The sequence below is a fragment of the Streptomyces sp. NPDC058872 genome, assembly GCF_042743065.1.
Lineage (GTDB): Bacteria > Actinomycetota > Actinomycetes > Streptomycetales > Streptomycetaceae > Streptomyces.
In genome coordinates, this window is record NZ_JBHYMK010000043.1 from 1 (window position 1) to 55,780 (window position 55,780).

The 55,780-nt window shown below is 71.8% G+C and carries 54 protein-coding genes and 1 pseudogene (1 of these 55 cut by a window edge); 25 read left to right on the top strand and 30 right to left on the bottom strand.

Annotation, left to right across the window (positions count from 1 at the left end; all coding sequences use genetic code 11):
• Positions 1-45 precede the first annotated feature (45 nt).
• Complete coding sequence (locus ACFW22_RS24695; protein WP_386408407.1) at positions 46-417, bottom strand: hypothetical protein; 372 nt, start codon at positions 415-417, stop codon at positions 46-48.
• Between the two features lie 179 nt (positions 418-596).
• Entirely contained in the window at positions 597-1,751 is a 1,155-nt protein-coding gene (locus ACFW22_RS24700) for an adenosine deaminase (protein WP_386408409.1), read from the bottom strand.
• Between the two features lie 278 nt (positions 1,752-2,029).
• Between ACFW22_RS24700 and ACFW22_RS24705 the strand changes: the two genes are divergently transcribed.
• Positions 2,030-2,806 (top strand): alpha/beta hydrolase, encoded by a 777-nt coding sequence (locus ACFW22_RS24705; RefSeq protein ID WP_386408411.1) that lies wholly within the window; start codon positions 2,030-2,032, stop codon positions 2,804-2,806.
• A 36-nt stretch (positions 2,807-2,842) separates the two neighbouring features.
• Here ACFW22_RS24705 and ACFW22_RS24710 read toward each other — a convergent pair whose 3' ends face one another.
• Positions 2,843-3,814, bottom strand: coding sequence for a LysR family transcriptional regulator (locus ACFW22_RS24710; RefSeq protein ID WP_386408413.1), 972 nt, complete (start codon positions 3,812-3,814; stop codon positions 2,843-2,845).
• Positions 3,815-3,876: 62 nt separating this feature from the next.
• Between ACFW22_RS24710 and ACFW22_RS24715 the strand changes: the two genes are divergently transcribed.
• The 3 genes from ACFW22_RS24715 to ACFW22_RS24725 all read left to right on the top strand — a co-directional run bounded on the left by ACFW22_RS24715 (position 3,877) and on the right by ACFW22_RS24725 (position 6,958).
• On the top strand, positions 3,877-5,142 hold the full coding sequence (locus ACFW22_RS24715; protein WP_386408415.1) for an MFS transporter: 1,266 nt from the start codon (positions 3,877-3,879) through the stop codon (positions 5,140-5,142).
• Positions 5,143-5,266: 124 nt separating this feature from the next.
• Positions 5,267-5,902 (top strand): L,D-transpeptidase family protein, encoded by a 636-nt coding sequence (locus ACFW22_RS24720; protein WP_386408527.1) that lies wholly within the window; start codon positions 5,267-5,269, stop codon positions 5,900-5,902.
• Between the two features lie 84 nt (positions 5,903-5,986).
• Positions 5,987-6,958 (top strand): sigma-70 family RNA polymerase sigma factor, encoded by a 972-nt coding sequence (locus ACFW22_RS24725; protein ID WP_386408529.1) that lies wholly within the window; start codon positions 5,987-5,989, stop codon positions 6,956-6,958.
• A 111-nt stretch (positions 6,959-7,069) separates the two neighbouring features.
• Here ACFW22_RS24725 and ACFW22_RS24730 read toward each other — a convergent pair whose 3' ends face one another.
• Complete coding sequence (locus ACFW22_RS24730) at positions 7,070-7,321, bottom strand: STAS domain-containing protein (protein ID WP_386408418.1); 252 nt, start codon at positions 7,319-7,321, stop codon at positions 7,070-7,072.
• Between the two features lie 74 nt (positions 7,322-7,395).
• On the opposite strand from ACFW22_RS24730, the gene ACFW22_RS24735 reads away from it, so the two are divergent.
• Positions 7,396-8,055, top strand: coding sequence for an HAD family hydrolase (locus ACFW22_RS24735; RefSeq protein WP_386408420.1), 660 nt, complete (start codon positions 7,396-7,398; stop codon positions 8,053-8,055).
• A 188-nt stretch (positions 8,056-8,243) separates the two neighbouring features.
• On the opposite strand, the gene ACFW22_RS24740 is transcribed toward ACFW22_RS24735, so the two are convergent.
• The 11 genes from ACFW22_RS24740 to ACFW22_RS24790 all read right to left on the bottom strand — a co-directional run bounded on the left by ACFW22_RS24740 (position 8,244) and on the right by ACFW22_RS24790 (position 21,560).
• A complete protein-coding gene (locus tag ACFW22_RS24740) occupies positions 8,244-9,521 on the bottom strand; it encodes a thymidine phosphorylase (RefSeq protein ID WP_386408422.1) in 1,278 nt (425 codons plus the stop codon).
• A 79-nt stretch (positions 9,522-9,600) separates the two neighbouring features.
• Positions 9,601-9,996, bottom strand: a complete 396-nt coding sequence (locus ACFW22_RS24745; RefSeq protein ID WP_386408424.1) for a cytidine deaminase — start codon at positions 9,994-9,996, stop codon at positions 9,601-9,603.
• Positions 9,993-11,258, bottom strand: coding sequence for an ABC transporter permease (locus ACFW22_RS24750; RefSeq protein ID WP_386408426.1), 1,266 nt, complete (start codon positions 11,256-11,258; stop codon positions 9,993-9,995). The genes ACFW22_RS24745 and ACFW22_RS24750 overlap by 4 nt, the downstream gene beginning before the upstream one ends.
• Positions 11,255-12,373 (bottom strand): ABC transporter permease, encoded by a 1,119-nt coding sequence (locus tag ACFW22_RS24755; RefSeq protein WP_386408428.1) that lies wholly within the window; start codon positions 12,371-12,373, stop codon positions 11,255-11,257. Before ACFW22_RS24755 ends, ACFW22_RS24750 begins: the two co-directional genes overlap by 4 nt.
• Entirely contained in the window at positions 12,370-14,082 is a 1,713-nt protein-coding gene (locus tag ACFW22_RS24760; protein WP_386408430.1) for an ABC transporter ATP-binding protein, read from the bottom strand. Before ACFW22_RS24760 ends, ACFW22_RS24755 begins: the two co-directional genes overlap by 4 nt.
• Before the next feature lie 118 nt (positions 14,083-14,200).
• A complete protein-coding gene (locus ACFW22_RS24765) occupies positions 14,201-15,259 on the bottom strand; it encodes a BMP family protein (protein ID WP_386408432.1) in 1,059 nt (352 codons plus the stop codon).
• 314 nt (positions 15,260-15,573) lie between these two features.
• A complete protein-coding gene (locus ACFW22_RS24770) occupies positions 15,574-16,794 on the bottom strand; it encodes an amidohydrolase (protein ID WP_386408434.1) in 1,221 nt (406 codons plus the stop codon).
• Between the two features lie 116 nt (positions 16,795-16,910).
• Complete coding sequence (locus tag ACFW22_RS24775; RefSeq protein ID WP_386408436.1) at positions 16,911-18,170, bottom strand: hypothetical protein; 1,260 nt, start codon at positions 18,168-18,170, stop codon at positions 16,911-16,913.
• On the bottom strand, positions 18,167-19,060 hold the full coding sequence (locus ACFW22_RS24780; protein WP_386408438.1) for an N-acetylneuraminate synthase family protein: 894 nt from the start codon (positions 19,058-19,060) through the stop codon (positions 18,167-18,169). The genes ACFW22_RS24775 and ACFW22_RS24780 overlap by 4 nt, the downstream gene beginning before the upstream one ends.
• Positions 19,061-19,071: 11 nt before the next feature.
• Complete coding sequence (locus ACFW22_RS24785; RefSeq protein ID WP_386408441.1) at positions 19,072-20,271, bottom strand: cytidylyltransferase domain-containing protein; 1,200 nt, start codon at positions 20,269-20,271, stop codon at positions 19,072-19,074.
• Positions 20,271-21,560: a DUF6716 putative glycosyltransferase gene (locus ACFW22_RS24790; RefSeq protein WP_386408443.1), complete on the bottom strand. Its 1,290-nt coding sequence runs from the start codon at positions 21,558-21,560 to the stop codon at positions 20,271-20,273. Before ACFW22_RS24790 ends, ACFW22_RS24785 begins: the two co-directional genes overlap by 1 nt.
• Positions 21,561-21,779: 219 nt before the next feature.
• Here ACFW22_RS24790 and ACFW22_RS24795 point away from each other — a divergent pair, with 219 nt between their 5' ends.
• Positions 21,780-22,823, top strand: coding sequence for a glycosyltransferase family 2 protein (locus tag ACFW22_RS24795; protein WP_386408445.1), 1,044 nt, complete (start codon positions 21,780-21,782; stop codon positions 22,821-22,823).
• On the top strand, positions 22,820-24,142 hold the full coding sequence (locus ACFW22_RS24800) for a polysialyltransferase family glycosyltransferase (protein WP_386408447.1): 1,323 nt from the start codon (positions 22,820-22,822) through the stop codon (positions 24,140-24,142). The genes ACFW22_RS24795 and ACFW22_RS24800 overlap by 4 nt, the downstream gene beginning before the upstream one ends.
• A 60-nt stretch (positions 24,143-24,202) precedes the next feature.
• Here the strand turns inward: ACFW22_RS24800 and ACFW22_RS24805 are convergent, their stop codons facing one another.
• The 3 genes from ACFW22_RS24805 to ACFW22_RS24815 all read right to left on the bottom strand — a co-directional run bounded on the left by ACFW22_RS24805 (position 24,203) and on the right by ACFW22_RS24815 (position 27,374).
• Positions 24,203-25,024, bottom strand: coding sequence for a MerR family transcriptional regulator (locus tag ACFW22_RS24805; RefSeq protein WP_386408449.1), 822 nt, complete (start codon positions 25,022-25,024; stop codon positions 24,203-24,205).
• Between the two features lie 51 nt (positions 25,025-25,075).
• Positions 25,076-25,732 carry a leucine efflux protein LeuE gene (gene leuE, locus ACFW22_RS24810; protein WP_386408451.1) on the bottom strand — a complete coding sequence of 219 codons (657 nt, stop codon included), beginning with the start codon at positions 25,730-25,732 and terminating at the stop codon, positions 25,076-25,078.
• A gap of 61 nt (positions 25,733-25,793) precedes the next feature.
• On the bottom strand, positions 25,794-27,374 hold the full coding sequence (locus ACFW22_RS24815) for a methylmalonyl-CoA mutase (protein WP_386408453.1): 1,581 nt from the start codon (positions 27,372-27,374) through the stop codon (positions 25,794-25,796).
• Positions 27,375-27,626: 252 nt separating this feature from the next.
• Here ACFW22_RS24815 and ACFW22_RS24820 point away from each other — a divergent pair, with 252 nt between their 5' ends.
• On the top strand, positions 27,627-28,529 hold the full coding sequence (locus tag ACFW22_RS24820) for a L,D-transpeptidase family protein (RefSeq protein WP_386408455.1): 903 nt from the start codon (positions 27,627-27,629) through the stop codon (positions 28,527-28,529).
• 168 nt (positions 28,530-28,697) lie between these two features.
• Here ACFW22_RS24820 and ACFW22_RS24825 read toward each other — a convergent pair whose 3' ends face one another.
• Positions 28,698-29,801 (bottom strand): hypothetical protein, encoded by a 1,104-nt coding sequence (locus ACFW22_RS24825; protein ID WP_386408457.1) that lies wholly within the window; start codon positions 29,799-29,801, stop codon positions 28,698-28,700.
• Complete coding sequence (locus tag ACFW22_RS24830; RefSeq protein ID WP_386408459.1) at positions 29,801-30,490, bottom strand: RNA polymerase sigma factor; 690 nt, start codon at positions 30,488-30,490, stop codon at positions 29,801-29,803. Before ACFW22_RS24830 ends, ACFW22_RS24825 begins: the two co-directional genes overlap by 1 nt.
• Positions 30,491-31,018: 528 nt before the next feature.
• Between ACFW22_RS24830 and ACFW22_RS24835 the strand changes: the two genes are divergently transcribed.
• On the top strand, positions 31,019-31,756 hold the full coding sequence (locus ACFW22_RS24835) for a Clp protease N-terminal domain-containing protein (protein ID WP_386408461.1): 738 nt from the start codon (positions 31,019-31,021) through the stop codon (positions 31,754-31,756).
• Between the two features lie 78 nt (positions 31,757-31,834).
• On the opposite strand, the gene ACFW22_RS24840 is transcribed toward ACFW22_RS24835, so the two are convergent.
• From ACFW22_RS24840 to ACFW22_RS24850, 3 genes are all read right to left on the bottom strand, one after another.
• On the bottom strand, positions 31,835-32,398 hold the full coding sequence (locus tag ACFW22_RS24840) for a hypothetical protein (RefSeq protein ID WP_386408463.1): 564 nt from the start codon (positions 32,396-32,398) through the stop codon (positions 31,835-31,837).
• A 67-nt stretch (positions 32,399-32,465) separates the two neighbouring features.
• Positions 32,466-33,107 carry a DUF4328 domain-containing protein gene (locus ACFW22_RS24845; RefSeq protein WP_386408465.1) on the bottom strand — a complete coding sequence of 214 codons (642 nt, stop codon included), beginning with the start codon at positions 33,105-33,107 and terminating at the stop codon, positions 32,466-32,468.
• A 93-nt stretch (positions 33,108-33,200) separates the two neighbouring features.
• Complete coding sequence (locus tag ACFW22_RS24850) at positions 33,201-34,820, bottom strand: glycoside hydrolase family 20 protein (RefSeq protein WP_386408467.1); 1,620 nt, start codon at positions 34,818-34,820, stop codon at positions 33,201-33,203.
• A gap of 137 nt (positions 34,821-34,957) precedes the next feature.
• Here ACFW22_RS24850 and ACFW22_RS24855 point away from each other — a divergent pair, with 137 nt between their 5' ends.
• From ACFW22_RS24855 to ACFW22_RS24875, 5 genes are all read left to right on the top strand, one after another.
• On the top strand, positions 34,958-35,551 hold the full coding sequence (locus tag ACFW22_RS24855; protein WP_386408469.1) for a 2-oxo-4-hydroxy-4-carboxy-5-ureidoimidazoline decarboxylase: 594 nt from the start codon (positions 34,958-34,960) through the stop codon (positions 35,549-35,551).
• A 192-nt stretch (positions 35,552-35,743) separates the two neighbouring features.
• Positions 35,744-36,124, top strand: coding sequence for a succinate dehydrogenase, cytochrome b556 subunit (sdhC, locus tag ACFW22_RS24860; RefSeq protein ID WP_123954581.1), 381 nt, complete (start codon positions 35,744-35,746; stop codon positions 36,122-36,124).
• 8 nt (positions 36,125-36,132) lie between these two features.
• Positions 36,133-36,609: a succinate dehydrogenase hydrophobic membrane anchor subunit gene (locus ACFW22_RS24865; RefSeq protein ID WP_356885879.1), complete on the top strand. Its 477-nt coding sequence runs from the start codon at positions 36,133-36,135 to the stop codon at positions 36,607-36,609.
• Between the two features lie 25 nt (positions 36,610-36,634).
• On the top strand, positions 36,635-38,389 hold the full coding sequence (sdhA, locus tag ACFW22_RS24870; protein WP_386408472.1) for a succinate dehydrogenase flavoprotein subunit: 1,755 nt from the start codon (positions 36,635-36,637) through the stop codon (positions 38,387-38,389).
• Complete coding sequence (locus ACFW22_RS24875; RefSeq protein ID WP_384879440.1) at positions 38,389-39,147, top strand: succinate dehydrogenase iron-sulfur subunit; 759 nt, start codon at positions 38,389-38,391, stop codon at positions 39,145-39,147. The genes sdhA and ACFW22_RS24875 overlap by 1 nt, the downstream gene beginning before the upstream one ends.
• A 154-nt stretch (positions 39,148-39,301) precedes the next feature.
• On the opposite strand, the gene ACFW22_RS24880 is transcribed toward ACFW22_RS24875, so the two are convergent.
• Together ACFW22_RS24880 and ACFW22_RS24885 are read right to left on the bottom strand one after the other, a co-directional pair.
• The gene (locus ACFW22_RS24880) at positions 39,302-39,862 is read right to left on the bottom strand and encodes a MarR family winged helix-turn-helix transcriptional regulator (protein ID WP_386408475.1); all 561 of its coding nucleotides are present in this window, start codon (positions 39,860-39,862) and stop codon (positions 39,302-39,304) included.
• A gap of 119 nt (positions 39,863-39,981) precedes the next feature.
• Positions 39,982-40,779, bottom strand: coding sequence for an alpha/beta fold hydrolase (locus ACFW22_RS24885; protein WP_386408477.1), 798 nt, complete (start codon positions 40,777-40,779; stop codon positions 39,982-39,984).
• A gap of 125 nt (positions 40,780-40,904) precedes the next feature.
• Here ACFW22_RS24885 and ACFW22_RS24890 point away from each other — a divergent pair, with 125 nt between their 5' ends.
• The 3 genes from ACFW22_RS24890 to ACFW22_RS24900 are packed head-to-tail and all read left to right on the top strand — an operon-like array spanning position 40,905 to position 42,566.
• Positions 40,905-41,339 carry a hypothetical protein gene (locus ACFW22_RS24890; protein ID WP_386408479.1) on the top strand — a complete coding sequence of 145 codons (435 nt, stop codon included), beginning with the start codon at positions 40,905-40,907 and terminating at the stop codon, positions 41,337-41,339.
• Between the two features lie 26 nt (positions 41,340-41,365).
• Positions 41,366-41,803: a thiol-disulfide oxidoreductase DCC family protein gene (locus ACFW22_RS24895; protein ID WP_386408481.1), complete on the top strand. Its 438-nt coding sequence runs from the start codon at positions 41,366-41,368 to the stop codon at positions 41,801-41,803.
• A 10-nt stretch (positions 41,804-41,813) separates the two neighbouring features.
• Positions 41,814-42,566 (top strand): TetR/AcrR family transcriptional regulator, encoded by a 753-nt coding sequence (locus ACFW22_RS24900; protein ID WP_386408483.1) that lies wholly within the window; start codon positions 41,814-41,816, stop codon positions 42,564-42,566.
• A gap of 28 nt (positions 42,567-42,594) precedes the next feature.
• Here ACFW22_RS24900 and ACFW22_RS24905 read toward each other — a convergent pair whose 3' ends face one another.
• Positions 42,595-44,148, bottom strand: coding sequence for an ABC transporter substrate-binding protein (locus ACFW22_RS24905; RefSeq protein WP_386408485.1), 1,554 nt, complete (start codon positions 44,146-44,148; stop codon positions 42,595-42,597).
• 193 nt (positions 44,149-44,341) lie between these two features.
• Positions 44,342-45,649 carry a metallophosphoesterase gene (locus ACFW22_RS24910; protein WP_386408487.1) on the bottom strand — a complete coding sequence of 436 codons (1,308 nt, stop codon included), beginning with the start codon at positions 45,647-45,649 and terminating at the stop codon, positions 44,342-44,344.
• 300 nt (positions 45,650-45,949) lie between these two features.
• Between ACFW22_RS24910 and ACFW22_RS24915 the strand changes: the two genes are divergently transcribed.
• Together ACFW22_RS24915 and ACFW22_RS24920 are read left to right on the top strand one after the other, a co-directional pair.
• Positions 45,950-46,186, top strand: coding sequence for an SCO4848 family membrane protein (locus ACFW22_RS24915; RefSeq protein WP_386408489.1), 237 nt, complete (start codon positions 45,950-45,952; stop codon positions 46,184-46,186).
• 275 nt (positions 46,187-46,461) lie between these two features.
• Positions 46,462-47,187 (top strand): annotated as a pseudogene (locus tag ACFW22_RS24920) (D-alanyl-D-alanine carboxypeptidase family protein); the annotation flags it as partial.
• 343 nt (positions 47,188-47,530) lie between these two features.
• On the opposite strand, the gene ACFW22_RS24925 reads toward ACFW22_RS24920, so the two are convergent.
• A complete protein-coding gene (locus ACFW22_RS24925) occupies positions 47,531-48,610 on the bottom strand; it encodes a YhjD/YihY/BrkB family envelope integrity protein (RefSeq protein ID WP_386408491.1) in 1,080 nt (359 codons plus the stop codon).
• Between the two features lie 452 nt (positions 48,611-49,062).
• Here ACFW22_RS24925 and ACFW22_RS24930 point away from each other — a divergent pair, with 452 nt between their 5' ends.
• Entirely contained in the window at positions 49,063-49,818 is a 756-nt protein-coding gene (locus ACFW22_RS24930; RefSeq protein ID WP_386408493.1) for an SDR family NAD(P)-dependent oxidoreductase, read from the top strand.
• A 93-nt stretch (positions 49,819-49,911) separates the two neighbouring features.
• Here ACFW22_RS24930 and ACFW22_RS24935 read toward each other — a convergent pair whose 3' ends face one another.
• Together ACFW22_RS24935 and trpS are read right to left on the bottom strand one after the other, a co-directional pair.
• Positions 49,912-50,499, bottom strand: a complete 588-nt coding sequence (locus ACFW22_RS24935; RefSeq protein ID WP_386408495.1) for a 2'-5' RNA ligase family protein — start codon at positions 50,497-50,499, stop codon at positions 49,912-49,914.
• Between the two features lie 95 nt (positions 50,500-50,594).
• A complete protein-coding gene (gene trpS, locus ACFW22_RS24940) occupies positions 50,595-51,605 on the bottom strand; it encodes a tryptophan--tRNA ligase (RefSeq protein WP_386408531.1) in 1,011 nt (336 codons plus the stop codon).
• Positions 51,606-52,134: 529 nt separating this feature from the next.
• On the opposite strand from trpS, the gene ACFW22_RS24945 reads away from it, so the two are divergent.
• The 5 genes from ACFW22_RS24945 to ACFW22_RS24965 all read left to right on the top strand — a co-directional run.
• On the top strand, positions 52,135-52,905 hold the full coding sequence (locus tag ACFW22_RS24945) for a MarR family transcriptional regulator (protein ID WP_386408497.1): 771 nt from the start codon (positions 52,135-52,137) through the stop codon (positions 52,903-52,905).
• Positions 52,906-53,019: 114 nt separating this feature from the next.
• Positions 53,020-53,463, top strand: a complete 444-nt coding sequence (locus ACFW22_RS24950) for a roadblock/LC7 domain-containing protein (RefSeq protein WP_386408499.1) — start codon at positions 53,020-53,022, stop codon at positions 53,461-53,463.
• 29 nt (positions 53,464-53,492) lie between these two features.
• The gene (locus ACFW22_RS24955; RefSeq protein ID WP_386408533.1) at positions 53,493-53,897 is read left to right on the top strand and encodes a hypothetical protein; all 405 of its coding nucleotides are present in this window, start codon (positions 53,493-53,495) and stop codon (positions 53,895-53,897) included.
• Positions 53,898-54,294: 397 nt separating this feature from the next.
• Positions 54,295-55,500 carry an ornithine--oxo-acid transaminase gene (gene rocD, locus ACFW22_RS24960; protein ID WP_386408501.1) on the top strand — a complete coding sequence of 402 codons (1,206 nt, stop codon included), beginning with the start codon at positions 54,295-54,297 and terminating at the stop codon, positions 55,498-55,500.
• 78 nt (positions 55,501-55,578) lie between these two features.
• Positions 55,579-55,780, top strand: partial view of a polysaccharide deacetylase family protein gene (locus ACFW22_RS24965; RefSeq protein ID WP_384879481.1) — the beginning only. It continues 494 nt past the right edge of the window; only the first 202 of its 696 coding nucleotides appear in the window; the start codon lies at positions 55,579-55,581; its stop codon lies beyond the right edge, outside the window.

Below are 55,780 nucleotides of genomic sequence, written 5' to 3' on the forward strand. Positions count from 1 at the left end.
CCCCGGAACAGCCGGGGTGCGCCCCTTCGGCGCGTGCGGCGGACGTCAGCCGATCGGCAGACCGCCGGCGCCCAGCGGCAGGCCGCCGAGGAGGCCGCCGAGCGGGGTGGCGCCGAGGCCGCCGGCGGCGGCGTCGAGCGGAAGGTTCTGGGTGGCCTGGCCGGCGGCGGCCGGAAGGGTCTTCACGCCCTGGTCGAGGCCCTGGCCGAGGGCGCCCTGCCCGGCGCCGAGGGAATCGGCGGCGCCGTCGGGGAGCTCGGTGAGGCCCTCGCCCAGCGGGACGGCCTGGCTGACCGTGCCCAGCGCGTCGGCGTCCAGCGGCAGGGACGGCGCTGCAGAGGCCGTACCGGCGGCGGTGGCGGCGAAAGCGGCACCGAGAGCGGCGACACCGAGCTTCTTGGCGGCAGACTGCTTCATCTGAAAATCTTCCTTGGGGAATCCGGGGGCTTCGGGGAAAGCCGGGAGGGGAAATCCTGGGAACCTGGGAATGCAGAGCGGCTCTGCAAACTAACCAGTGAACGTCGCCTCCGCAAACACCGAAAAGCGGCCGGGTGTCGCACCGACCCGGCCGCTCCTGCCCCTCAGCAATCCGCCCCTCAGTCTGCCGACCGGGAAGAATCGCTGGTCGCAGCGGTCTGCTGGAACAGCCATTCGGATTTCAGCTCGGCATATCCGGGCTTGATCACTTCATTGATCATGGCGAGCCGTTCATCGAAAGGAATGAACGCTGATTTCATCGCATTGACCGTGAACCACTGCATGTCATCGAGCGTGTAATCGAATGCCTCGGTCAGCAGCTCGAATTCGCGACTCATGCTCGTCCCGCTCATCAAGCGGTTGTCGGTGTTGACCGTGGCCCGGAAGTGCAACGTGCGGAGCAGACCGATGGGGTGTTCCGCGATGGAGGCGGCGGCGCCGGTCTGGAGGTTGGAGGAGGGGCACATCTCCAGCGGGATCCGCTTGTCCCGCACGTAGGCCGCGAGGCGACCGAGACGGACCGAGCCGTCCTCGGCGACCTCGATGTCATCGATGATCCGGACGCCGTGGCCGAGCCGGTCGGCGCCGCACCACTGGAGGGCCTGCCAGATCGAGGGCAGCCCGAACGCCTCGCCCGCGTGGATCGTGAAGTGGTTGTTCTCCCGCTTGAGGTACTCGAAGGCGTCGAGGTGGCGGGTGGGCGGGTAGCCGGCTTCGGCGCCCGCGATGTCGAAGCCGACCACTCCGGAGTCCCGGTAACGGTTGGCCAGCTCGGCGATCTCCAGGGCACGGGCGGCGTGCCGCATGGCGGTCAGCAGGGCGCCGATCCGAATGCGGTGGCCGTTGTCCCTGGCCCGTCGCTCGCCCTCCCGGAAGCCCTCGTTGACGGCCTCCACGACCTCTTCGAGGCTGAGGCCGCCCTCCAGGTGCTGCTCGGGGGCGTAGCGCACCTCCGCGTAGACGACGCCGTCCTCGGCGAGGTCGACGGCGCACTCCGCGGCGACGCGGAAGAGGGCGTCCCGGGTCTGCATGACGGCGCAGGTGTGCGCGAAGATCTCCAAGTAGCGTTCGAGGGAACCGGAGTCGGCGGCTTCGCGGAACCAGACGCCGAGCTTGTCGGGCTCCGTCTCCGGGAGTTGCCCGTAACCCTGCTCCCGGGCGAGTTCGACGATCGTGCCGGGGCGCAGTCCGCCGTCGAGGTGGTCGTGGAGCAACACCTTCGGGGCACGGCGGATCTGGTCCGCGGTGGGGACGTTGGGGGTCTGGCTCGTCATTTCCGCACTCTAGCCCCTACGCGCGTAGAACGCTCCTCGCGGCACCGGTTTTTCTCCCGCGGGGCGGGGAGCGGGCCGGGCGGTCCGCTCCCCCGGGCACGCGCAGGACGGGCCGTCCCGGCCGCGGAGGTGACGGAAAAGGGCCCGCCGCTCCCCGTGGCGGCGGAGCCCTTCGAACGGGCCCGCCCGGTGCGTCCGTTCGAACCTCCGGGCAGCGATGCGCAACAGTGACCACGCGTACGACTGGTGTACACCTCTCCTTCTGAGACTGTTCTGTCATGGCGCACTTCGCACTCGTGGGGCCACCCGAAGGCCGGCGACCCCGGCTCGGACGTCCCGTCAGTTCCCGGTCGGTGGCGTCGGCGGTGGGTGGCGTGGTGCTGCTCCTGCCGGACGGCGAACCGGTGTCGGCACGACGCGCCTCCCTCCGCGCCCGCACGGCCATGCTGCCGCTGGGGCGCGGCCTGGTCCGGGCCGGCCTGGCCGAGGGGCTCGTCGCCCATGTGGTGCACTACCGGACGCGCGGCTGGAACGGCGCGGACGCCGACCTCGCGGCGGACGCCTCCTGGGCGGTCGAGGAGGCGGTGCGGCGCTACGGCGACGTTCCGATCTGTCTCGTCGGGCACGGGTTCGGGGGGCGGGCCGCGCTGCGGGCCGCCGGGCACGAAGCGGTCGGCGCGGTCCTCGCCCTGGCCCCGTGGCTTCCGGAGGACGACGTGGCCGCCGAGCCGGAGCCGGTGCGGCAGCTGGTGGGACGCCGGGTGCTGCTCGTGCACGGCACGAACGATGCCCGGACGGACCCGGAGCTGTCGTTCCGGTTCGCCGAGCGGGCGAAGAAGGCGAACCGGGAGACCTGCCGCTTCGAGGTCCACTCCGACGGACACGCGCTGCGCCAGTACGCGGACGAGGTACGGGCCCTGGTCACGGACTTCGCCCTCGGGGCCCTCTTCGCCCGGCCGGTGGCCCGACCGGTGACCGATGCGATGGCGGCTCCCCCGCCGCTCGGCCTGCGCATGCCGCTGGCGGCGGGATTCGGCGGCTCGTCCAGGAGGTGACGGCACCGCCGGGGCCCTCCCGGCGCCCGGGCGGGACTACGTCGCCGGCGGTGCCTCCTTGGGGAGCAGCTGGCCGCGGCGGCCGAGCAGGAACTTCTTGAAGGCCGCGACCGGAGCCGTGTCCGGATGGCCGTCGAGCCAGGCGAGGCCGATCTCGCGGACCGCGCGGGGCGCGGTGACGGTGAGTTCGACGACGCCGGGGCGCGGAACGGCCGGCGGGGGCAACAGGGCGACGCCCAGGCCGGCGGCGACCAGACCGCGCAGGGTTTCGGCCTCCTCCCCCTCGAAGGCGACCCGCGGCGTGAACCCCGCCTCCGCGCACAGGTCGTCGGTGATGCGGCGGAGCCCGTACCCCGGTTCCAGGGTCACGAAGGCCTCGTCCGCGGCCTCGGCGAGGCGGACCCGCTTGCGACCGGCGAGCCGGTGGTCGTCCGGGACGACGAGCCGCAGCCGCTGTTCGTCGAGGCGCCGGGCCACCAGGTCCGGGGCGTCCGGCACCGGAGAGGTCAGACAGAGGTCGAGGTCACCGGCCCGCAGCCGCTCGATCATGGCCTCGCCGTAGTTCTGGACCAGGGTGAAGCGGACCCGCGGGTGGTCGACGCGGAAGGCGCGGAGGAGACCGGGAACGGTTTCGGAGCCCATGGTGTGGAGGAAGCCGAAGGCGACCCGGCCGGCCGTCGGATCGGCATCGGCCCGCACGGTGTCGGCGGCCCGCTCCACCTCGGTGAGGGCCCGCTCGGCCGCAGTGAGGAAGCGGCGGCCCGCAGGGGTGAGGGAGACGGTGCGGCCACGGCGGGCGAAGAGGGCGACGCCGAGGTCCTGCTCCAGCCGGACCACGGCCCGCGAGAGCGTCGACTGCGGCACGCCCATCTCGGCCGCGGCACGGGTGACGTGCTCGTGCCGGGCGACGGCGGCGAAGTACGCGAGGCGGGGCGCGAGCAGCAGCCCCATGTCTTCTTCGTTACTGTTCGGTGACAGGCGGGGCTGTGACCTGTACTCATGCACCATGGGAACGATTACAGCAGTTCCGTGCATTGGACGCATGAAACGGGCCGTCCTACGTTCGTGACATGCCTTCCGCCAGTACCAAGGCGGGCGCCACCACCGCGTCCGCCGACACCCGTCTCTTCCCCGGCGCCCCCGGCTACCGCCGCACCAGCCTCGCGCTCTTCGCCGCCGGACTGGCCACCTTCGCCCTCCTCTACTCCACGCAGGCCCTCCTCCCGGCCATCTCGGCCGAGTTCGGCGCCACCGCCTCCGCGGCCTCCTGGACGGTCTCGGCCGCCACCGGCGCCCTCGCCCTCTGCGTCCTGCCGCTGAGCGCCCTCTCGGAGCGCTTCGGACGGCGCGCGATGATGACGGCCTCCCTCTCCGTCGCGGTGGCCGTGGCGCTCCTGGTGCCGTTCGCCCCGAACCTCACGTCGCTGATCGTGCTCCGCGCCGTGCAGGGGGCCGCGCTGGCCGGTCTCCCGGCCTCGGCGATGGCGTACCTCGCCGAGGAGGTCCGGCCCAGGGCACTGATCGCCGCGATCGGCCTCTTCGTGGCGGGCAACTCCATCGGCGGCATGAGCGGTCGCCTCGTGACCGGCTGGGCGTCCCAGCTGTGGGGCTGGCGCGCGGGCCTGGCCGCCGTCGGCCTGACCTCCCTGGCCTGTGCGATCGCCTTCCGGGCGCTGCTCCCGAAGGCCCGGCACTTCACGCCGGGCACGCTGGACCCGAAGGCGCTGGCGAGCACCGTGCGGTCGCACCTCGCCGATCCCCTGCTCATGCGGCTGTACGTGATCGGCGCGCTGTTCATGACGGTGTTCGGCGCCGTCTACACCGCGATCGGCTACCGCCTGGTCGAGGCCCCGTTCTCCCTCCCGCAGGGCGTGATCGGCTCGATCTTCCTGGTCTACCTGGTCGGCACGGTCTCCTCGGCGGCGGCGGGACGGCTCGTCGGGCGACTCGGCCGGCGCGGTGCGCTGTACCTGGCGGTCACCACCACCGCAGCCGGCCTGCTGCTCTCGCTCGCCGACGCGCTCGCCCCGGTGCTCGCGGGCCTGGTCCTGATCACGGCCGGCTTCTTCGCGGGCCACGCGGTCGCCTCCTCCTCGGTGAGCCACACGGCGAAGACGGGCCGCGCACAGGCCTCGGCGCTGTACCAGTCGGCGTACTACCTGGGCAGCAGTGCGGGCGGCACCCTCGGCGCGGTCGCGTTCCACGCGGGCGGCTGGGCGGGCACCGTCCTGATCGGCCTGGTCTCGGTCCTCGGCGTCGTCTCGGTCACGCTGTACGGCAGCCTCAGCGCCCGGACCGCGGCCCGCCGGCTCCGACTCGCCGCCGCCTGCAACTAACGGGCCGTCCCGAACGTCTGAAGGGGCAGGACTCTAGGGGGAGTTGACGATCATGAACCGATTCATGACGCACACCGGCAGGAGGACGGGCACCGCGATCGGCCTCGCCTCGCTCGTGGTGCCGATGACGATCGCCCTCGGTACGACCCCGGCGCAGGCGGCGTCCTGCAACGTGACGACGGGGCCCTACCAGAGGCAGGTGGAGAAGTTCCTCGGGCGGCCGGTCGACGGGCGCCAGTCGCTCGCCGACTGCAAGGCCGTCCAGGCCTTCCAGCGCAAGCACGGCATCACCCCGACCGTGGGGTACGCGGGGCCGATCACCTGGCGCACGATGAACACGATGCTCCAGCAGAAGGCGGCGGGCACCAACCCCAACAAGGACCGGAAGTGCCCCACCAACCGCGGCCGGATCGCCTGCGTCGACCTGACGCGCCAGCTCAGTTGGATCCAGGACGGTGCGCGCCTCAGGTACGGCCCGGTGCCGGTGCGGACGGGCAAGGACGGCACCGAGACCCGCACCGGCTCCCAGAGGATCTACTGGCGCACCATCAACCACTGGTCGACGATCTACCACGTCTCCATGCCGTACTCCCAGTTCTTCGACGGCGGCCAGGCCTTCCACTCGACCACCAAGTCCATGTGGAACCCGCCGGGTTCGGGCGGCTGCGTGAACATGCGGCCGGCGGACGCGAAGGCCTACTGGAACCTGCTCAGGAACGGCGACGACGTCTACGTCTACGGGCGCAAGCCGGGAACCTGACCCCGGACTGTCAGTCCGCTGCGGTAGCTTCCCCCTCACCGGCACCGAACGGTTCCGGTGAGGGGTGAGTGGGGTGTGGACCAGTTGAACGACGCCGCGGCCGCGACGACCGACGAGCTCGACCGGTATCGCAGGGAACTGACCGGCTACTGCTACCGGATGCTCGGGTCCTCCTTCGAGGCGGAGGACGCGGTGCAGGACACCATGGTCCGCGCCTGGAAGGCCCTGGACTCCTTCGAAGGCCGCTCCTCGCTGCGCTCCTGGCTCTACCGGATCGCCACCAACGTCTGCATGGACGCGCTGAACGCCGGGAACCGGAGGGCGCGACCGATGGACCTCAGCTCCCCGACCCCGGTCGCACAGGCGCAGCTCGTCAAGCAGCCGGAGGTCACCTGGCTGGAGCCCATGCCGGACGGAAGGGTGCTGCCCTCGGCGGGCGACCCGGCGGAGACGGCGCTGTCCCGCGAATCCGTCCGCCTCGCCTTCGTGGCCGCGCTCCAACACCTCCCGCCCAAGCAGCGGGCCGTGCTCATCCTGCGCGAGGTCCTCGCCTGGAAGGCCAGCGAGGTCGCGGAGCTCCTCGACACCTCGGTCGCCTCGGTCAACAGCGCCCTGCAGCGGGCCCGCGCGACCCTCGCCGAGCAGGCGCCGGCGGCCTCCGACCCGGCGGATCCGCTGGACGAGGAGCAGCAGGCGCTCCTGGAGCGCTACGTCACCGCCTTCGAGGGCTACGACATGACGGCGCTGACGGCGCTCCTCCACGAGGACGCCACGATGTCCATGCCGCCGTACGACCTGTGGCTCCGGGGGCACGAGGACATCGTCGGCTGGATGCTGGGCGCCGGCGACGTGTGCGCCGGCTCGAAGCTGGTGCCGACCGTGGCGAACGGTTCGCCGGCCTTCGCCCAGTACCACCCGGACCCGGCCGGCGGCTTCAGCCCGTGGGCGCTGATCGTCCTGGAGCTGCGGGACGGCAGGGTCGCCGGGATGGACTTCTTCCTGGACACCGAGCGCTGGTTCCCGCTCTTCGAGGTGCCGGCACGGCTGGAGTCCTGACGGGCCGCCCGTCGCTCCCGGCGGCGCACGGCCAGCGCCACGACGCCCCGCCGCGCGCTGGTGGCAGCCGGCGGCACCCGGGGGGAAGGACGCCCGCTCGCGCCCCGCGCCCTAGAGGTCCAGCGCCCCGTCCAGCCCGGTGAGGCGGAGCAGGTCCAGCAGCTCGGGCCGCGCCCCGTGGAAGCGGATGCGGTGACCGCGTCGCCCGGCGGCCAGCCGCAGTCGGGCCAGGGCGTCGACGGCGGCGAGGTCGGCGGGTGCGAGGGCGCCGACCTCGCAGACGACCTCACCGGGCGGGGCCACCTCCAGGGCGGCGCAGAAGGCTGCCACCTCCTCCCGGTCGGGACGGGCGGGCAGGGTCATGACGAACGTTCGACGGGGGTCCACGCCCCGTACGACCGACGGGGCCCGTGGAACTCATCGCTAGGATCCCGATCATGACTCACGGGCCCGTCGAACTGGTGATCTTCGACTGCGATGGCGTTCTGGTGGACAGCGAGCGCATCTACTGCCGGGTGGACCGGGAGGTGTTCGCCTCGCTCGGCGCCGACTTCACCGAGGCCGAGATGGTCGACCACTTCGTCGGCTCCTCCCAGGAGGTGCTCACCGCGATCGTGGAGGAGCGGCGCGGACGCCCCCTCGGGGCCGACTGGCAGGCCCCCTACCGCCAGCGGTACGAGGACGCCCTGGACGCGGAGCTGACGGCGGTGGAGGGGGTGGCCGACGTCCTGGACGCCCTGGCGGTCCCGTACTGCCTGGCCTCCAACGGCAGCCACCCCTCCATCCGCAAGAACCTGGGTCGGACCGGACTGCTCGACCGCTTCGCGGGCCGGATGTTCAGCGCCCGGGACGTGGCCCGGAGCAAGCCGGCCCCGGACCTCTTCCTGCACGCCGCGGCCACCCTGGGCGTCGCGCCGGAGCGCTGCGCGGTCGTCGAGGACAGCCCCTACGGCGTCCGGGCCGCCCGCGCCGCCGGGATGCGCGCCTTCGGCTACTGCGGCGGCCTGACCCCGGCGGACCGCCTGACGGGCCCGCACACGGTGGTCTTCGACGACATGCGCGCGCTGCCCTCGCTGCTGGCGGAGGCGGGCGCGTGACGAACCGCGGGGACCGCTGAGCGGCAGCCGGAGGATCGTCCTCGCCTCCCCGGGCCTGCCGGTCGACCGGGGAGGCGCGACGGACGCCCGGCCGACCGGGAGGGGTGCGGAAAGCCCGAACGGGACCGGCAGGGGTGCACCGGTCCCGTTCACGGGCGTCGCCGGCCGCGCCGACGGCGGTCGGGTCCCTAGGCGATGCGGTCCATGACGATCGGGTTCGGGGTGAAGGAGGTGCCCTCCGGAGCGATGTCCCAGGCGTCCGTCAGCGAGGTCAGGGCGTAGTCGAACTTCTCCGGGGTGTCCGTGTGGAGGGTGAGGAGGGGCTGGCCCGCCGTCACCGTGTCGCCGGGCTTCGCGTGCAGCTCGACGCCCGCGCCCGCCTGCACCGGGTCCTCCTTGCGGGCCCGGCCCGCGCCCAGGCGCCAGGCGGCGATGCCGATGTCGTACGCGTCGAGGCGGGTGAGCACGCCGGTCGACGGGGCGGTCACCACGTGCTGCTCGCGGGCGACCGGGAGGGCCGCGTCGGGGTCGCCGCCCTGGGCCGCGATCATCCGGCGCCAGACGTCCATCGCCGAGCCGTCCTGGAGGGCCTTCGCCGGGTCGGCGTCCTTGATGCCGGCCGCGTCGAGCATCTCGCGGGCGAGCGCGAGCGTGAGCTCGACGACGTCCGCCGGGCCGCCGCCCGCGAGGACCTCGACCGATTCGCGGACCTCCAGGGCGTTGCCGGCGGTGAGGCCGAGCGGGGTCGCCATGTCGGTGAGGAGCGCGACCGTCTTCACGCCGCTGTCGGTGCCGAGGGCCACCATGGTGGAGGCCAGTTCGCGGGCGTCCTCGATGTTCTTCATGAAGGCGCCGGTGCCGACCTTGACGTCCAGCACCAGGGAGCCGGTGCCCTCGGCGATCTTCTTGGACATGATCGAGGAGGCGATCAGCGGGATCGCCTCGACCGTGCCCGTGACGTCGCGGAGCGCGTACAGCTTCTTGTCCGCCGGCGCCAGGCCGTCGCCCGCCGCGCAGATCACCGCGCCCGTGGTGTCGAGGACGTGCAGCATCTCCTCGTTGGAGAGCAGGGCCCGCCAGCCCGGGATGGACTCCAGCTTGTCGAGCGTGCCGCCGGTGTGGCCGAGGCCGCGGCCGGAGAGCTGCGGCACGGCCGCTCCGCAGGCGGCGACGAGCGGGGCGAGCGGAAGGGTGATCTTGTCGCCGACGCCCCCGGTGGAGTGCTTGTCGGCGGTCGGACGGGAGAGCGCGTCGAAGTTCATGCGCTCGCCGGACGCGATCATGGCGGCGGTCCAGCGGGCGATCTCCGCGCGGTTCATGCCGTTCAGCAGGATGGCCATGGCCAGGGCGGACATCTGCTCGTCGGCGACCACACCGCGGGTGTACGCGTCGATGACCCAATCGATCTGCTCGGGGCTCAGCTCGCCCTTGTCCCGCTTGGTGCGGATGACGGAGATGACGTCCATGGTGGTGCCTCTTTCTACGCGCATAGAGGGGGAAAGGGGAGCGACCCTCCCATGGTGACGGAAGGGCCGCTCCGAGGTGCTACGTGGCGAGGTGCTCCGGGCCGAAGGCCTGCGGAAGCATCTCGGCCAGGGTGACGAACCCGGCGGGCGTCTCCAGGACGAGCTCGCCGCCCCCGAACTCGTACAGCAGCTGCCGGCACCGGCCGCACGGCACCAGCGGGCCGCCGCTGCCGTCCACGCACACGAAGTGCGTGAGCCGGCCGCCGCCGGTCGCCTGGAGCTGCGAGACCATCCCGCACTCGGCACACAGGCCGAGGCCGAAGGAGGCGTTCTCCACGTTGCAGCCGGAGACCACCCGCCCGTCGTCCACGCGGGCCGCCGCACCGACCGGGAAGCCGGAGTACGGGGCGTACGCCCGGGACATGGCCTCGCGGGCGGCGACCCGCAGGGCCTCCCAGTCGGGGGCCGCCGTCACTTGCCCTGGCCCTTCCGGTACGGCAGGCCGTCCGCCTTCGGCATCCTCAGGCGCTGCGCCGAGAGGGCGAGCACCAGCAGGGTCGTGACGTACGGGGCGGCGTCGACGAACTGGCTCGGGACCTGGTCGGTCAGCGCGTACCAGAGGAAGAAGCCGACGGCGAAGACCGCGGAGATCACGGCGACCAGGTACTTCTTCTTGTACAGCTGCCACAGGGCGGCGACCACCAGCAGCAGCGCGACCAGCAGCAGCAGCGCGTGGACGTTCTCGGCGCCGCCGCGCAGCTTGAGGCTGTCGGTGAAGCCGAACAGGCCGGCGCCCATCGCCATGCCGCCCGGCATCCAGTTGCCGAAGATCATCGCGGCGAGACCGATGTAACCGCGGCCACCGGTCTGGCCCTCCTGGTAGATGCCGGTGGAGACGATCGCCAGGAACGCGCCGCCGAGACCGGCGAGACCGCCGGAGACCAGGACGGCGATGTACTTGTACCGGTACACGTTCACGCCGAGGGACTCGGCCGCGACCGGGTTCTCGCCGCAGGAGCGCAGCCGCAGGCCGAAGGAGGTGCGCCACAGCACCCACCAGGTGGCCGGGACCAGCAGGATCGCGACCACGGTCAGCAGCGACAGGTTGGTCACCAGGCCGCCGAGCACGCCGGCCAGGTCCGAGATCAGGAACCAGTGCTTCTGCTGGAGGTCCTGCAGCCAGTCCGAGAGGCCCGGGACGGTGATCTGGGTGATCGGGTCGATGCGCGGGGACTGCTTGGAGGAACCGCCCTCGGCCTCGGCGAAGGTGAAGTTCGACAGGTACTGGGTGAAGCCGACCGCGAGGATGTTGATCGCCACGCCGGAGACGATGTGGTTCACGTTGAACGTGACGGTGATGATCGCGTGCAGCAGGCCACCGAGCGCACCGCCGAGGATGCCGACGACGACGCCCGTCCACGGGCCCCACTGGTAGCCGGCCCAGGCACCGAACCAGGTGCCGAGGACCATCATGCCTTCGAGACCGATGTTGACCACGCCCGCGCGCTCGGCCCACAGGCCGCCGAGGCCGGCCATGCCGATCGGGACGGCGAGCTGGAGGGCGCCGGAGACCTGCCCGACCGAGGTGAGGTCGTTGGCCCCGGAGACGACCCGGACCAGCGAGAAGAGCACGAGACCGGCCGCGACGATCAACAGGATCCAGGGCCAGGTCAGCTTGCGGCGTCCGGCCGGCCTTTTGGGCGCGGCGCTCGGCTTGGCGACGGTGCCGGTGCTCATGCCGCCACCTCCTTGTCGGTCTTGGTGGCGCCGCCGGCGGCCAGCTGCTCGCCGACCTTCTGCTGCTGCCGGCGCATGCCGTAGCGGCGGACGAGTTCGTAGGAGACGACGACGGCGATCACGATGATGCCCTGCATGATCTGCGTGATCTCCTTCGGGTAGCCCTCGATGTCGAGCGACGAGGACGCCTTGTCGAGGAACGCGAAGAGGAGGGCCGCGAAGAGGATGCCGACCGGGTTGTTGCGGCCGAGCAGGGCGATCGTGATGGCGGTGAAGCCGACGCCGACCGGGAACGAGAGGCTGTAGGTGTGCGTGTCGCCGAGCAGGGTCGGCATGCCGGAGAGGCCGGCGAGGCCGCCCGAGATGAGCATCGAGGTGAGGATCATCTTCTTGGCGTCGACGCCGCTGGCCTGGGCCGCGGACTCACTGGCCCCGGTGGCGCGCAGGTCGAAGCCGAAGCGGCTGCGGTTGAGGACGAACCAGTAGACGACGCCGAGGGCGAGGGCGACGAAGGTGAAGCCGTAGATCTCGCCGTTGCCCTGGCCCATGTCGATCCCGGGGAACCAGCCGGACTCGGCGATCTTGCCGGTGGTGAGGTCGTTGGAGCCCGCGGGCTGGACGCCGAAGTTCTTCGGGAGGATCAGCCAGGCGATCAGGGAGGTCGCAATGGCGTTGAGCATGATCGTCGAGACGACCTCGGAGACGCCGCGGGTGGTCTTGAGGATGCCGGCGATGCCGGCCCAGAAGGCGCCCGTGAGCACCGCGACGACCACGATCAGCAGGATGTGCAGCGGTCCGGGCCACTCGACGGCGGCACCGACCAGCGCCGAGACCATCGCCGCGAGGCGGTACTGGCCGTCCACGCCGATGTTGAAGAGGTTCATCCGGAAGCCGATGGCGACGGCCAGGGCGGCCAGGTAGTAGATCCCGGTCTGGTTGACGATCAGGACCTGGATGTCGGAGTAGCCCGCGTTGTCGATCATCAGCCGGATCGGCTCGATCGGGTCCAGGCCCGTCGCGAGCAGCACCAGCATGGTCAGCACGAACGAGGAGACCAGCGCGAGCACCGGGCCGGCGGCCCCGATGATCAGCTTGTCCTTGTCGAGTTTCATCATCGGGCGTCACCGTCTTCGGACTGCTCTTCGGTGCCTTCGAGGTGGCCGGAGGCCGCACCGGTCATGGCGGAGCCCAGCTCCTCGGGCGTGATGGTGGCGGGGTCCGCGTCCGCGACGAGCTTGCCGCGGTACATGACCCGGAGGGTGTCCGAGAGGCCGATCAGCTCGTCGAGGTCGGCGGAGATCAGCAGCACCGCCAGTCCCTCGCGGCGGGCCTCCCGGATCGCGTCCCAGATCTGCGCCTGCGCGCCGACGTCCACGCCACGGGTGGGGTGGGCGGCGATCAGGAACTTGGGGTTGTGGCTCATCTCGCGGCCGACGATCAGCTTCTGCTGGTTGCCGCCGGAGAGGGAGGCCGCGGTCACCTCGATGCCGGGGGTGCGGACGTCGTACTCGCGGACGATCCGCTCGGTGTCCTTGCGGGCGGCCTTCGGGTCGAGGATGCCGCGCTTGGAGTTGGGCGGCTCGGTGACGTGGCCGAGGATGCGGTTCTCCCAGAGCGGGGCTTCCAGGAGCAGGCCGTGGCGGTGGCGGTCCTCGGGGATGTAGCCGATCCCGCCCTCGCGGCGCTTGCGCACCGGAACGGCGGAGATGTCCTTCCCGTCGAGGCTGATGGCACCGGCGTCGGGGGTGCGCAGGCCCATCAGGGCCTCGATCAGCTCGGTCTGGCCGTTGCCCTCGACGCCCGCGATGCCGAGGATCTCGCCCTTGTGGATGGTGAGCGAGATGGCGTCGAGCAGCTTGCGGCCGGCGGCGACCTCCTCGTGCACGGTGACCGAGACGGCCGGGTCGGCCGGGGCGGCGGTGGTCAGCGGTGCGCTGCCGGCGCCGCTCTCCACCAGCGTCAGGCCCTGGACCTGCAGCATCGGCACGTCGGTGACGGTCGACTCGCGGGTCTCCGGCGAGGGCAGTTCGCTGCCGACCATCAGCTCGGCGAGCTGCTTGGTGGTGGCGGTCTTCGGGTCGGCGGTGCCGACCGTGGTGCCCCGGCGGATGACGGTGATGTCGTCGGCGACCTTCAGCACCTCGCCCAGCTTGTGCGAGATGAAGATGACGGTGAGGCCCTCGGCCTTGAGCTCGCGCAGGTTGTCGAAGAGCGCGTCGACCTCCTGCGGGACGAGGACGGCGGTCGGCTCGTCGAGGATGAGGATCTTGGCACCGCGGTAGAGGACCTTGAGGATCTCCACGCGCTGCCGGTCGGCGACGCCGAGGTCCTCGACCAGCACGTCGGGACGGACCCCGAGGCCGTACGCCTCGGAGATCTCGTTGATCTTCTGACGGGCCTTGGCGCCGATTCCGTAGAGCTTCTCGCCGCCGAGGACGACGTTCTCCAGGACGGTGAGGTTGTCGGCGAGCATGAAGTGCTGGTGCACCATGCCGATGCCGCGCGCGATGGCGTCACCGGGGCTGGAGAAGGTGACCTGCTGGCCGTCGACCGCGATCGTGCCCTCGTCCGGCTTCTGCATGCCGTAGAGGATCTTCATGAGGGTCGACTTGCCGGCACCGTTCTCGCCGATGAGGGCGTGCACGGTGCCCTTGCGGACCGTGATGGCGATGTCCTTGTTGGCGACGACGCCGGGGAATCGCTTGGTGATGCCGTGCAGTTCTACGGCAGGGGGGCTGGACGCGTTGATGACGCACTCTCCTTGGCCGGAAGGAGCGGGAGCGGGAGGGCAGGGCGGGGCGAAGTTATCGTGCCAGGGAGACATCTACACGCGTAGCGCTGCCGAAAAGTAAAAACCCGTACGGGAACGGGCCCGGGGCCCGGGGCGGTGGCGGGGCGCCACCGCACCGGGCCCGCGGGCTCGGGTCGTGACCTGCGTGTCCTTACGGAGCGGTCTTGACCGTGATCTTGCCGTCGATGATCTGCTTCTTCGCCTCGTCCACGGCGGCGATGAGGTCGGTCATCTCCTTGTACTTCGGGTTGGAGTCGGCCAGGCCGACACCGTCCGTGGCGAGGCCGTAGCGGACCTCACCGGTCTGCGGCTTGCCGTCCTCGACCGACTTGATCAGGTTGAAGACCGAGTCCGAGACGTCCTTGGTGACCGAGGTCAGGATGGCGTCCTTGTACTTGGACAGACCCGCCTGGTTGTACTGGTCGGAGTCGACGCCGATGGCCCACTTGCCCGCCTCGGAGGCGGCCTCGATCGCACCGGAGCCGGCGAGACCGGCGGCGGCGTAGATCACGTCGGCGCCCTTGTCGAGCTGGCCCTGGGCGGCGGCCTTGCCGAGGTCGGGCTTGGCGAAGCCGTCGAAGTTCGGCGGCTGGGTCAGGTACTGGGTGAGCACCTTGGCCTTGGGGTTGGTGTCCTTGACGCCCTGGACGTAGCCCGCCTCGAACTTCTTGATCAGCGGGACCTCGACGCCGCCGATGAAGCCGACGGTGCCGGTCTTGGACGCCTTGGCGGCGGCGACGCCGGCCAGGTAGGAGCCCTGCTCCTCGTTGAAGACGAGGTTGGCGATGTTCGGGCCGGTCACCGAGGTGTCGTCGATGATGCCGAAGGTCGTGTTCGGGAACTGCTTGGCGACCTTCTCGATGGCCGGGGCGTAGGCGAAGCCGACGCCGATGACCGGGTTGTTGCCGGCGCGCGCCAGCGAGGTGAGGCGCTGCACCTTGTCGGCGTCGCCCTCGCCGGACGACGGCTCGGCCTCGGCGCCCTTGACGCCGAGGTCGTCCTCGGCCTTCTTCAGGCCCGCGTAGGCGGCGTCGTTGAAGGACTGGTCGCCGCGGCCGCCGATGTCGTACGCGATGGCGGCCTTGGTCGCCTTGGAGTCGGAGCTCGGGCTGGCGCCGGAGTCCGTCGAAGACTTGCCACACGCGGTGGCGGAGAGGGCGAGCGCCGCGGAGGCGATGCCCACGGTCGTGATCCTGGTGATCCGGCGCAAGAGGAGGGTCCCTTCAAGACTGACCGAAAGCGCCTCTTCCGGCGCTGGTTTCGCCGCGATCGTAACGCGCGTAGATGTCAGTTAAAGACCCGTTCATGAGTCGTTATCGGATCGTCGCGAACCAGCCAGCCGGGGCGACGGAGGGCGTCCGAGCCGGTACCGCCGGTTATACCGCGGGAAGGGGGCGCTCGAACAGGGGGCGGAGCGCGCCGCGCCGGGCGCTGGGCCGCCCGGGGGACGACGGTGAGCCGGACGGATGAGGGGCCCGGCCGCCCCCGGTCCAGGGCCCGGCCAGCCCTCCGTCCGGCCCGGTGTCAGCGCCGTTCCTCGGCGTCGAGCAGCGCCGCGGCCGTGAAGAGTTCCACCCCGGCCCGGATGCTGCTCTCGTCCACGTCGAAGTCACCGGCGTGCAGGTCGCGGACCCGGGTGTCACCGGGGGTGCGGACGCCGAGGCGGGCCATGGCACCGGGGACGTGCTCCAGGTACCAGGAGAAGTCCTCGCCGCCGAGGCTCTGCTCGGTGTCCTCGATCGCGTGCGGTCCCCGACGGGCCGCCATGGCGTCGCGGAGCAGCTCGGTGGCGGCCGGATCGTTGACGACCGGGGGGACGCCCCGGACGTAGGTGACGGTCGACTTGGCCCGGTGCAGGGCGGCGACCTCGTCGATCGCGGCGTGGACCAGGTCGGGCGCGTCCCGCCAGGCGGGCAGGTCGAGGCAGCGGACGGTGCCGGAGAGCTCGGCGTGCTGCGGGATGACGTTCGGCGCGTGGCCCGCCTCGATGCGGCCCCAGGTGACCGAGAGGCCGGAGCGGGCGTCGACCCGGCGGGCCAGGACGGCGGGGACGTCGGTGGCGACCCGTGCCGCGGCGGTGACCAGGTCGGTGGTCAGGTGCGGGCGGGCGGTGTGGCCGCCGGGGCCGTCGAGGGTGACTTCGAGCCGGTCGCAGGCGGAGGTGATGGGGCCGGCGCGGAGGCCGATCGTGCCGGCGTCCACCCGGGGGTCGCAGTGGACGGCGATGATCCGGCCGACGCCGTCCAGGACCCCGGCCTCGATGGCGTCGGCGGCTCCGCCGGGGAGGACCTCCTCGGCGGGCTGGAAGACCAGCCGCACGGGCCGGGGCAGCAGCCCCTGGCGGTCGAGCTCGGCGAGGACGAGGCCGGCTCCGAGGACGGTGGTGGTGTGGACGTCGTGCCCGCAGGCGTGGGCGCGGTTGGCCACGGTGGAGCGGTAGGCGACGGTCTTGACGTCGGGGATGGGCAGGGCGTCCAGGTCGGCGCGGAGCGCGAGCACGGACCCGCCGCCGGCCCGGGTGCCGATGTCACAGAGGAGTCCGGTGCCGGCCGGAAGGACCTTCGGCACGAGGCCGGCCGCCTCCAGGCGGGCCTTGAGCGCGGCGGTCGTGCGGAACTCCTGATTCCCGAGCTCGGGGTGCATGTGCAAGTCCCTGCGGAAGGCCACGAGTTCGGCGTGCAGGGGTTCGGACAGCGTTCCGGGCAGGGTGACGGAGCCGGGCTCACGGGACTTCAACTGGTTCACCCTTTGAAGGGTAGGCCCGCGGAGAGGTCAACTGCCCGTTGATCACGAAAAGTTCAGCCCGTTAGGGGAAAAATTTTCAGTTTCTCAGGCTTGAGGACCACTCCTTGTGGGTACGCTCAGCCGAATTCCAGTCGGTCGGTCGGGTGGGCCACCCGGGTGGTGAGCCGATCGACTTCGTGGGCCGCGGTGCCCGCCACCCCCGACAGGAAGCCCTGGGCGCGCGGCGAGGCGGTCGCCCGCAGCCACTCGGGGGCGACCTCGATGACGGCGACCTTGACGCCCGTGCCGGCCAGGGCCAGCGGCAGGGTGTGCACGACCGTGGACGGGAAGCTGACGATCGTGCGGCCCACCGGCCCGCGCCGGGCGACCAGCTCCAGGGGCAGGTCGGGGCGGACCATCTGGAGGCCGGTCTCGACCGCTATCCGGTGCAGCTTCTCCGCGCTCTCCCGGCGGTGCGCGAAGTAGCGGGTGGCGCCGTGGGCGCGGGCGAGGCCCGCCACCACGCGCACGTAGTGGTCCTCGTCGACGACGCCCGTCTCGACGAGCGAGGTGCCGACCAGGTCGGCCCCGCCGGTGAGCATCGGCGGGCCGAAGGTGTCCCGGGTCCAGGCGTAGGCGTTCTCCGTGACCGTGACGCCCGGCGGGGCCTCCACGGGCAGCGAGGTGAAGATCTCGACCGTACGGCCCCCGCCGGGGGCGAGGCGCCGCCGGGCCAGTGTGGTCACCGGGGCGAGCGCCATCTCGCGCGGGCCCCGACTGCCCTTGCGGTGCCAGCGCACCAAGCGTTCGCCGCGACCGAGCTGGGCCGCGAACTCCATGGTCGCCGTGCCGTCGTCGACCACGGTCACGTGCCGGGGGGCGAAGAGGGTCAGCAGGAGCTGGACGTAGCGGGAGAACGGGTCCCCGATGATCACCCGCTCCGCCGAGCGCAACGGCCGGGCGAGTTCCCGCAGGGTGCGGACCAGGGAACCCCGGCCGGAGCGGGCCTCCTGCCAGTGGACGGTGAGCCCCGCGTCGCGGGCCAACTGGGCCATGCGGCGCAGCTGGCCCCGCGACATCGGATCGGTCGGCGAGAGGACGACCACCGTGAGGCCGGTGCTCCGGCCGGAGGGACCCCCGGCGCGGGGGGCGCGCCCCGTGGGGGAAGCGCCCGTGGGCGCCGTGGAATCCGGGAGCTGGGGGCCGGCAAGGCCGTCGTCCGTCGCGGGTGCCCCGTCCGCCCCGGCGGGACGGTCTCCCGCGGCGGAGCGGGGAGGGGCCGCCGCCCGGCCGCCCGGGGAGGCGTGCTCCCCGGCGACCGAGGACCGGACGTGCGCCCATTCCAGGACGTTGAGGAGCTGGACCGGGCTCTCGACGAACGCCAGCTGCCCGGTCATGCGGCGACGGTGCCCTGGACCCGGCGGAGCTTCTTCATCGGGCCGAGCTCCGACTCGTACACCTTCTTGACGCCGTCGCCGAGGGCCGTCTCGATGGTGCGGATGTCGCGGACCAGGCGCTGCAGGCCCTGCGACTCGACGGAGGCGGCCTGGTCGGAGCCCCACATGGCGCGGTCGAGGGTGATGTGGCGCTCGACGAAGGTGGCGCCGAGGGCGACGGCGGCCAGCGTGGTCTGGAGGCCGGTCTCGTGGCCGGAGTAGCCGATCGGGACGTTCGGGTACTCCTCCTGGAGCGTCTGGATGACGCGCAGGTTGAGCTCCTCGGCCTTGGCGGGGTAGGTCGAGGTGGCGTGGCAGAGCAGGATGTTGTCGCTGCCGAGGACCTCGACCGCGTGGCGGATCTGCTTCGGCGTCGACATGCCCGTGGAGAGGATCACCGTGCGGCCGGTGGCGCGCAGCTCGCGGAGCAGCTCGTCGTCGGTGAGGGAGGCCGAGGCGACCTTGTGGGCGGGGACGTCGAACTTCTCCAGGAAGGCGACGGCCTCGGTGTCCCACGGGGAGGCGAACCAGTCGATGCCGCGCTTCTTGCAGTGCTCGTCGATGGCGCGGTACTCGTCCTCGCCGAACTCCACGCGGTGGCGGTAGTCGATGTAGGTCATCCGGCCCCAGGGGGTGTCGCGCTCGATGTCCCACTGGTCGCGCGGGGTGCAGATCTCGGGGGTCCGCTTCTGGAACTTGACGGCGTCGCAGCCGGCTTCGGCGGCGATGTCGATGAGCGCGAAGGCGTTGTCGAGGTCGCCGTTGTGGTTGATGCCGATCTCGCCGGTGACGTAGACGGGCTGGCCGGGGCCGGCGGTCTTGGCGCCGAGGGTGCGGAGACGGGTGCTCATGGTGCTGTTCCTTAGATGTCGTGGGTGGTGCGTGCGGGGGTGTCGAGCTCGGGTCCGAGGAGCCAGGCGGCGATCTCACGGATCGCTCCGGAGCCGCCCGGAGTGACGGTGACCGCGCGGGCGGCGGCCCGTACGGAGTCGTGGGCGCTGCTCACCGCGACGGGCCAGCCGACGAGGTGGAAGCAGGGCAGGTCGTTGACGTCGTTGCCGGCGTAGAGGACGCGCTGCGGGTCGATGCCCTCGGCCTCGCACCACTCCTTGAGGGCGCGGTCCTTGCGGTCGATGCCGTGCAGGACGGGGATCTTGAGCTTGCGGGCGCGGGCGGCGACCACGGCGTTCTGTTCGGTGGAGAGGATGAGGACGGGCAGTCCGGCGCGGCGCAGGGCCGCGATGCCGAGGCCGTCGCCGCGGTGCGCGGAGACGAACTCGCGCCCTTCGGCGTCGAGGTGGACCCGGTCGTCGGTCTGGGTTCCGTCGAAGTCGAGGACGACCGCGTCCACGTCGGCGAAGCCGGGGGTGGCGGGCTCGTCGAGGAGCGGCGCCAGCGCCTTGGCCCGGGCGAGGTCGTGCGGGTCGTCGATCTCCAGGACCCGGGCGGGGTCGGTGACGACGAGCGCGGTGCGGCCGAAGAAGCGGTGACCGTGGGTGCGGAAGCCGGTCGCGTCCATCGCGTAGACGGCACCCGTTTCCAGGTACTCGGGCTCCCGGTCCTGACGGCGCGGACGGTGCGCCTTGTCGTGGTTGACGCCCTCGGCTCCCGCCTCGGTCTCGCGCCAGAGGAAGCCGTGGGTCGGGGCCGCGGTGAAGGCGGTGTCGGCGGCGCCGGAGACGATCCGCTCGACGGTCTGCGCGACCTCGGCGGAGGTCAGGAAGGGGCTCGTGCACTGGACCAGGAGGACCACGTCCACCGGGCGGCCGTGGAGGGCCTCGAAGGCGTCCATCGCGTGGCGGACCGCGGACTCGCTGGTGGCCGTGTCGCCGGCGATCTCGGCGGGCCGCTGGACCGCCTCGGCTCCGGCCGCACGGGCCGCCGCCGCGATGGCGGCGTCGTCGGTGGAGACCGTGACGTGGGTGACGGGGTGCGCGTCGAGGCAGGCACGGACGGCACGGGAGACGAGCGGGACGCCGGCCACCGGGGCGAGGTTCTTGGCGGGCACGCCCTTGGAGCCTCCCCGGGCGGGGATGACGGCGAGCACGGTGGGGGTCGGCATCAGAGTTCTCCCAGACGGCGGATGACGGGGGCGACGCGCTGCACGCCGTGGCGGTACGCGCCCCGCGCGGCCTCGCGGACGATCCGGCGCAGCCCGCTCTCGCGGGGCTCCGGCGCGGTGACGTCCAGGCGGTGGCGGGCGAGGATTCCCGGCAGGTAGCCGGGGGCCGTTTCCGCGGTGTAGTAGGGGGCGATCGGGGGGAGCGCGGGAAGCGCGAGGAGTTCGGCGACCCGGTCGCGGGCGGCGTCGAAGGCCTGCTCGTAGGGGCTGTCGGAGGCGACTCCCTGCCGGGCGAGCCAGGTTCCGTCGGGGGTCGGCACGTGCCCCTGGTCGAGCCGGTCGAAGGAGGTCAACAGGCCGGAGCCGACGAAGTGGTGGTTGCCGAGCACCTCGCGGACCCCGAGGTCGGTGAGGATCGCGGTGGGGATCCGGCGGTGCAGCGCTTCGAGGGCGGCCGTGGAGGAGACGGTGACCAGGAGGTCGGTGCGGTCGAGGACCTCGCCCATGTGCCCGTACACGAGGCGGAAGTTGTGCGGCGGATCGAGTTCGCGCACCAGCTTCTGGAAGGGGAACTCCTCCAGGTGGGTGGTGTGTTCGCCCGGCTTGGAGCGGAGCTTGAGGAGCACCTCGCGCTCCGGGTGGAGCCGGGCGTGCCCTATCAGCCGGCGCAGTACGTAGGCCCGCTCGGAACGGGTGGCGGGCACGGACGGCTGCGCGGCGAAGACCAGGACGTCGCGGTCGGCCCGGGGGGCGTACGGGGATCCGCCGAGGAAGGGCAGCGCGGCTTCGACGACCGCGTCGGCGCCGGCACCGACGCCCTCGTACACGGCGCGGAAGCGCTCGGCGTCGTGACGGGAGTTGGCGAGGACCACGTCGGCGCCGTGCCGCAGCAGCAGGCCGTCGGTCAGCTTCTCGTACACCACGCCGACGTAGCCGGTGACGATCACCGGGCGCCGCTGGAGGCCGAGGTCGGCCAGCCCCTGGAGGACGGCCCGGACGGTGCCGCCGACCAGGGCGAGGACGAGGACGTCGTATCCCTCGCCGCGCGCCTCCGCGTCCCGTACCGCACGCAGGAACTCCGCTCCGGTCACCTCGCGCGGGGCGTCCTGGGACACTCCGGTCTCGGCGAGTTGGCGCGCCGTCGGCGTGGCGCGTCCGCGCAGGACGAAACCGCTGTGTTCGGCGTTCGCTTCCGTGATGCGGCGCGCGGTGAGGCCGCCCCATTTCCACCGGGTGTCGGAGTCGGCGAGTACGGCGACCCGTATCGCTTCTTTGGTACTTGCTGGCACGTCGAGGACGCTAGAAGGGCATTCCGCTCTTCGGCCCAACTCAATGGCAACAAAGGGTGAACAGAGCCTCTCCGCACGTTGAAGCGGGGCGTTTTCCGGACGCTCGGGGGCCGATTTCACCCGAGGGAAAAGGTGGTTAATCAGCCTGCCGCCTGGCGTTCACCCAATGGATTCCCGATGGTCGGGGGGAATGCCGGGGCGGCGCCTAGCGTCGGCCGCGTGGTCAAGCTCTCCGTCGTCGTGCCGTTCTTCAACGTGCAGACATACGCCCCCGACACCCTCACGAGCCTGCGCGCCAACGCCCGCGAGGACTTCGAGTTCCTGCTGGTCGACGACTGTTCGTCGGACGGGACGCCCGCACTCCTCGAACGGGCCGCACGCGAGGTCCCGGGTGCCGTCCTGATCAGGCACGCGCACAACGAGGGCCTCGCCACGGCCCGGAACACCGGTCTCGACGCCGCTCGCGGCGAGTACGTGACCTTCCTCGACGGCGACGACTGGCTCGCCCCCGGCTACTACGAACGGCTGGTCGCCGCGGCCGAATCGCTGGACTGCGACTTCCTGCGCACCGACCACGTGGTGGTCACCGGCCGGAAGCGCTCCGTGCGCCAGGTGCCGGTCGCCCGCCGTGCCGAAGCGCTGCGCCCCCGGGACGCGATCCTGCCGGCGCACCGCACGACCTCGGTCGACTACCCGTACGCCTGGGCCGGGATCTACCACCGACGGCTCCTCGACCGGGGCCTGCTGCACTTCCCGCACGGCCTTCGGACCGCCGAGGACCGACCGTGGATCTGGCGGCTGCACCGCGAGGCGGAATCCTTCGCCGCAATCGGGGAACTCGGCGTCTTCTACCGGCGCGGGGTGGCCAATTCGCTCACCCAGATCGGCGACGTCCGACAATTGGACTTCATTCGCGCATTCGACCAGGTCATCACGGAAACCGCACGGGACGAAGACGCGGACCGCCTCCTTCCGAAGGCCGTCCGCACATATTGCGCGGTGATTTCCCACCACATCGGCTCGATCGAACGCTTCGAGCCCGAAGTGGCGCGCCAGTTGAAGGCGATGAGCGCGGGCGCGTTGCAGCGGATGCCACAGGAGGTCCTCGACGAGGCCCTGGCCGCGATGGGCGGGGACCGCGCGACGATGCTGCGCCGGCTGCGCCGACGCCGCCCGGCTCCCCCGCCCGCGCCCCCGGTCCGCGCGTCCGGCGCGGGCACCGACCCCGGCGCGGGCACGAGCTCCACGGAGGCCGCCGCATGAGCACCCGTCGCACCACCCAGATCTTCTGCGCCTCCACCCTCTACGGCGTCGTGACCCTCGCCGCCGCGCTCGACAGCGGCTGCTTCGGCCCCGCCGACCGTCGCATCCTCCTCGTCGCCAACAACGCGGCCGTGCCGGAGACCACCCCCGCCCTGGACGAGGCCGAGGGCTTCGAGCGGCTGCGCAGCCGCTTCGACTCCGTGCTGTCCTGGAACGAGGTGATCTCCCCGCTCCACCCGGGCGGTTGGACCCCCCGCGCAAGCGATCTGCCGCTCCTGCAGCGCCATCTGCGACGGATCTGGGAGCTGGGCGACGACCGGGTCGAGCTGGCCCTGGAGTCCCTCCAGGTGACACCGGCGCTGGCCATCGCCCAGTTGCTGCCCGAGGCGCCGATCACGGCGTACGCGGACGGCCTGATGAGCTACGGCCCGACCCGCAACAAGATCGATCCGTTGATCGGCGGGCGCGTGGGCCGGCTGCTCCACCTCGATCTGGTGCCGGAGTTGACCCCGCTGCTGCTCGCCGAATTCGGGGCGACCTCCGAGGCGGTGCCGACGCAGGCGTTCACGAAGGTCGTCGAGGAGCTGGCCGGGCCGGCCGCCAAGGCCGTGGCACCGGCGCAGGAGGGGCCGGTGGTGCTCCTCGGTCAGTACCTGGCGGCGTTGAACCTGCTGACCGCCGCCGAGGAGGAGGAACTGCACCTGCGGATGGTCCGGGGCGCCGTCGCGCTGGGCCACCGGCGGCTCGTCTTCAAGCCGCACCCGACGGCCCCGGACGCCTGGTCGCGGGCTCTGGTGGAGACGGCGGCCGAGCTCGGCGCCGTCCTGACCGTCGAGGACCGTCCCGTGCTCGCGGAGGTGCTCTACCGCGAGTTGCGGCCCGCGCTCGTCGTCGGCTGCTTCTCCACCGCGCTGCTCACCGCACGGACCTTCTACGGGGTGCCGATCGCCCGGGTCGGCACCGAAACGCTCCTGCAGCGGCTCGCCCCGTTCCAGAACAGCAACCGGATCCCGCTCACGGTCGTCGACGCGGTCGTCCCGCCCCTGGAGGGGGGCGGCGGGGCGGCGCTCGACCCGACGGAGCTGAACGACCTGGTCGCGGCGGTCGGCTTCGCCATGCAGCCGAAGATACGGGCGGACCTGAGGGGGGCCGCGGAGCGGCACCTCTCCGGACCGCTCGCCGAGCGCACCCGGCACCACTTCACCCGACGTCGCCTCACCGTGCTGGGCCTGCCCGGCGGACTGCCGATCCCCCGGCACCCGAGGGTGCGTCGACTCGCGCGGCACGCGCTGCGCCTGCGCAAGGCGCTGAAGAGATAGCGGACCACCGCGAAACGGCGGGCCCGGGAACCCGTGCGGGGGTCCCGGGCCCGCGGCGGTTCAGGCGCGGGCGATCGGTTCCTGGATCTCGGTGACCCAGCCGGCCGGGTCCTCCGGGCACTCCAGGTACAGCTCGCGGGCGTACCCGGCCGAGGCGTAGCCGTGGATGTCGATCCAGGAGGCCAGGGCCTGCGCGGTCGGCAGGACCCCGTCCATCTCCCCCCGGTGCACGATGGTCGCCGCCTCCTCGATGCCGGGCAGGACGTGCACCTCGACGCCCGCCACGGCGGTGCCCTCGGGCACCGTCGTCGCCGCGTGCACGACGATCGAGCCGTCTCCCTTGCCGGCGTCCTCGTAGTAGGCGATCGCGGGGCCGAAGCCGGTGATGCCGGCGCGCTCCAGCCGTCCGCACAGCTCCTCGTACAACGGGCCGATGACCGGGGTGACGTGCTGCGGGCCGAAGCTCGCGGCGGGCGCGCTCAGCTCGGCGACGCGAACGGCGGGGACCTTCTTGACGACGACGTCCTGGGTGGACATGCGTCCCTCCCTCTCGATGGCTCGGAGCCGCGCACCGACCTGGGCGAGCCGGGCCCTGGCCTCTTCCACGGCCGTTTCCAGCTCGGCCTGGCGCAGCCGCAGCATGCCCTGCAACGCGTGCGCGTCGACCTGCTCGTCGAGGATCGACCCGACCTGTTCCAAGGTGAAGCCGAGGTCCTTGAGCGCGATGACGCGGTTGAGCCGGGCGAGCTGGTCCGCGGAGTAGAAGCGGTAGCCGCTGTGCGGGTCGACGTGGGTCGGGTGCAGCAGTCCGATGGCGTCGTAGTGGCGCAGCATCCGGACCGACACCCGCCCGTGCCGGGCGAAGTCTCCGATGGTGAACATGACGCCCCCTACGGAACGGCCTCACACGGTGTGAGGGTCAAGGGCGGTGCTTCAGGCGGCGCTGCTGAGCGAGAGCTTGGCCGCGAAGCCGAGGAAGAGGGCGCCGGCGGCGGAGGTCGCACCGGCGGAGAGGCGCCGGCGGCGGCGGAACGCGGAGGCGAGGCGGGTGCCGCCGAATATCAGGGTCGTGAGGTAGAGGAAGCTGCCGAGCTGGAGCAGGGTGCCGAGGACCAGGAAGGAGAGCGCCGGGTAGGCGTAGGACGGGTCCACGAACTGCACGAAGAAGGAGATCAGGAAGAGGATCGCCTTCGGGTTGAAGAGGCTGATGATCAGCGCCCGGCGGTACGGCCGCTCGGACGGTCCGGCGTCCGGCTCCGCGGCGGACGCGGTGACGACCTCGTGCCGGGAGCGCCACATCGACAGGGCCGAGCGCAGCATGCCGTAGGCCATCCACGCCAGGTAGCCCGCCCCCGCGTACTTCACGATCATGAACAGCAGCGGGGTGGTCTGGAGCAGCGAGGCGGCGCCGAGTGCGGCGAGCGTCATCAGGACCGCGTCGCCGGTGAACACCCCGGCGGCGGCCTTGTACCCGGTCCGGGTGCCCTTGCGGGCGGCGACGGACAGCACGTACAGCGAGTTCGGCCCCGGGAGGAGGATGATGAGGACGAGCCCGGCGAGATAGGTCGGCAGATCGATGACACCCAGCATGAAGCGGAGTGTCGCACACCGGTGCGACGCTCCGCTTCGGGGTTCTGCCGGGTGGGACCGGCTAGAACGCGTCGGTGGGGACGTAGGTGCCCCAGACGCTGCGGAGCGCGTCGCAGACCTCACCGACGGTGGCGCGCGCCCTGAGGGCCTCCTTCATCGGGTAGAGGACGTTGTCGGTGCCCTCGGCCGCCTCCTTGAGGGCGGCGAGGGCCGCGTCCACGGCCGGTCGGTCGCGTTCGGCACGGAGCCGGGCGAGGCGCTCGGCCTGCTGGGCCTCGATCGCCGGGTCCACGCGCAGCGGCTCGTAGGGCTCCTCCACATCGATGGCGTAGCGGTTGACGCCGACGACGACCCGCTCGCCGCCGTCGGTCTCCTGCGCGATCCGGTAGGCGGAGCGCTCGATCTCGCCCTTCTGGAAGCCGCGCTCGATCGCGTGGACCGCACCGCCCATCTCCTCGACCCGGTCCATCAGCTCCAGGGCCGCGGCCTCGACGTCGTCCGTCATCTTCTCGACCGCGTAGGAGCCGGCGAAGGGGTCGACGGTGGCCGTGACGTCCGTCTCGTAGGCGAGGACCTGTTGGGTGCGCAGGGCGAGGCGGGCGGACTTGTCGGTGGGCAGGGCGATGGCCTCGTCGAAGGAGTTGGTGTGCAGCGACTGGGTGCCGCCCAGGACGGCCGCGAGGCCCTGGACGGCCACGCGCACCAGGTTGACCTCGGGCTGCTGGGCGGTGAGCTGCACACCGGCGGTCTGGGTGTGGAAGCGCAGCATCAGCGACTTGGGGTTCTCGGCGCCGAACTCCTCCTTCATCACCCGCGCCCAGATCCGACGGGCGGCCCGGAACTTGGCGACCTCTTCGAGGATCGTGGTGCGGGCCACGAAGAAGAAGGAGAGGCGGGGGGCGAAGTCGTCCACGTCCATTCCGGCGGCGACCGCGGTGCGCACGTACTCGATGCCGTCGGCCAGGGTGAAGGCGATCTCCTGCACGGGCGAGGCCCCGGCCTCGGCCATGTGGTAGCCGGAGATGGAGATGGTGTTCCACTTCGGGATCTCGGCCCTGCAGTACTTGAAGGTGTCCGCGATCAGCCGCAGCGAGGGCTGGGGCGGGAAGATGTACGTGCCCCGGGCGATGTACTCCTTGAGCACGTCGTTCTGGATCGTGCCGGTCAGCTCCTCGGCCGGGACGCCCTGCTCCTCTCCGACCAGTTGGTAGAGGAGCAGCAGCAGGGCGCCGGGGGCGTTGATGGTCATCGAGGTGGAGACCTTGTCCAGCGGGATGCCGTCGAACAGGATCCGCATGTCGTCGATCGAGTCGACGGCCACGCCGACCTTGCCGACCTCGCCGTGCGCGATCGGCGCATCGGAGTCGTGGCCCATCTGGGTCGGCAGGTCGAAGGCGACCGAGAGGCCCGTGGTGCCGTTGGCGATCAGCTGCTTGTAGCGGGCGTTGGACTCCACCGCGGTGCCGAAACCGGCGTACTGCCGCATCGTCCACGGACGTCCGGTGTACATCGACGGGTACACCCCGCGGGTGAAGGGGTACGCGCCGGGCTCGCCCAGCTTCTCGACCGGGTTCCAGCCCTCCAGCGCCTGCGGTCCGTAGACCGGCTCGACGGGCAGCCCCGACTCCGACTCGCGCGCCATGTGTGGTGCCTCCCGATCGACCCGTCGCGCAGGCCTGCCGACCAGACCCGTGGCCCGGCGGTACCGACCTTCGCCACGGACCGTGGTGACGGGCGTGCGGGCGACGGTGGCAGCGCGCCGGGGCCTTCCCCCAGGATGCGCGGTTCGTGCCCCGGGTGCGCAACCGGACGCGCGCGGGAAGCATCCCTACAAGCACACGACACATCTCGGGGGGCAAGGATGAAGCGATCTCCGTCCGTCATACGCGGGTCCGTGCTGCGCGGACCCGCGCTGCGCAGGGCGGCCCTGGCCGCCGTGGCGGTGGCACTGGCCGCGGGCTGTACGCCCGACACCGTCGGGGGCGGTGTGGACGCACCCCCCGCACCGACCTCGACCGCGCCGGGGGGCGGCGCGCCGACCTCCACCGCGCCGACCTCCACCGCGTCGGGTTCCCCTGCCGGTTCCACGCCCACCTCGGACGCCAAGCCGCCGTCGCCCTCCGCGACCTTCCCCACGGCCGAACCCTCCACCGGGCAGCCCGGGCCGAAGCCGCTCATGGGCGACGGGGACGAGAGCGAGCAGGTGCGGGAGCTCCAGGCGCGACTGCGGCAGCTGGACTTCTTCGACCGGGCGCCCACCGGTTTCTACGGGACGATCACGACGGCCTCGGTGAAGAAGTTCCAGGCGCACCGGGACCTGCCGGAGACCGGTTCGGTCGACGGGGCGACCTGGAAGGAGCTGCTGTCCGTCTCCATGAAGCCGACGGCCGACGAGCTGAAGCCCTCGACCACCAACAAGCTGGCCGCCCCGGACCCGCGGTGCATGACCGGCCGGGTGATGTGCATCAGCAAGGAGAGCCGGACGCTCGCCTGGATGATCGACGGCAAGGTCGTCTCCTCGGTGGACGTCCGCTTCGGCTCGGAGAACACGCCGACCCGCGAGGGCCTGTTCAAGGTCGAGTGGAAGGCGAAGGAGTGGACGTCGACGATTTACCACACGCCCATGCCGTACTCGATGTTCTTCAGCCGCGGCCAGGCCGTGCACTACTCGTCGGACTTCGCGGCCCGCGGCTACAACGGGGCCTCGCACGGCTGCGTCAATGTCCGGGACCGGGCCAAGCTGGCGGCCCTCTTCGACCAGGTGAAGGTCGGCGACAAGGTCGTCGTCTACTGGTAGGCCGTCCGCGGCCGGAGGGCCTGGAGAGGGAGGGCGCGGGTGGGACCGGGGGAACGTGTCCCACCCGCGCCGGGTGCGCGGAGCCGTAGGTACGGGGGGAACCCCGGCTCACTGCGCGGCCGATGACCAGTCGGCTCATTCAGTACTGCGTCACCGGGTCCAGAAGTGTTACACCGCGAGCGGAACGCGCGTCGCGACGGTGGTTCCGGTGCTGCTCGCGGTGGACGGCACGGCCTCGGTCCCGGTGGAGAGCAGGGCGTCGCCGCGGCCCCCGCCGTTCTGGTTGCCGGCGCCGGAGGTGCCCCGGCCGCCGTCCTTGGCGCCGGTCGAGCCGCTGCCGGAGGAACCCCCGGAGCCCGGGTGCGGGTCGGACGGGTCCCCGGGGTCGCCCCGGTCGGGCTCCGGGGACGCGCCGGTGCCGCCGGAGAGGATCCGGTCGCAGTAGCGGCGCAGGGTGTCGCCGCTGCGCAGCCTGTCCACGAGCCGCTGTCGATCCGCGGCGTCGAGCCGACCCTCCCGGTACTCCCGGCAGGCCTTGAGGTCCTTCTCCTGATTGCTGTCCCCGGCCCCGGTGCCGCCCTGTCCGCCCGAACCGGCGTCGGGGCGCGCGGTGGTCACGCCGGGCTCCGGAGCGTCCGTCCCTCCGGTGTCCGCGCCCTCGGTGTCCGTGCCCTTCCGGTCCGGGGTGCCGGCCGTCGGGTCGGGGGTGCCGGATCCGGCCGAGGGGGACGCACCGGGCGTGGGCTCGTCACCGCCGGGTTCCGTGGTGGGCGCCGCGGTGCCCCGGGGCATTCCGGAGTCCTCGGAGACGAGCGGCTCCGCCGTGCTCCCCGCGGTGGTGGAGGTGGTGGGTGCGGGGCCGCCGAGGGGCAGCACGCCGGTGCCCGCGGCGACGGCGACGCCACCGACCGTGACGGCGGCGAGGGCTGCGGCCAGCCCGTACCGGACGGAACGTCCCCAGCGGCGCACCGGGGCCGCGCCGGAGGTGCGCGGTGTCCGGCCGGGTGTGGCGGCGCGGCCGACCGCTGCGGCTCCGGTGCCGGCCGCAGCGCGTTCGGCGGCGGCCTGGCGGAAGGCCGCGAGCGCGGCGGCCTCGCCCGGCAGCTCGCCCGTGTCGGTGGGCGGGACGGCGGGGGTGCGGGCCGCGCCCAGGGCGTCGGCGAGCAGCTCGGCCTGGGAACGCGCGGGATCGCCGACGGTCTCGACCGGCTCACCACGGAGCAGCCGCTCCGCGGCCTCCTGGTCGAGCCACTGGTACCGCTCGTCGGCCATCACATGTCCTTCTGCGTACGCGGACGCGATTGCGTCACACCGCCGGGGGTCACGGCCCCCGGCGTACGACCGCGTTGCGGAGGGACGCCGTCCAGGGGGACGACGGCCCCGCCGGCGCCTTCCGGTCCGTCCGGCGCGCCGTCGACACCGAGGAGTTCGGCCAGCTTCTTGAGGCCCCGGTGGGCGGCGGTGCGCACGGCGCCGGGACGCTTGCCCAGGGTCTCGGCGGCGCTCTTGGCGTCGAGGCCGACGACGACCCGGAGGACGACGGCCTCGGCCTGGTCCTGCGGGAGTCGGGAGATCAGCTGCAGGGTGTCGCCGGTGGCGAGGGCCTCCAGCGCCTCGCCCGCCGTGTCGGACTCGGCGGGCTTGTCGGCGAGCTCGGTCTCGTCGGCTCCGACGGCGGGGCGCCGGCCGCGCATCCGGATGTGGTCGAGCGCGCGGTTGCGGGCGATCCTGGCCGCCCAGCCGCGGAAACGGTCCGCGTCGCCCTCGAAGCGGTCGAGGTCACGGGCTATCTGGAGCCACGCCTCGGAGGCCACGTCCTCGGCATCCGGGTCGCCCACCAGTGTGCGTATGTAGCCGAGCAGCCGAGGATGCACGGCGCGGTACACAGCACGGAAGGCGTTCTCGTCCCCGTCCTGAGCAGCGAGCACCGCGGCAGTCAGCTCCGCGTCGTCCCCCAGCACTCCCCAAACCCTGTTCGTCGGTGGTGTCGTCGCGTCCTGCGTCATCGCGGCCGGTCACCACCGCCACGCCGCCTCGCGCAGATGCACGCTACGTCGTGCCGTGGCGCCGCGTCCACGCGATCCGGGGTCTTTGTGCAACTTGCAACCTTCCCGTGGTCGGACGGGCGCATCCCGGTGTGACAGAAAACGCACCCTCGGCGCTGAAAGGAATACGGAGTCGTGCTGCGGCTCCGTGGATGACGACCGGGGCCTCTCCTGTGGGGGGTGGCGGCCCCGGTCGTCTCCCTTTTTCCCACCCTTCCCGGCGCTTCCCGGCCCCTCGCCCTTCCGGGCGTCCCTTCGCCCCTGCCCGGCGTTCCCCGGCCCCTCGCGCCGCCCCCCTTCCAACCCCTCCCGGCCCCCTCCCGCTCCCTCGGGGGCTTCTTCGTGACGTTCTCGCGCTCCCCCTCGCCCGTCCGAGGGGCGGCACGCCCCCTCGACTGTCAACCGACCGTTGACAGTCCATGACTGTCAACCTAGGGTTGCCTCATGGCGAATCCAGTCGGCCTGAACGTCCCCGTCCGTCTCGACGAACTCATCGAAGCAATCAAGGAGGTCCACCCCGACACCCTGGAACAGCTCTCCAGCGCGGTGGTCGCGGCGGACCACCTCGGCGAGGTCGCCGACCACCTGATCGGCCACTTCGTGGACCAGGCGCGGCGCTCCGGCGCCTCCTGGAGCGACATCGGCCGCAGCATGGGCGTCACTCGCCAGGCGGCCCAGAAGCGCTTCGTCCCCAAGGGGCCGGACGCGGAGAAGATGGACCCGAACGCAGGGTTCAGCCGCTTCACCCCCCGCGCCCGGAACGTCGTGGTGTCCGCCCAGAACGAGGCCATCGCCGCCCGCAACGACGAGATCCTCCCCATCCATCTGACGCTCGGACTGCTCGCGGAGCCCGAAGGACTGGCGGCGCACTGGATCGCCTCGCGGGGCGTGACCCCCGAGCAGGTGCGCGAGGCCGTCACGGCGACGCTGCCGCCGGCCGTCGACGAGGTGCCCGCACTCGTCCCGTACGACGCCGCGGCGAAGAAGGTGCTGGAACTGACCTTCCGGGAGGCCCTGCGCCTCGGCCACAACTACGTCGGCACCGAGCACATCCTGCTGGCCCTCATGGAGCACGAGGACGGGGAGGGCGTGCTGAGCGGGCTCGGCCTGGACAAGGCCACCGCGGAGCGGGAGATCGCCGCGACGATCTCCTCGGTGGCGCTCCAGAACCCGGAGGACTGAGCCGCCCGGCCGACGGGACGGCCCCTTCGGGCCGGTCCCGCCGGCCGGCAAGGGCGGCGGTACCGGCGGTCCGCCGCGTCAGGCGGTGCGGGCGCGGCGCGAGACGACCGCGCGGAGCACCCGGCCGCCCTCCACGGAGAGCTCGCGGGCCCGGCGCAGCCCGGTCGGGCCGTGGGCGACCGATTCGAGGACGGCCTGCTGGCGGCGGAGCTCGCCGGCGAGCAGCGGGCCCGCACCGGCGGCGTCTCCGCTGCGGCAGCGGTCGACCAGGCCCTCGGGCAGTTCGGCCGCGTCATGACGGCCGTGCAGGGCGAGGGCGGCGCTGGAGCAGTCCCCGGCCCAGGCGCGCAGGGCCTCGGGGGTCCATTCCGCCGGGGCGCTCGTGAGCATCTCCTGCACCGCGTCGGCATCGGAGTCCTTCGGGTCCCCGGCGATCTCGGCACGGGCCTTGGTCAGGGCTTCCCCCCAGGCGGCCCCGTCGCCACGGGCAACGGCGGCCCAGGCCGGCCGGAGCGCATCGGCGCCCTCGGGGGCGAGCAGGGGGAGACAGCGGTCGAGGCAGGCGAGGCCGGCCGCGGCCAAGCTCCTCCGGTCCGCCTCGTCGATCAGTTCCAGCAGGCTTCTGCCCATAGCCGACGTCATGGACGCCTCCTCGCCACCCGATTCGGACGCAGTACTTCCACTTACTGCGCCGAATGGCGCGATTCCGTCACTGCGCGGCCGGAATGATGCCAGTGGCCTTGGCGTGCTGCATAGAGGTCAGACGCCGGACGAAGAGAATCGCGAGGACTGCGGCGGCGATGTCGACGGCGTAACCCCCGAGGGACCACTGGATCGCGGTGGTGTACTCGTCGAAGGTCTCCGCCGTCTTGTACATCTGGGCGGAGACCTGGTTCACCACGCCCGAGACGACCCAGCACGTCCACCAGCCGTTGAGCAGGGCCAGCTCCCCCCTGCCGTCGGCGGCGTACGGCTCCCCGCGGCTGGCACGCCAGATGTCGACGGCGATCCCCCGGGGCATCCACAGGTTGGCGATCGGCACGAACCAGCTTCCGACGGCCCAGCCCGGTTTCCGCCCCTGCAGGTCAGCGGCCCAGACCTCGGCGTTCTTCCGCAGCCGGCGGAACCAGACGATGAAGACGACCCCGGTCACCGCGAACAGCGTGAACGCCATGCTGGAGGCCAGGTTCAGGTCGAGCGCCCCGAACACGGTCGGATCGAACAAGTGGATTCCGCCGGCCACCAGGCTGCGGACGTCGGCCAGGGCCAGCAGGACGTCGAAGAGGACGTTGCCCGCGAGCAGGGCCACGAGGGCGTACGAGAGGCCCTTCGGATTTCGGAGCGTGAGCATGCGGTTCCCCCCAGGAACGTGCGGCGGCCCGGTGGCCGCCGCCGGGCGAACCTAGGGGACCGGTCCTCCCGCCGTCCATGGAATGCGCGCAGGTCAGCCCCGCACCTTCGCCGCCAGGGCCCGGAACTGGTCCCAGCTCAAGGACGGTTCCTCCGGGTTCCACACCTTCTGGGCGAGCGCCGCCAGCGGCAGGCGGATGCCCGCCGCCACCTGCGTCGGGGTCTGCGCCTTCGACAGGTCGCACCAGACCGCGAAGCGGGCGCCGAGGATCTGGGGGTCGTACCGCGCCGGCACCGGGGTGGAGCCGCGGACGACGCGCGGGGTCCACTCCTGGTAGATCCGGCGGCCGGTGGGATAGGTGAACTGGTTGGGCTCGCCGAGGACGTAGTAGAGGTAGTCGTCGTTGAGGTTGACCAGCTTGCGGCCCGCGCTCAGGTAGGAGACCGGGGTGCGGGCGCCGATCTCCCGGCCCGTCCAGTACTCGACCTCGATGTCCTCGGCCGCGGCCACCACCCCGCCCGTGAAGAAGCCGTCGTTCCACGCCTTGAGGGTCTTGCCGGTCGGCCGGACCACGGCGGCACGGTCGTTGAGCCAACCGGTGGCGAGGTCCTGGACCCGGGCGGAGGGGCCGTACTCCGCGCGCGCGGCCCGGGCCAGCCCGGGGTAGCTCGCCTCGGGGTCCTTCGACATGAGGGCCACGTACTCGTCGGCCCCGAGGTGCCAGTAGGCCCCGGGAAAGAGCCGGACGTACTCGCGCAGCAGCTCGTCGACGATCTTCGCCGCGGCCGGGTTCGCGATGTCGACCGCCCCGCGCGGGGCCCGGCCGGCGGCGCTGCGGAGCTGGAGGTCGGGATGGGCGGCGATGACGGCACCGAGGTGCCCGGGCGAGTCGATCTCGGGAATCACCGTGACGTGACGGCTCGCCGCGAGCGCCAGGATCCGCCGCACCTCGGCCTTGGTCAGGTGCTCCTCCGAGACGACCTCGGGGTGGCTGTCGGACGCTATCCGGAAGCCCTGGTCGTCGGAGAAGTGCAGACCGAGCTGGTTGATCTTGAGGTCGCCCATCTCGCGGATGCGGTCCTCGATCCAGGCCGCGGTGAAGTGCTTGCGGGCGATGTCGACCATGAGCCCGCGCTGCGGTTTGGCCGGCCGGTCGGTGACGGTGCCCTCGGGCACGGCGCCGTCGGCGCGGACCGACTGCTTGAGGGTGCGGGTGCCGTAGAACACCCCGGCCTCGTCGGGGCCGGTGATCCGGACCCGGCCGTCGCGGACCGTCAGGACGTACGACTCGGGCGCACCCGCCCCGCCCAGCGCCAGCTCGACGTCCCCGGGGCCCGCGGGGACGGAGCCCCGGTACGGGATGCCGAGCTCCCCGGCGAGCAGCTCGCCCTCGTCGGCGAGGCCCGGACTGTTCGCGGCCACGACGACCCCGGTGGTGGCGGGGGCGGGCTTCCACCCGGGCCCGCGGGCGGGCTCGTGGGAGCGGACGGCGGGGACCGTCCGGGGCGGGGTCGAGAGGGGGTACTCCTTCGTCGGCGTCGGACTGGGCGGCGGGGCCCCCGTCGGCGGGACGCTCGGGGAGGCGCTCAGGGAGGACGGGGCGGGGGAACCTGACGGAGAACCGTTTGAGCAGGCCGCCGTGGTGGCCAGTGCCAGCACGGCCGCCAGGAGGGCCGGGGCCCGGTGGGGCGCCCGCTTGGAGTACCGCATCATCCGGAATCCTCCCGTATGGTCCGCGGTTCGGCCAATCGGGCGAACAGCGCCCGATCGTCCATCAAACGTTTCGAAACTCTCCCTTCCGGGTGAAATTCGCGCATCCGTCGGACACTTCCCCCTTCCCGTCGATAACGTTGCGTCACGCCCGCCCCATCCGTCCCGGAGCACCGGAGTCCACGCTGACCAGCGACACCCACGCCCCCTGCCGGAAGCCGGGCTCCACGGACACGCCTGCCATACCTGCCCAGCAGCGCGGCGGGCGGCACGTCGCCGGACTCGTCCGCTTCAACGCCGCCCCGCCCGGGGACGCCGAAGCCCTCCTGTACGACTGCTGCGCGAGCCACCGCTGGGCCGAACGGGTGAGCGCACACCGCCCCTACCCCACCCTCGACGCCCTACTCGCCGCCGCCGACGAGGCCTGCTACGACCTGTCCCGGGCCGAACTCGACGAAGCGCTGGCCGCCGAGTCCGCCGCCGCCCCGGACCCCGACGTCCCGCCGGCGGCCCTCACCGCGCTGCGCGCCGCCCACGCCGCGTACGAGAGCCGCTTCGGGCACGCCTTCGTGATCAGCCTGGACGGCGTGCGACACGAGGAGCGGCTCGACCGGGTGCTGGCCGGAATCCGGTCACGTCTCGGCAACGAACCGGAGGAAGAACGGGTGGTCGCCGCCGACGAGCTGCGCCGACTCGCCCGGGCCCGCCTCACGTTCGGCGTCACCACGCCGTGAATTCGTCCGGAATACGGCGATTCCAGCCCGAGCGATAGCCCGTCCGTGCCTGTTTGATCACACCTATGGACCCCGCGCGAGCGAACCGACGAGTCGTCGCTACGATGACCGGGGCCGGTGGACCGTACCCGGCCGGGCCAGACCGACAGAGAAGCCGGCCGGCCCCGATCCCCGCTCCCGGAGGGTTTTTCCGTGCCGGCTGGAACGCTGTACCGCGGCCGGGAAGGAATGTGGTCCTGGGTGGCTCATCGAGTCACCGGCGTCCTCATCTTCTTCTTCCTGTTCGTACACGTGCTGGACACCGCTCTCGTCCGCGTCTCCCCCGAGGCGTACGACGATGTCGTGGCGACGTACAAGACGCCGATCGTCGCACTCCTTGAGTACGGCCTCGTCGCCGCCATCCTCTTCCACGCGCTGAACGGTCTCCGTGTCATCGCCGTGGACTTCTGGTCCAAGGGCCCGCGCTACCAGAAGCAGATGCTCTGGACCGTCGTGGGCATCTGGGTCGTGCTGATGGCGGGTTCGCTGTATCCCGTCCTCGGCCACGCCGCACGTGAACTGTTCGGGAGCTGACGCCAGACATGTCTGCTGACACCACTTCCGCCATCGGTCCCGTCGAGGGCGGCGCCCACTACGACGTGGACAACCCGGCCCCCTACATCGAGGCCCCCCGCAAGCGCACGGGCAAGACCCCGCGCGCGACCCGCGGCAACTTCGAGATGGCCGCCTGGCTCTTCATGCGCCTCTCCGGCGTCGTCCTCGTGGTGCTGGTCCTGGGCCACCTGCTGATCCAGCTCTTCCTGGACGGCGGCGTCTCCAAGATCGGCTTCGCCTTCGTGGCCGGCCGCTGGGCGTCCCCGTTCTGGCAGGTCTGGGACCTGCTGATGCTCTGGCTCGCCATGCTGCACGGCGCCAACGGCCTCCGCACGGTCATCAACGACTACGCGGAGCGGGCCAACACGCGCCTGTGGCTCAAGGGCCTGCTGTACACCGCCACGGTGTTCACCATCCTTCTGGGCACGCTGGTGATCTTCACCTTCGACCCGAACATCCGCTAGGCACGGGGCTGAGGTAATCCACGTCATGAAGATCCACAAGTACGACACCGTCATCGTCGGCGCCGGTGGCGCCGGCATGCGCGCCGCCATCGAGTCGACGAAGCGCAGCCGCACCGCCGTGCTGACGAAGCTGTACCCGACCCGCTCCCACACGGGCGCCGCGCAGGGCGGCATGGCCGCCGCGCTGGCCAACGTGGAGGAGGACAACTGGGAGTGGCACACCTTCGACACGGTCAAGGGCGGTGACTACCTGGTCGACCAGGACGCCGCCGAGATCCTGGCGAAGGAGGCCATCGACGCCGTCCTCGACCTGGAGAAGATGGGCCTGCCGTTCAACCGCACCCCGAACGGCACCATCGACCAGCGTCGCTTCGGCGGCCACTCGCGCAACCACGGCGAGGCCCCGGTCCGCCGGTCCTGCTACGCCGCGGACCGCACCGGCCACATGATCCTCCAGACGCTGTACCAAAACTGCGTCAAGGAGGGCGTGGAGTTCTTCAACGAGTTCTACGTCCTGGACCAGCTGATCACCGAGGTCGACGGGGTCAAGCACTCCGCCGGTGTGATCGCCTACGAGCTGGCCACCGGCGAGATCCACGTCTTCCAGGCGAAGGCCGTGATCTACGCGTCCGGCGGCACCGGCAAGTTCTTCAAGGTGACCTCGAACGCGCACACCCTGACCGGTGACGGCCAGGCCGCCTGCTACCGCCGCGGTCTGCCGCTGGAGGACATGGAGTTCTTCCAGTTCCACCCGACGGGCATCTGGCGCATGGGCATCCTGCTGACGGAGGGCGCCCGCGGTGAGGGCGGCATCCTCCGCAACAAGGACGGCGAGCGCTTCATGGAGAAGTACGCGCCCGTCATGAAGGACCTCGCGTCCCGTGACGTCGTCTCCCGCTCCATCTACACGGAGATCCGCGAGGGCCGCGGCTGCGGCCCCGAGGGCGACCACGTCTACCTGGACCTGACGCACCTCCCGCCGGAGCAGCTCGACGCCAAGCTCCCGGACATCACCGAGTTCGCCCGCACGTACCTCGGCATCGAGCCGTACACGGACCCGATCCCGATCCAGCCCACCGCGCACTACGCCATGGGCGGCATCCCGACGAACGTCGAGGGCGAGGTCCTGTCGGACAACACCACCGTCGTCCCGGGCCTGTACGCGGCCGGCGAGGTCGCCTGCGTGTCGGTGCACGGCGCCAACCGCCTCGGCACCAACTCGCTGCTCGACATCAACGTCTTCGGCAAGCGCTCCGGCATCGCGGCCGCCGAGTACTCCGTCAAGGCCGACTTCGTCGAGCTGCCGGAGGCCCCCACGGCCTTCGTCGAAGCGCAGATCGAGAACCTCCGCAACTCCACGGGCAGCGAGCGGGTCGCCGACCTGCGCCGCGAGCTCCAGGAGACGATGGACGCCAACGTGATGGTGTTCCGCACGGAGCAGACCATCAAGACGGCCGTCGAGAAGATCGCCGAGCTGCGCGAGCGCTACAAGAACGTGTCCATCCAGGACAAGGGCAAGCGCTTCAACACCGACCTCCTGGAGGCCATCGAGCTGGGCAACCTGCTCGAACTGGCCGAGGTCATGGCCGTCTCGGCCCTGGCGCGCAAGGAGTCCCGCGGCGGTCACTACCGCGAGGACTACCCGAACCGCGACGACGTCAACTTCATGCGCCACACCATGGCGTACCGCGAGGTCGGCGAGGACGGCTCCGAGACCGTCCGTCTCGACTACAAGCCGGTCGTCCAGACCCGCTACCAGCCGATGGAGCGTAAGTACTGATGGGTACCCCCGTACTGGACAAGGTCGAGGCGGAGTCCGCCGCCTCCCCGTACATCACGGTGACGATGCGGATCCGCCGCTTCAACCCCGAGGTGTCGGACGCGGTGGTCTGGGAGGACTTCCAGATCCAGATCGACCCGAAGGAGCGCGTGCTCGACGCCCTTCACAAGATCAAGTGGGACGTCGACGGCACGCTGACGTTCCGCCGCTCCTGCGCGCACGGCATCTGCGGCTCCGACGCGATGCGGATCAACGGCAAGAACAGGCTCGCCTGCAAGACGCTGATCAAGGACATCAACCCGGAGAAGCCCATCACGGTCGAGGCCATCAAGGGCCTGACGGTCCTGAAGGACCTGGTCGTGGACATGGAGCCGTTCTTCCAGGCGTACCGGGACGTCATGCCGTTCCTGGTCACCAAGGGCAACGAGCCGACGCGTGAGCGCCTGCAGTCCGCCGAGGACCGCGAGCGCTTCGACGACACCACCAAGTGCATCCTGTGCGCCGCGTGCACCTCGTCCTGCCCGGTCTTCTGGAACGACGGCCAGTACTTCGGTCCGGCCGCGATCGTCAACGCGCACCGCTTCATCTTCGACTCGCGCGACGAGGCGGGCGAGCAGCGCCTGGAGATCCTGAACGACAAGGACGGCGTGTGGCGCTGCCGCACCACGTTCAACTGCACGGACGCCTGCCCGCGTGGCATCGAGGTCACGAAGGCCATCCAGGAAGTGAAGCGCGCGCTGATCACGCGTCGCTTCTGACGTCCCGTTCGGCCGCCGAGCCCGCCCCCGTACGCCGTGGCGTACGGGGGCGGGCTCTTCCGTTGCCCACGGCGGTGGGAGGAGCCGGGCACCGGCTCCGTCCGGGCGACCGTCGGCGGGGCGGACCGTCGGCAAGGCGGTCGCGGGGCCGGCCTCAGCCGTGCCAGACGGCATGGGCGGGGCCGCCGCCCGCCTCCGCCTCGACCATGATCCGGCGGAGCATGTCGTTGAGCAGGACGCGCTCCCCGGGAGCGAGGACGTCGAGCAGGCGGCCCTCCTCGCGCCTGAGGACGTCCGTCGCACCGCGCCAGGTCTCGCGGCCGGAGGCGGTGAGTTCGACGACGACCCGGCGCCGGTCGGTGGTGGACTGCGTGCGGCGGACGAAGCCGCGCTTCTCCAGGGCGTCGAGGCGACCGGAGACGGAGGCCGGGGGCAGGTCGAGGTCCTGGGCCAGTTCGGAAGGGGCGGCGCTGCCGCCGCGCCCCGCGAGCTTGTGCAGGGTGTCGAACTCGTGGCGTTCCAGGTCGAAGTCGACGAGGGACTGCTCCCTGACCCGGCGCAGATGGACCGAGAGCTTCTTCATCCGGGTGACCGCGCCCTCGACGACGGGGTCGAGGTCGGAGAGGACGGGCTGCCAGCGGGCGACGTGCCCATCGGTCCAGTCCCGCGGTTCGTGCGGTTCGTGCGGGGCACGTGGTTCCTCGGAGGGCGCCATGGGCCGATCGTACGTCGGCGGGGTCCCTCCCCCTGCCAGGCGACGCCGCCCCCGCCCCTGACCGGCCCCGGAAGCCGCCGGATCGGCCGCCTCCGGCGGGAGACCGCCGTCCCCGGTGGTCACTCCACGGATGCCCCGGGTGCGGGATCCCGGTCGGCGGCTCCGGCGAGGAAGGCGGCGAGCAGCCGGGCGGTCTCGTCCGGACGCTCCAGCGCGGGGAGGTGCCCGGCCCAGTCGAGGTCGACGCGGCGGGCGGCGGGCAGCAGGCGCCCGAGTTCGTCGGCGACGGCCCGGAAGTCGGGCAGGTCGTGGGCGCCGACGGCGACGAGGGCGGGGACCCGGATCCGGGCGAGGTCGTCACGGGTGACCTCGGGGGCGGTCGGGTGGTGTTCCTCTGCGGCGGCGAGCTGGAGGTCGAAGGCGCGCCGCTGGGCCTCTCGGACGAAGGCGCGGGCGTCCGGTCCGGCCTCGGGGCCGAGCCAGGTGTCGACGTTGAGCTCGACGGCGGCGTCGAGGTCGCCCGCTTCGAGGAGGGCGTCCTCACGGGCGCCCCAGGCGCGCAGTTCGCTGCTCGGCACCATGCCGGGGATGCCGGGGGCGAGCAGGGCCAGGGCGGAGACCCGGTCGGGGTGGAGGGCGGCGAGTTCCAGCGCGACCCGGCCCCCGAAGGAGGAGCCGACGAGGGCGACCCGCTCGACGCCGAGGTGGTCGAGGAGTGCGCGCACGTCCTCGGCGTGGACGTGCGGGGTGTCGATCGGGGTGTCCCCGAAGCCCCGGAGGTCGCAGCGGACGACGCGGTGTCCCGCCTCGGCCAGGGCGTGGAACTGCCCGTCCCACATCCGGCGGTCGCAGACCCCGGAATGCAGCAGGAGAACGGTCAAGGGGCCGGAGCCGGCCAGGTCATGAGAGAGCTTCACAACCCTCACCCTAATGATCGCGGCACGGTCCGACCATGCCTTTCCCCCAGGGACTTGAACACGTTCAAGAAGGGGTCTACAGTCATGCCCACAAGCTTTTGAACGTGTTCAAGGGAGGGTGGGGCATGGACCTCACTGTCGTCGCGTACACCGTCTACCTGCTGATCGGAGCGGCCCTCACCGTCTGGGTCGCCCGCACCCTCAGCCGCAACGGAAGGGTCTTCCTCTCCGATGTCCTGCAGGGGAACGAGAAGCTCGCGGACGCCGTCAACCACCTGCTGGTGGTCGGCTTCTACCTCGTCAACCTGGGCTTCGTCGCCCTCTACCTGAACCAGGACGGCGCCGTCGCCGACGCCCGGGCGCTCTTCGAAGCCCTCTCCGTCAAGCTCGGCGTGGTCCTGCTCGTGCTCGGCGTGATGCACCTCGGGAACGTGTACGTCCTCAACAAGATCCGCCGCCGCGGCGTCATGGAGCGCGAGCAGGTGCCGCCCGTCGGGCCGCAGGGCTGGACCGCGCCGCCCGGACGCGACCCCTGGACCCCGCCCGCCCCCCGGGCCTGACCGCCGTGCCGGCCCCCACGACCCCCGTGGGTCGCCTGACCGTCCTGTACGACGCCGACTGCCCGCTCTGCGTGCACCTGAGGCACTGGCTGCTGCACCAGCGACAGCTCGTCCCCCTCGACCTCGTGCCGGCCGGGTCACGGCGGGCGCGGGACCTCTTCCCCGCCCTCGACCACGACGCCACCCGGCGGGAGATCACCGCGGTCGGGGACCGGGGCCAGGTCTACCGGGGGACCGCCGCCTGGATCGTCTGCCTCTGGGCCCTGGCCGACCACCGGCCCAAGGCCCACTGGCTGGCCACCCCCGCCGGACTGCCCTTCGCCCGGGCGACCGTCCTGGCCGCCTCGAAGTGGCGCGAGGCCCTCAAGGGGCCACGGCCGGAGGGCCCCCTCCCCCGGGGCGCGGACGACGGGGGCGGGCCCTGCGGGGACGGACGCTGCGGGACGACCGCGCCGCCCGGTTAGGCTCGGCACCGTGAAGGACGTCAAGGAAGAGAAGAAGGCCGACGAGAAGAAGGCCCCCAAGAGCGAGCAGACCCGCACGCTCATCCTCGAAACCGCGCTCCGGCTGTTCAAGGAGCGCGGTTACGACAAGACGACGATGCGGGCCATCGCCCAGGAGGCGGGGGTCTCCGTCGGCAACGCGTACTACTACTTCTCCTCCAAGGAGCACCTGGTCCAGGGCTTCTACGACCGGATCGCAGAGGAGCACCAGGCGGCCGTCGAGGCCCTCCTGAACGGCCCCGAGCGGGACCTCTCCGCCCGGATCCGCGGGGTCTACCTCGGCTGGCTCGACATCGCGGAGCCGTACCACGAGTTCGCGGCCCAGTTCTTCAAGAACGCCGCCGACCCGGACAGCCCGCTCAGCCCGTTCTCGCCCGAGTCGGAGGGCCCGCGCGAGGCCGCGATCGAAGTGCACCGCCGGGTGATCTCCGGAGCCTCGGTGAAGGTCGACCCGGAGCTGAAGGAGGCCCTGCCGCAGCTGCTGTGGCTCCAGCAGATGGGCCTGGTGCTGTTCTGGGTGTACGACCGCTCGGAGGGCGCGGCGAACAGCCGGCGCCTGGTGGAACGCCTCGCGCCGGTCACCGCCCGCGCGATCTCGCTCTCCCGCTTCCGGATCCTGCGCCCGCTGGTCAAGGAGACGCACGAACTGCTCTCCGACTTCATGCCGACGGCGGCCGGCATGGCGGCCTCGGGCAAGCCCAAGAGGACCGGCCCGAAGCCCTAGCTCCCGTGGCGTTTCGCCACGTGGAGCACTAGACCCAGTTGAGCTCCCACAGCCGCCAGATGCCGGTGCCGTCCGTCAGGTTCTGGGAGCCGGTGACCTCCTCCGTGGAGAGCACGTAGTCCTTCTTCTGCCACAGCGGGACGAGCGGGACCTCGGCGGCCACGTGGTCCTGGATCGCCCGGAAGTCGTCCGTCGCACGGGAGCGGTCGCTGAACTGCTGCGTGGAGGCGATCAGGCCGTCGATCTCCTTGCTGGAGAACCCGTTGTGCAGGGTGTTCTCGGTGCCGACGAGCGGCGCGGTGAAGCTGTCGGAGTCCGGGAAGTCGGGGAGCCAGCCGATGGGGTAGGCGTCGTAGGAGCCCTTGGCGTACCCCTTCTGGAAGCTCTGCCAGTCGGCCTCCACGACCTTCACCTCGAAGAGTCCGGTGCCCTCCAGCTGCCGCTTGATCTCGGCGGCCTCGGCGGCGTACGTCGCGTCCTTGCGGAAGCCGTACGTGAACTTCACCGGCGTCGAGACCCCGGCCTCCTTCAGGAGCTTCGTCGCCCTCTTGGCGCTCGGCTCGGGGAACACGTCGAAGAAGGCGGTGCTGTGGCCGACGAAGCCCTGCGGGATGAGGGAGTACAGCGGCTGGACCGTGCCCTTGAAGGCGGCCTCGGTGATCGCCGGGCGGTCGAGGACGGCAGCGACGGCCTGTCGGACGGCCTTGTCCGCCATGGGCGAGCCGGACCGGACGTTGAAGTTGAGGTTGCGGATCTCCGCGCTCTCCGCCTCGGTGACCCGGGTTCCGTCGTCGGCGCCCAGGGAGGACAGGAAGGTCGGCGGCAGCTGGCGGTGCGTCACCTGGACCTCCTTCTCCTTCCAGGCGTCGGCGAGGTCCTCGGATCGCCCGAAGTACTTCACCAGGACCGGGTGCCCGGCCTTGGCGATGGCGCCCTTGTACGCGGGGTTGGGCTCCAGGAGGGCGGACTCGCCCTCCTTGTACTCCTTGAGGACGTACGGGCCCGAGCCGTCGACCGCGTGGTCGGTGCGCAGCCTGTCGGCCGGGTACCGGTCGCGGTCGACGATCGATCCGGCGCCCGTGGCGACCTTCAGCGGGAAGGTCGCGTCACGACCGCTCAGTCGGAAGGTGACGGTGCGTCCTTCGGCCTCGACGCCCTCCAGGGTCGGGAAGAGCGGCTGCGGGCCGACGTCCGACTTGATGCGCAGCATGCGCTCGAAGGAGTACTTCACGTCCGCTGCGGTCACCTTGCGCCCGCTGGAGAAGGTGAGGTCGTCGCGGAGCGTGCACTGGTAGGTGGTGAGGGAGTCGCCCGTGAACTTGCAGTTCTCGGCGGCGTCCGGCACCGGAGTGGCGAAGCCCGGCTTGAACGTCAGCAGCGACTGGAAGACGTTGCTGTACATGGCCCAGGAGCCGGCGTCATAGGCTCCCGCCGGGTCGAGGGACGTGACCTCGTCGGTCGTGCCGACGCTGATCGGATCGGTCCGGGAGCCGTCGGAGGGGAGGAGTTGACATCCTCCCGCTCCGGTCGTCACCAGTAGTCCACAAGTGATGAGGATCCGCAGACGGACCGTCGACCGCATTGCCGTGCTTCCTTTTTTTGTGCCGCGCAGAGATGCGACGGCCCCCGGAAACGTCGCGATGACGTCATCTCATCACACGGTTTTCACAAGTGGAAGAGAAAACTTTCACACGGCACGCATATGTCCAAGATATGAGAATTTAAGCCGATGAGCAGCACGTATCAACTTCTGCGCACGGGGTGACGAGGTCCGATCAGGCCTGCTTCGAGGCGAGTTCGACGAGGGTGATGTCGGAGGGCGCACCCACCCGGACCGGGGGTCCCCACGCACCCGCACCCCGCGAGACGTACAGCTGGGTGTCGCCGTACCGTTCGAGCCCGGCGACCGTCGGGTTGGCCAGTTCGGCGAGGTAGTTGCCCGGCCAGAGCTGACCGCCGTGGGTGTGGCCGGACAGTTGGAGGTCCACCCCGTGGCGCACGGCATCGTGGATGACGACCGGTTGGTGCGCCAGGAGCACCGCGGCACGGGTCCGGTCGCGGTCGCCGAGGGCCCGCACGAAGTCGGGGCCCTTCCCCTCGCGCTCCCCCGCGATGTCGTCGACGCCGGCGAGGTCGAAGCCGGCCGCGATCTCCACGCGTTCGTTGCGCAGCGGGTGCAGGCCGATCTCGCGGACGTGGTCGACCCAGGCGTCCGCTCCCGAGAAGTACTCGTGGTTGCCGGTCACGAAGAAGGAGCCGTGTCGGGCGCGGAGTCGGGCGAGCGGCTCGGCGGCGGGGCCGAGGTTCTCGACGGTGCCGTCGACGAGGTCGCCGACGACCGCGATCAGATCGGGCTGGGTGGCGTTGATCGCGTCCACGATCCGCTGGGTGTGGGCACGGCCCAGGATGGGCCCGAGGTGGATGTCGGACACGACGGCGATCCGGTACCCGTGGGCGGCCCGCGGGATCTTGGCGAGCGGAACGGTGACCCGCTTGACCCGGGGCCCGCGGAGCACGCCGTGGGTGCCGTACCCGACGGTCCCGAGGGCGACGGCCGCTGCGGAACCGCCGACGACCCGCGAGACGAACAGCCGTCGGGACGGGTCGAAGCGGGCGGCCGTCCCGGCCCCCGGCGTCACCGTCCCGGCATCGCGCCCCGTTCCGGCCTCACCCCCGCCCCCACCCCCGGCCGCAGGGGCCGCTTCGGGCACGGTCACGGGCGCGGGCGCAGGCGCGGGCGCAGGCGCGGATCGTGCTGCGCGACGGTCCAGAACGCGGTGCAGGACGGGCCGGACGGCTTCGCCGACCACCAGCCCCAGGACCAGGTACAGGAGCACCGCGAGCCAGAGGAACCCCGGCCAGGCCACCGCCTGCTGGAGCCCGAAGGGCACGCCCGCCCCCGAGGAGACCAGGGCCGCGAGCGAGAGCAGCGGCAGGAGCACGACCACGGCCGTGCCGATCGTGCGCGACCGACTGCCGGCTGCGGTCACGTCGCGCACCAGGCGCCGCCACACGTACCAGTGGACCGCGCCGAGCAGCGCCAGGACCACGACCAGAGCCAGAACCAGTAGAAAGACGCCCACGCCGCCGTATCCCCTCTTACCGGTCGCCCGCGCGGCGCGCGGCGCGCACCCCGCGCGGACCGATCGTGCCGGTCACCGTACCCGGGCCGGAGAACGTGACGGCAAGCAGCAGGTGAACCCGGGAGCGGATCCGTCGGACCGCCCTCGTCGGGGGCCGGGCCGCTCCCGTCGTGCCGCGGGTTCTCGGCAGGAGTGATCCACGAGGAGTCGGGCCCAGCGTACACAGACCCCGTCGCAGGCCCCCGGCGGGCCCGTTCGATACTGGCAGGGCACGGCCACCCCACTCCGAAGGACACCCCCATGAAGCTCAGCCGCCGCGTCTCCTGGTTCCTGCTCGCGTTCGGGGTCTGGTCCTGGGTGATCTGGGTGACCTTCGCGAAGAACCTGTTCAAGGACGCGAGTGGACTCGCCTTCGACGACGCGGGGGACCCGACGGCGTACCTGTGGGTCCATCTGCTGCTCGCCGTCACCTCGTTCGCGCTGGGGACGGCGATCGGCGTGATCGGCTTCCGGGGCGTCCGCGCCGACAGGAAGTGACGCCCCGTCCCGCCGGAACCCGGCGGCCGGGCTCCGCGGCCCCCGCACCACCGTTCGTCCCGCGGTCCCCGCGGGCGGCTGCACCGGACGGCGGGAAGCGCCTGCCGGGGTTCGGGGCGGGCGGTCGGGCATGTACGTTCTCGACCGTGCCCGCATCGAAGAAGACCGCTTGGACGGTCGCCACTGCCGCGCTCCTGCCGCTCGTCGTCGCCGTGCCCACGGCCCGTGCGGACGGGAAGGACGGCCAGGAAGAGCAGCCCAAGCCCCCCGCCGTGATGTCCAAGGTCGGCGGGGTCCTGCTGAGCAAGCCCGGTACGCAGGTGCAGCTCGGACCCGGTGCACCGGTGCTGCCGAAGGACCTGTCCGGGCGCTCCTGGATCGTCGCGGACGCGGAGAGCGGCCAGGTGCTCGCCGCGCACAACGCGCACTGGCGGCTCGCCCCGGCCTCCACCCTCAAGATGCTCTTCGCCGACACGCTGTTGCCGAAGTTCTCCAACAAGACGCAGAACCACCTGGTCACCCCGGAAGAGCTGGCCGGGATAGGGGTCAACTCCAGTCTGGTCGGCATCAAGGAGAAGCAGACCTACAGCGTCCGCGACCTGTGGCTCGGGGTCTTCCTCCGCTCCGGCAACGACGCGGTCCACGTGCTGAGCAGCATGAACAACGGCATCCAGCAGACCGTGCAGGACATGAACGACCGCGCGGCCGAACTGCAGGCCCTCGACACCTTCGTGGTCTCGCCGGACGGCTACGACGCCCCGGGCCAGGTCTCCTCCGCGTACGACCTGACGCTCATCGCCCGCAGCGGCATGCAGAAGCCCGACTTCCGGGAGTACGCGTCCACGACCCGCGTCGCCTTCCCCGGCGAGGCGAAGCCGGGCAAGAAGCGCGAGACCTTCGAGATCCAGAACACCAACCGGCTCCTCACGGGGGCCGACGGCGTGGCGCCGTACCAGGGCATCGCCGGCGTCAAGAACGGCAACACCACGCATGCCGGCGCCACCTTCACCGGCGTCGCCGAGCGCAACGGCAGGGTCCTGCTCGTCACCGTCATGAACCCCTCGTCGAAGGAGTCGCACGCGGTCTACCAGGAGGCCGCCCGGCTGCTCGACTGGGGCTTCGCGGCTTCCGGGAAGGTACGGCCGGTGGGTGAGCTGGTGCCGCCGCGCTCGGCCCTCACGACCCCGACCGCCCCGGACGACGACGCGGCCCCGGCGGCCGGCAAGGACGCCCCGGAGGAGTCCACCGCCCCGGTGGCCGCCCCGGGAAGGTCCGGCGGGATCGGAATCGCCCTGGCGGTGGCGGGCGGCGTCCTCGTCCTCCTCGCCGCGGCGGCCTTCCTGGTCAACCGGCGCTGGCCGCTGGCCTCGTCGGCGGCTCGGAATCCCCGTTCCCCGGACGGTGGGGACGCCCGGGAGCCGAAGGACCCTGCGGCGTCAGGGGACGCTCCGGAGCCGAAGGGCCCGCCGCGGACGGAGGACCCTCCGGCGACGGAGGAGTCCCCTCGGACGGAGGAGTCCCCTCGGACGGAGAAGTCCCCCGCGTCTCAGGAGCCTCCTGCCGGGACGTCCTCTTCAGACCGGAACCGGTAGCCGTCCAGGCCGCGCAGAACAGCAGGAGCTTCGCGGTGAAGTTGATCCAGAGGAGCAGGGCGACGGGAACGCCGAACGCCCCGTACATCGACTTCGCCGCGACGCCCCGCATGTAGCCGCCGAGGAGCAGCTTCAGCAGCTCGAAGCCGACCGCGCCCATGAGCGCCGCCAGCGCGAGGTCCCTGCGGCGCGGTTCGACGCCCGGCAGCAAGGACAGCACGTACAGCAGGATCAGGAAGTCGGCGACGACTCCGACGAGCACGGCAGCGCCCTGGAGCAGCACGCCGCCCGCCCCGCCGCCGGAGAGCCCCAGTTGGTCCGCGCTCCAGTCGACGGCGGTGGAACCCAACCAGGAGGCGGCGAGCGAGGCGAGCGCGACGCCGCCGAGGCCGAGGAGGATCAGTCCGTCCTTGGCCTTGAGCAGGATCGGGTTGCCCTCGATGTCGTCGAGCCCCCAGACCGCGCGCAGGCATTCCCGCATGGAGCCGATCCAGCTGATGCCGGTGACGAGCAGGACGGCACCGGCGACGAGGCCGATGGTGCCGGCATTGGCGACGAGCCCGCCGATGTCGAGCTGATCGGAGATGCCGGGCACCTGCTCGCCGAGCTTCTTCTCGATCCGGTCGAGCTGGTCGGCGGTGAGGAGCGAGGCGCCGATCGCGGCCGCGACCGTGATCAACGGGAAGAGGGCCAGGAAGGAGACGAAGGTGATCGCGGCGGCGAGCCGGGTCCAATGCGCTTCGTCCAGGGTCTCGTACGCGCGCCAGGCGTGGGTGCGCATGAAGCGGGCGACCCACGGGCCGATGACGGGGAGCTTGGTCAACCAGTCCATGTCGTATGTCTTCTCCTCGCTCCGTCGGACGAACCGACTACGAGAATCCCCCGTCGGAGCGCGCAGAACCACGATCGACATTCGGCGCGGCGGCACTCGGCCGGGCCGGAACGGCCGGTGCCCGCGTTCGGGCCTCCGTCGCCGCGGTCGACCGCGGCGCGTCCGACGGCCGTGGTGAGCACCGGCAGCCGGTTTCCGGGGGCGCCCGCGGGCCTTCTCCCCCCGGCACTCGTTTCGTCGTCCCCCTTCGACCCGACGCACCGAATTGCAATACCGGCATACGTAACAGAATTCGCTATACGGTCATCTTCCTGGTCGTCGGGACCCCGTCCGGGACGGCGGCTGCGCAGCGGTCACCGGTGGGGTCCGCACGGCCCCGACCCGGACGCCCGACGGGGACCGGAGGCTTCGCCCCGTGCCCCCTCGTCGTCCCGCCCTTGAGGAGGACCCCCTTGAAGGACGCCTTCCGCGCCCCGCAGTCCCTGCTCGTCCTGGGCGGCACTTCGGAGATCGGGCTCGCCACCGCCCGTCGGTTGATCGCGCGCCGCACCCGGACGGTCTGGCTGGCCGGGCGCCCCTCCCCCGCGCTCAGGGCCGCCGCGGACTCGCTGCGGACGCTCGGGGCGGACGTGCACACGGTGTCCTTCGACGCGCTCGACGTCGAGTCGCACGAGGAGCGGCTCGGAAAGGTCTTCGCCGAGGGCGACGTCGACATGGTGCTGTTCGCCTTCGGGGTCCCGGGCGACCAGGCGCGCGACGAGTCCGATCCGGTGGCCGCGGCCCGGGTCGCCCGGACCAACTACACGGGGGCCGTCTCGGCGGGGCTGGTGTGCGGGGGTGCGCTCCAGACGCAGGGGCACGGCTCGCTGGTGGTGCTGTCGTCGGTGGCGGGCGAACGGGCGCGCCGCGAGGACTTCATCTACGGCTCGTCGAAGGCGGGGCTCGACGCCTTCACCGCAGGGCTCGGGGACGCGCTGTACGGCACGGGGGTGCACGTCATGCTGGTGCGGTCCGGGTGCGTGCGCGCGAGAAGGACGGACGGGCGCCCGGAGGGACCGTTCGCGACGACTCCGGAGGAGGTCGCACGCGCGGTCGAGCTGGGGCTGCGGCGGCGCTCGGAGGCGGTGTGGGTGCCGGGTGGGCTACGGATGGTGATGTCGGGGGTGCGGCACGTGCCGCGGGCGCTCTTCCGCCGGCTGCAGGGGTGACGCACCGGCACCTCTTCCCCGGCGCCCGCCCCGCGGCGTCGTCGGCTCCGCGGCGTCGGCCCCGGCGCCGTCCGGCCGTCCTACGTGGCCGTCCTACGTGGCCGTCGGGGTGCCGACCGGGCTGTCGCCCTGCACGGGAACGGCCGGGACCGGGCGGCCACTGCCGAACTCGTAGTCGTACAGCTTGCGCCACACCCCGTCCGGGCCCTGCTCGTACAGCCCGAAGGAGCGGCAGGTCCAGGCCGCCTCGTATCCGGCGAGCTCCTCGAAGGCCCGGTCCATCCCCTCCTCGGAGATGCCGTGCGCCACGGTGACGTGCGGGTGGTACGGGAACTGGAGCTCGCGCACCAGCGGCCCGGCCTCGTCACGGATGCGGTGCTGGAGGCGGTGGCAGGGGGACACGCCCTCCTCCAGCTTCACGAAGACCACCGGGGAGAGCGGGCGGAAGGTGCCGGTGCCCCGGAGCCGGACGGGGAACGACTGCTGGTCGGCGGCGACACCGGCGAGGTGCGCCTCGATCTGCGGCAGGCGTTCCTCGGGGACCTCGGTCGGCGGCACCAAGGTGACGTGCGTGGGGATGCCGTGTGCGGCCGGGTCCCCGAAGCCGGCGCGCCGCTCCTGGAGCAGGCTGCCGTAGGGCTCCGGGACCGCGATCGAAACGCCGAGCGTTACGGTCCCCACGTCGTTCTCCTCCGTCGTCCGTCGTCGAGTCGGTGTGTGGTGGTGCAGCCGCCAGTGTGCGGCCTGCACCGCCCTCGTGGCCAGGGTCCTCGGACTCAGTGCTTGGCGGGCAGGAAGCCGATGCGGTCGTACGTCTGCGCCAGCGTCTCCGCGGCGACCGCGCGGGCCTTCTCCGCTCCCTTGGCCAGGACCGAGTCCAGCGTCTCCGGGTCGTCCAGATATTCCTGGGTGCGGGCCCGGAACGGCGTGACGAAGTCCACCATGACCTCGGCGAGGTCGGTCTTCAGTGCGCCGTACATCTTGCCCTCGTAGCTCTTCTCCAGGTCCGCGACGGACGTGTCGGTGAGCGTGGACATGATGGTGAGCAGGTTGGAGACGCCGGCCTTGTTCTCCGGGTCGAAGCGGATCACCGTGTCGGTGTCGGTGACGGCGCTCTTGACCTTCTTGGCGGTGACCTTCGGGTCGTCCAGGAGGTTGATCAGGCCCTTCGGCGTGGACGCCGACTTGCTCATCTTGATCGTCGGGTCCTGGAGGTCGTAGATCTTCCCGGTCTCCTTGACGATGTACGGCTTGGGAATCGTGTAGGTCTCGCCGAAGCGGCCGTTGAAGCGCTCCGCGAGGTCGCGGGTCAACTCGATGTGCTGGCGCTGGTCCTCGCCGACCGGAACCTCGTTGGCCTGGTAGAGCAGGATGTCCGCGACCTGCAGGATCGGGTACGTGAAGAGGCCGACGGTGGCGCGGTCGGCCCCCTGCTTGGCGGACTTGTCCTTGAACTGGGTCATGCGGGAGGCCTCGCCGAAGCCGGTGAGGCAGTTCATGACCCAGCCGAGCTGCGCGTGCTCGGGGACGTGGCTCTGGATGAACAGCGTGCAGCGGTCCGGGTCGAGGCCGGAGGCGAGCAGCTGGGCGGCGGCGAGCCGGGTGTTCGCCCGCAGCTCGGCGGGGTCCTGGGGCACCGTGATGGCGTGCAGGTCGACGACCATGTAGAAGGCGTCGTGGGTCTCCTGCAGCGCGACGTACTGACGGATCGCACCGAGGTAGTTGCCGAGGTGGAAGGAGCCTGCCGTGGGCTGGATCCCGGAGAGCGCACGCGGACGATGCTGCATGGCGAAGCCATTCCCCTGGGGGTGGTGGTGGGCGACGGACGGGCGATCAGAGGCCATGTGACTCATTCTCTCAGGTGCGGGAAGCGAACCGGGACTGCCGGTACCCCGGAGGCCCGGAGGCGCGGGGAGGACACCGGGCCGCCCATCCCCGACCCCGATCGCGCGGGAACCGGAGGGGGTCGGCGAGACGGGGAACACACACCGGTCGGGCGGCCCCTCGTCGGCACCCGGCACCCGGCACCCGGCACCCGGCGAAGGTAGCCGCACCCACCCTCGTGAAGCAGTCGATCACGAAACAAAAGTGACGGAAATAAAACGCAATGACCCGCTTATCGCAAACAAGAAGACATGGGCGCCTTCCGTGCCCGATAACCCTTTAGGGTGACTTTCACTTCTCGGGCTGACGCATGGGAATGCGAAGTGCGGGATGTCCACGGAAAGCGCGGCCGATTGCAGGGGAATGCCAGAAAACGACGTACCGGCCCTCAGGAAACCGTCACGGGTGATGGGGCGGGAACTCGCGAGAACCTTGACCGAGGCGCCACTGGACAGGACCTCCGGAACGCTGCTGGTCAGCGGGAACCCGGGGGGTTCGTTCCACTTCAGGGGCGGCGCGATCGTCGAGGTGGTCTCGCCGGGCGCTCCCGGACCCGAGACCCTCCTCCTGCGCTCCGGTCGCGTCACCGAGGCGGACTGGTCCGCCGCGACGCGGGCCTGCAGCACGGGACACCTCGTCGGAGCCGAACTCGTCACCCGGGAACTCATCGGCGCCGCCGAATTGCAGCTGATATGCGTGGCAGCCGCCCTGGACGGCGCCCTGGCCGTCGGGATGGGCCGGATCGACGGCTTCCGACTGGACCGGAACACGCACGACTGTCGACTGGCCGCCCTCCGGGCGATAGAGCCCGACTGGCTGGCACTGGAGGCGGAACGCCGCATCCGAGCCCTCGCCTCGCGGCGGCGCCCCTTCTCGCTCTTCCGCACCCGGCTGGGCCGGACCCCCACCGGCACGGCACTGCTGGACGCCACCGCCGCCGGTGAGCGGCGGGAGATCCTGCTCCGGATCAACGGCCGGCGCAGCGCCAGGGACATCGCGTTCCTCCTCGGCCGGAGCCTCTATGCCGTCGCGGTCGAGGTCTCCCGGCTCCTGACGGAGGGGCTGGTCGAAGCGGTGGCGCCGGCCCGCCCCGACACGCCCCCCGCCCGGCCCGTCACGGCCGTGGGCGACCTGCCGCGCCGCCTGCCGGGGGCGAGCGGCATCAACGACGTCCTGCCGCTCAGGCCGGCGGCCGGTCTCTAGCGGGCCCCGGGCAGGGCGCTGCGCCGGGCCCGGCCGACAGGGCGCCGAACGCACCGTCCCGGCCACGGGCTCCGCCGACGGCACACACCGAAGCACGAACACGACAGGAGAGCAGTGACATCCACGAAAGCCCAGTTGGCAGCAGAGGTGCGGACGCTGAGGGACCGGGTCGTCGGGGTCACCGACGTCGTGGTGGCTTCCATCGACGGCCTGCTGATCACGGCGGAGACCGATGACGCGGCGGAACCCGAGAGCCTGGCCGCCCTCACCGCGGCGACCCTCAACATCGCCCGCCGGGCCGGCTCGATGACGAGCCGGGGCACGCTCCACCACACCGTGTCCCGGTTCACCGACGGATACCTCGTCACCCATGCCCTCGGCGAGATGGCGCTGATCGGGGTGATCGGTGACGCGGGCATGGACGTCACCCGTCTGAACACCGAGGCGCAGGCCTCCGCACAACGCATCACCACCCTGCTCACCGGGCCGCCCGGAGGTGCGGCTCCGGGCGGCACGACGGCGGGACGGACCGACGGAACCGGAGAGGAAGCACGATGAGCGGGTCGGAAGTGCAAGCACCCCAGACCATGGCGGGGCGGGTCTCACGCCTCGTCAAGGCACTGCGGGCCGAAGTGCCGGACTGCGTGGCCGCGGGCATCATCGACATGTCCACGGGGATGCTGCTGTCGGTGGAGACGGTCGATTCGCACCCGCCTGAGGTGCTCGACATGCTGGCGGCAGCCACCCTCGACCTCTTCCAGGGCCGCAACGTGGTGATGATCGAAGGCATCTTCAAGGAGCGCCGCGGGGTCGTCAGCGACCGGCACTACTTCCAGGAGATCCTGGTCAACAGCGACAACCTGGCCCACCTGTTCCTCAGGGCGGACAGCGCCGACGAGGTCGTGGCCGTCGTCGTGTGCCGCAAGTCGGTGAACGTGGGCATGCTCTTCGCCCAGGCCCGTCGGGTGCTGAAGGACCAGGGCGAGCTGTGAGGACCGGTGGGAAACCCCTCGTCGGAAGCGGGCGCGGACCGGCGGAGTGAGGCGAGCGGCCGGGCCCACGGGCGGCGGGGGCGACGCCCCGTCGCCCCCCGGAGGGGCCGGAGACGGTCCCGGACCGTCGGCGCGGGCGAAGCCGACGGGGGCGGCGGGACGGGGGTGCGGGGGTGCGGCCCCAGTGGGCACGGGGTGGTGCGGGGAGGTGGCGGGACGTGCGGCGAGGCGCGGGGGGCGCGTCGTTCCTCCGGGGCCGCCTCCCCGTGCACCGGTCGCCACGCGTGTTTCCACGGTGGCGGGCGCGCCGTCGTCGAGGTTTCCCCGTCCGGTATCCGAGCGACGATAAGAAAGGGGCCACAGGCACCCCCCGAGCCGCAGGACGAACGGAGATCCCGTGTCGAGGACAGCAGACGCGATCGCTTCCGCGGAGGCGCACAGCGCGCACAACTACCACCCCCTTCCGGTCGTCGTCGCTTCGGCGGACGGCGCCTGGATGACCGACGTCGAGGGCCGCCGCTACCTCGACCTTCTCGCCGGGTACTCGGCGCTCAACTTCGGGCACGGCAACCGGCGTCTGATCGATGCCGCGAAGGCCCAACTGGAGCGGGTGACGCTGACCTCCCGGGCCTTCCACCACGACCGGTTCGCCGACTTCTGCACACAGCTGGCGGAGCTGTGCGGCAAGGAGGCGGTGCTGCCGATGAACACGGGGGCGGAGGCGGTCGAGACGGCCGTGAAGACCGCCCGGAAGTGGGGGTACGAGGTCAAGGGCGTGCCGGACGGGCACGCGAAGATCGTGGTCGCGGCGAACAACTTCCACGGCCGGACGACGACGATCGTGAGCTTCTCCACGGACCACGAGGCGCGGGACCACTTCGGGCCGTACACGCCGGGCTTCGAGATCGTGCCGTACGGGGACCTGACGGCGATGGAGGCGGCGGTCACCGAGAACACGGTGGCGGTGCTGCTGGAGCCGATCCAGGGCGAGGCGGGCGTCCTGGTGCCGCCGGCCGGTTACCTGGCGGGGGTGCGGGAGTTGACGCGCCGGCGGAACGTGCTGTTCATGGCGGACGAGATCCAGTCGGGCCTGGGGCGGACGGGGCGGACGTTCGCGTGTGAGCACGAGGGAGTGGTGCCGGACGTCTACGTCCTGGGGAAGGCGCTGGGCGGCGGGGTCGTACCGGTGTCGGCGGTGGTCGCGGACCGCGAGGTGCTCGGGGTGTTCCGCCCGGGTGAGCACGGCTCGACGTTCGGCGGGAACCCGTTGGCGTGCGCGGTGGCCCTGGAGGTGATCGCGATGCTGCGGACCGGTGAGTTCCAGGAGCGGGCGGCGGAGCTGGGCGAGCACCTGCACGCGGAGCTGGGGCTGCTGGTGGGCGGCGGTGCGGTGGAGGCGGTGCGCGGGCGCGGGCTGTGGGCCGGGGTGGACATCGCACCGGGCCGGGGCACCGGCCGGGAGGTCTCGGAGCGGCTGATGGAGCGGGGGGTGCTGGTGAAGGACACCCACGGGTCGACGATCCGGATCGCTCCTCCGCTGGTGATCTCGAAGGAGGACCTGGACTGGGGCCTCGAACAGCTGCGGGGGGTGCTGTCGGACTGACGCGATCCGGCCGGAGGGGGCGGCGGGCGGCAACTCGGGCCATTGACAGCCGAGTTGGTCTAGGCCAATGATGCGGCCATGCCGAGACTCCGTCTGCGCCGCCCCCTGCGGGCCGCGCTCGCCGCCCTCGTCCCGCTCGCGCTCCTCGGCGCGTTCTCCGGCCCCGCGCACGCCGCACCGGAGGCGGCCTGGCCCGCGCCCGTCCCGGTGGTCTCCCACGTCGAGACCACCGACCCGGTCGTCTTCATCACCCTCGACGACGGCTGGAACCACGACCCCG

Excerpts from the sequence above, each read along its gene's own strand:
- ACFW22_RS24695 (WP_386408407.1), bottom strand. The coding sequence starts at position 417 with ATGAAGCAGTCTGCCGCCAAGAAGCTCGGTGTCGCCGCTCTCGGTGCC.
- ACFW22_RS24700 (WP_386408409.1), bottom strand. The coding sequence starts at position 1,751 with ATGACGAGCCAGACCCCCAACGTCCCCACCGCGGACCAGATCCGCCGT.
- ACFW22_RS24705 (WP_386408411.1), top strand. The coding sequence starts at position 2,030 with ATGGCGCACTTCGCACTCGTGGGGCCACCCGAAGGCCGGCGACCCCGG.
- ACFW22_RS24710 (WP_386408413.1), bottom strand. The coding sequence starts at position 3,814 with ATGGTGCATGAGTACAGGTCACAGCCCCGCCTGTCACCGAACAGTAAC.
- ACFW22_RS24715 (WP_386408415.1), top strand. The coding sequence starts at position 3,877 with ATGCCTTCCGCCAGTACCAAGGCGGGCGCCACCACCGCGTCCGCCGAC.
- ACFW22_RS24720 (WP_386408527.1), top strand. The coding sequence starts at position 5,267 with ATGACGATCGCCCTCGGTACGACCCCGGCGCAGGCGGCGTCCTGCAAC.
- ACFW22_RS24730 (WP_386408418.1), bottom strand. The coding sequence starts at position 7,321 with ATGACCCTGCCCGCCCGTCCCGACCGGGAGGAGGTGGCAGCCTTCTGC.
- ACFW22_RS24735 (WP_386408420.1), top strand. The coding sequence starts at position 7,396 with ATGACTCACGGGCCCGTCGAACTGGTGATCTTCGACTGCGATGGCGTT.
- ACFW22_RS24740 (WP_386408422.1), bottom strand. The coding sequence starts at position 9,521 with ATGGACGTCATCTCCGTCATCCGCACCAAGCGGGACAAGGGCGAGCTG.
- ACFW22_RS24750 (WP_386408426.1), bottom strand. The coding sequence starts at position 11,258 with ATGAGCACCGGCACCGTCGCCAAGCCGAGCGCCGCGCCCAAAAGGCCG.
- ACFW22_RS24755 (WP_386408428.1), bottom strand. The coding sequence starts at position 12,373 with ATGATGAAACTCGACAAGGACAAGCTGATCATCGGGGCCGCCGGCCCG.
- ACFW22_RS24760 (WP_386408430.1), bottom strand. The coding sequence starts at position 14,082 with ATGTCTCCCTGGCACGATAACTTCGCCCCGCCCTGCCCTCCCGCTCCC.
- ACFW22_RS24775 (WP_386408436.1), bottom strand. The coding sequence starts at position 18,170 with ATGACCGGGCAGCTGGCGTTCGTCGAGAGCCCGGTCCAGCTCCTCAAC.
- ACFW22_RS24780 (WP_386408438.1), bottom strand. The coding sequence starts at position 19,060 with ATGAGCACCCGTCTCCGCACCCTCGGCGCCAAGACCGCCGGCCCCGGC.
- ACFW22_RS24785 (WP_386408441.1), bottom strand. The coding sequence starts at position 20,271 with ATGCCGACCCCCACCGTGCTCGCCGTCATCCCCGCCCGGGGAGGCTCC.
- ACFW22_RS24800 (WP_386408447.1), top strand. The coding sequence starts at position 22,820 with ATGAGCACCCGTCGCACCACCCAGATCTTCTGCGCCTCCACCCTCTAC.
- ACFW22_RS24805 (WP_386408449.1), bottom strand. The coding sequence starts at position 25,024 with ATGTTCACCATCGGAGACTTCGCCCGGCACGGGCGGGTGTCGGTCCGG.
- leuE (WP_386408451.1), bottom strand. The coding sequence starts at position 25,732 with ATGCTGGGTGTCATCGATCTGCCGACCTATCTCGCCGGGCTCGTCCTC.
- ACFW22_RS24815 (WP_386408453.1), bottom strand. The coding sequence starts at position 27,374 with ATGGCGCGCGAGTCGGAGTCGGGGCTGCCCGTCGAGCCGGTCTACGGA.
- ACFW22_RS24825 (WP_386408457.1), bottom strand. The coding sequence starts at position 29,801 with ATGGCCGACGAGCGGTACCAGTGGCTCGACCAGGAGGCCGCGGAGCGG.
- ACFW22_RS24835 (WP_386408461.1), top strand. The coding sequence starts at position 31,019 with ATGGCGAATCCAGTCGGCCTGAACGTCCCCGTCCGTCTCGACGAACTC.
- ACFW22_RS24840 (WP_386408463.1), bottom strand. The coding sequence starts at position 32,398 with ATGACGTCGGCTATGGGCAGAAGCCTGCTGGAACTGATCGACGAGGCG.
- ACFW22_RS24845 (WP_386408465.1), bottom strand. The coding sequence starts at position 33,107 with ATGCTCACGCTCCGAAATCCGAAGGGCCTCTCGTACGCCCTCGTGGCC.
- ACFW22_RS24850 (WP_386408467.1), bottom strand. The coding sequence starts at position 34,820 with ATGATGCGGTACTCCAAGCGGGCGCCCCACCGGGCCCCGGCCCTCCTG.
- ACFW22_RS24865 (WP_356885879.1), top strand. The coding sequence starts at position 36,133 with ATGTCTGCTGACACCACTTCCGCCATCGGTCCCGTCGAGGGCGGCGCC.
- sdhA (WP_386408472.1), top strand. The coding sequence starts at position 36,635 with ATGAAGATCCACAAGTACGACACCGTCATCGTCGGCGCCGGTGGCGCC.
- ACFW22_RS24875 (WP_384879440.1), top strand. The coding sequence starts at position 38,389 with ATGGGTACCCCCGTACTGGACAAGGTCGAGGCGGAGTCCGCCGCCTCC.
- ACFW22_RS24880 (WP_386408475.1), bottom strand. The coding sequence starts at position 39,862 with ATGGCGCCCTCCGAGGAACCACGTGCCCCGCACGAACCGCACGAACCG.
- ACFW22_RS24890 (WP_386408479.1), top strand. The coding sequence starts at position 40,905 with ATGGACCTCACTGTCGTCGCGTACACCGTCTACCTGCTGATCGGAGCG.
- ACFW22_RS24905 (WP_386408485.1), bottom strand. The coding sequence starts at position 44,148 with ATGCGGTCGACGGTCCGTCTGCGGATCCTCATCACTTGTGGACTACTG.
- ACFW22_RS24915 (WP_386408489.1), top strand. The coding sequence starts at position 45,950 with ATGAAGCTCAGCCGCCGCGTCTCCTGGTTCCTGCTCGCGTTCGGGGTC.
- ACFW22_RS24925 (WP_386408491.1), bottom strand. The coding sequence starts at position 48,610 with ATGGACTGGTTGACCAAGCTCCCCGTCATCGGCCCGTGGGTCGCCCGC.
- trpS (WP_386408531.1), bottom strand. The coding sequence starts at position 51,605 with ATGCAGCATCGTCCGCGTGCGCTCTCCGGGATCCAGCCCACGGCAGGC.
- ACFW22_RS24955 (WP_386408533.1), top strand. The coding sequence starts at position 53,493 with ATGGCGGGGCGGGTCTCACGCCTCGTCAAGGCACTGCGGGCCGAAGTG.